The organism is Micromonospora lutea (assembly GCF_016863535.1).
Taxonomy (GTDB): Bacteria; Actinomycetota; Actinomycetes; order Mycobacteriales; family Micromonosporaceae; genus Micromonospora; species Micromonospora lutea.
Genome location: NZ_BOPB01000009.1, coordinates 457,881 through 515,551 on the forward strand (window position 1 = coordinate 457,881; position 57,671 = coordinate 515,551).

The window sequence follows — 57,671 nt, forward strand, 5'->3', positions numbered from 1 at the left end:
CACATGAAGAGATCGCTTCGCCGGACCCTCTGGGGCGGCGCCGTGGTCGCGGTGACCGTCGCCACGGTCCCGATGGCCTCGGCGTTCGGCGCCGGAAGCGTGACGACTTCGTTCGCCCGGGTGTCGGACTGGGGGACGGGTCACGAAACGCGGGTCACCATCACCAACGGGTCGGACACCAGCGTCAGCACCTGGCGGGTCGAGTTCGAGCTTCCGTCGGGTACCAGCATCAGCAGCTCCTGGGACGCCGATGTCACCCGTAACGGCAACCGCTATGTGGCGGTCAAGAAGAGCTGGGCCGGTGCGCTGGCCCCGGGCGCCTCCTTCAGTTGGGGCTACAACGGCACCGGCGCGTACCGGGCACCGCTGAACTGCACCATCAACGGCGCGCCCTGCGGGGGCGGCACCCCGCCGCCGACCACCACGGCACCGCCCACCACGACGCCACCGACGACCACGCCACCCACGACCACCCCGCCGACCACCCCGCCGCCGAACCCGGGCGCGCAGAAGGTCGTCGGGTACTTCGCCCAGTGGGGCGTCTACGCCCGCAACTACCACGTCAAGAACATCCACACCAGCGGCTCGGCGTCGAAGCTGACGCACATCCTGTACGCCTTCGGCAACACCACGGGCGGCCGGTGCACCATCGGGGACAGCTACGCCGACTACGAGAAGGCGTACACCGCGGCGGAGAGCGTCGACGGCGTCGCCGACACCTGGGACCAGCCGCTGCGCGGCAGCTTCAACCAGCTGCGCAAGCTCAAGAAGATGTACCCGCACATCAAGGTGATCTGGTCGTTCGGTGGCTGGACCTGGTCCGGCGGCTTCACCCAGGCCGCGCAGAACCCGGCCGCCTTCGCCGAGAGCTGCTACAACCTGGTCGAGGACCCGCGCTGGGCAGACGTCTTCGACGGCATCGACATCGACTGGGAGTACCCGAACGCCTGCGGCCTGACCTGTGACGCCAGCGGCCCGAACGCGTTCAAGAACGTAGCCAGCGCGCTGCGCGCCCGGTTCGGCTCGAACAACCTGGTCACCGCCGCGATCACCGCCGACGGCAGCAACGGCGGCAAGATCGACGCCACCGACTACGCCGGCGCCGCCACGCACCTGAACTGGATCATGCCGATGACGTACGACTACTTCGGCGCCTTCAACGCGCAGGGCCCGACCGCCCCGCACTCGCCGCTGTACTCGTACTCCGGTATCCCCCAGCAGGGTTTCTGGTCGGACGCGGCGATCCAGAAGCTCAAGAGCAAGGGCATCCCGGCCAACAAGCTGCTGCTCGGCGTCGGCTTCTACGGCCGGGGCTGGACCGGGGTGACCCAGACCGCCCCGGGCGGTACCGCGACCGGCCCCGCCCCGGGCACCTACGAGCAGGGCATCGAGGACTACAAGGTGCTGAAGAACACCTGTCCGGCCACCGGCACCGTCGGCGGCACGGCGTACGCCAAGTGCGGCAGCAACTGGTGGAGCTACGACACCCCGTCGACCATCGGCGGCAAGATGACGTACGCCAAGAACCAGGGCCTCGGTGGCGCCTTTTTCTGGGAGCTCTCCGGTGACACCAGCAACGGTGAGCTGATCAGCGCCATCAAGGGCGGCCTCGGCTGAGTCGACGGCCGACGCATCACCCACCCCGACGGGGAGGGGCCCACCGGCTCCTCCCCGTCCGGCTCGCCGCGCCCTTCCCCGCCACAAGCGTTAGGAAGGGCCCCTTCCTATACACCAGGCGTTAGGAAGGGGCCCTTCCTTACCCCGCAGGAGGGTGTGACAGACTCGCCGCTCGACCATGTCTCGATGTCCGCCGTCGAGAGGAAGTGATGCGGGTGACGTACCAGCGACCGGCGATCGTCGCGCTCCTGGCGACCGTGTCGTTCACCCTGGTCGGATGCGGGTTCGTCGGTGGTGAGAACGAGGCGGAGCAGCCCGGGCGGGCACCGGCCGAGGAGGCCATGCTGAAGTCCCGCGAGCGGGTCCAGGCATACCTCGACGCGATGGCGGCCAAGGACGTGGCGGCCGGTCGCAGCCAGCTCTGCGCGGTGCTGCACGAGGCGTTCGATGCCGCCGCCACCGAGCCGAACGGCGACTTCGCCGACCACTTCGAGGTGTCGACGTCCGAGATCACCGACGTTCGACCCGGCCCGTCCGGGCAGGAGGTCAGTACCGCGGTCACGGTGACCGTCGGCAAGAAGAAGGCGACCCGCCCGCTGCTGTTCACGGTCACCCGCGACGGGCTCGACTGGTGCATCTCCGACGAGCGCCCCGGCGCGAACAGCCCGGCCCCGGCCCCCACGCCCTGACCTGCGCCACCGCCGAGGATCGTCCATCTGCCGGAACCCGGCCCCTCGCCGGTGGCCCTGCCGGCTGGTCGCCGTACGCTGAATACCATGCGCCATGAGTGGCATCAGTTGAGTCATCCGGCGGTGGGCAGCCCGGTGCTGCAGACCAGCCGCCCGACCGTCGACTCCGCCGAGGACGAGGCTCTCGGTCTGGACCGCTGGCGGGAGCTGCCGCGCGCCCAGACCCCACCCTGGCCCGACGAGACGCAGGTCGCCGAGGTCTGCAAGGTGCTCGACACCGTGCCGTCGGTGGTCGCCCCGTACGAGGTCGATCAGTTGCGCCAGCGACTGGCCCTGGTCTGCGAGGGTAAGGCGTTCCTGCTGCAGGGCGGTGACTGTGCGGAGACCTTCGCCGACAACACCGAGAGCCACCTGCTGGCCAACGCCCGCACGCTGCTCCAGATGGCCATCGTGCTGACCTACGGCGCGTCGTTGCCGGTGGTGAAGGTGGCCCGGGTGGCCGGGCAGTACACCAAGCCCCGGTCCCTGCCGACCGACGCCCGCGGGCTGCCGGCCTACCGCGGCGACATGATCAACTCGCTGGAGGCCACGCCGGAGGCGCGGGTCGCCGACCCGCAGCGCATGATCCGGGCGTACGCGAACTCGGCCGCCGCCATGAACATGTTGCGGGCCTACCTGGCCGGCGGGCTGGCCGACCTGCACGCGGTGCACGACTGGAACAAGGGCTTCGTGCGCAACTCCCCGGCGGGCGAGCGGTACGAGGCGATCGCCCGCGAGATCGATCGGGCCCTGGCGTTCATCCGCGCCTGTGGGATGACCGAGGACGATGCGCTGCGCACGGTCACCCTGTACTGCTCCCACGAGGCGCTGGCCCTGGAGTACGACCGGGCGTTGACCCGGGTCTCCGGTGGTCGGCCGTACGGGCTTTCCGGGCACTTCCTGTGGATCGGCGAGCGCACCCGGCAGATCGACGGCGCACACATCGACTTCATCTCCCGCGTCGCCAACCCGATCGGCGTCAAGCTCGGCCCGACCACCACGCCGGACGAGGCGATCGAGCTGTGCGAAAAGCTGAACCCGGACAACATTCCCGGCCGGCTCACCCTGATCAGCCGGATGGGCAACCACAAGGTCCGCGATGCCCTGCCGCCGATCGTGGCCAAGGTGACCGCCGCCGGCGCCAAGGTGGTGTGGCAGTGCGACCCGATGCACGGCAACACCCACGAGTCGTCCAACGGCTACAAGACACGCCACTTCGACCGCATCGTCGACGAGGTGCTCGGCTACTTCGAGGTGCACCGTGGCCTGGACACCCACCCCGGCGGTCTGCACGTCGAGCTGACCGGTGAGGATGTCACCGAGTGCCTCGGCGGCGCCCAGGGCATCGCCGACCTCGACCTGCCCGGCCGCTACGAGACCGCCTGCGATCCCCGCCTGAACACCCAGCAGTCGCTGGAACTGGCGTTCCTCGTCGCGGAGATGCTCCGTGGCTGACGCGAGGAGTGAGCTTGCGAGCCCCGCAGTCGGCGGCCGGAAGGACAACAGTGGTTGATCTGATCGACCTGCGTTCGGACACGGTGACCCGGCCCACCGCGGCGATGCGTCAGGCCATGACCAGCGCCGAGGTGGGTGACGACGTCTACGCCGAGGACCCGACGGTCCGGGCGCTGGAGGTCGAGGTCGCCACGATGTTCGGCCACGAGGCGGCGCTGTTCTGCCCGAGCGGGTCGATGGCCAACCAGATCGCTCTGCAACTGCTGGTGCCGCCCGGCGCGGAGTTGCTCTGCGACGCCGACGCGCACGTGGTCACGTACGAGATGGGGGCCGCCGCCGCGTACGGCGGGATCACCTCGCGGACCTGGCCCCCGGTGGGGGCCCAGCTCGATCCCGACGTGGTCGCCGGCATGGTCCGTCCCGACGCTCCCTGGGTGGTGCCCACCCGGGCGATCGCGGTGGAGCAGACCCACAACCGTGGCGGCGGTGGGGTGATTCCGCTCGGCACCCTGCGCGAGCTGCGCCGGGTCGCCGACGCCGGGCAGGTGGCGCTGCACTGCGACGGCGCTCGGATCTGGAACGCCCACGTCGCCGACGGCGTGCCACTGGCCACCTACGGCGCGTTGTTCGACACCCTGTCGGTCTGCCTGTCCAAGGGGCTCGGCGCGCCGGTGGGCTCACTGGTCGTCGGTGCCGCCGACCGGATCGAGCGGGGCCGGGTGATTCGCAAGCGGATGGGCGGCGGGATGCGCCAGGCCGGCATCCTGGCTGCTGCCGGCCGGTACGCTCTGGCCCACCACATCGACCGGCTGGCGGCCGACCACGCGAAGGCGGCCCGGCTGGCGGAGGCGGTCGCTCCGTTCGGGGTGCTGGCCACCGGGGTACGCACCAACATCGTTCCGTTGGACCTGACCAAGGCGTCGCTGGACGCGCCGGCGCTGGCCGCTGCGGCCCGCGCCGACGGTGTGTTGGTCTCGGTGCTCGGTCCGCGTACCGCCCGCCTGGTCACCCACATGGACGTCACCGACGCCGAGGTGGATCAGGCCGCTGCCGTGCTCACCCGCATCCTGCGCCGCTGAGCGTCGCCGACCCGGCTGGGCGTGCCCCGTCACCGCGCGGCCGGTGAAACACCGGCTGCAAGGTCATGGCCGAACGGCAGTGGTCAGGGCAGGAGACGGCGCAGGGTGCTGATGTCCATGGCGTGGCCCTCGTGGCGTTCGGTGGGAGTCTCCACCAGCACCGGGACCCCGGCGGTGGCGGGGTGACGCATCAGCTCGGCGAAGGCCGGTTCACCGATCATGCCCTTGCCGATGTTCTCGTGCCGGTCCCGGGTGGAGCCGCACAGGTCCTTCGAGTCGTTCGCGTGCACCAGCCGTAGCCGGTCCGCTCCGATGGCGGTCACCAGGGCGTCCAGCGTCGCGGTCATCCCGCCCTCGGCGGCCAGGTCGTGCCCGGCGGCCCAGGCGTGGCAGGTGTCGAAGCAGACCCCGAGCCACGGATGCCGGTCCACCGCGTCGAGGTACGGCCCGAGCTGCTCCACCCGGCTGGCCAACGACCGGCCGCCCCCGGCGCTCGGCTCGACCAGCAGCATCGGCCCGCCCGCGTCGGCGGCCGAGTCGAGCAGCGGCAGCAGCGACTCGCGTACCTGCCGCATGGCTGCGTCGGCGTGCCCGGGGTCCACCGCGCTGCCGGCGTGGAAGACCACCGCACGGGCACCGATGGCGGCGCCTCGGCGCAGCGCGTGTGCCAGGGTCCGGGCCGACCGCTCGACCGTCGCCGCGGTCGGGGAACCGAGATTGACCAGCAGCGACGCGTGGATGTAGACGGCGACACCGCGTTCGGCGCAGCCGTCACGGAACAGCGCGTCCTGCACCGGATCGCCGGCCGGCGTGGCCCAGCCCCGGGAGTTGCCGACGTAGACCTGCGCCACCTCGGAGCCGGCCGCGTCGACGTACGGCAGCGCCGCCTTCGCCAGCCCGCCCGAGGTTGGCGTGTGTGAACCGATCGGCCGGTGGCCGGGATCCGAAGCAGACATCAGAAGCACCCGATGGTGATCTGCGTACCCGGAGCGACCTGGGCGTTCTCGTTCGGGTTCTGGAACCGGGTGACGGCGTTCGGGTTGAACTGCACCGCCACCGGGAAGCCCTGGCTCTCCAACACCTGCTTGGCCTGCTGGCACGGCAGGTCGACGACGCGGGGCACGGTCACCAGCGGCGGCCCCTCACTGACCTCCAGCCGGATCTGGGCGCCCCGCTCCACGCCGCTGCCGTCGGCCGGGCTCTGCCCGATCACCTCGTCGCGCGGCTTGTCGGACTGCTTACGCGTCGGCTCCACCAGGACCAGACCGAGCTGCGCGATCTGGTTGCGGGCGTCGTTGAGGTTCTTGCCGACCAGGTTCGGCACCGTGATCGGGGCTCGGCCCTTGCTGAGGATGACGGTGATCTCATCGCCCGGCTTGACTTCTTTGCCCGCCTCCGGCTTGGTGGCCACCACGACGCCCTCCGGCAGGCTGTCGTCGTACCGGGCGGTGCCCTTCACCACTTCAAGCTGCGCGCTGAGCAGGTCGGCCTCAGCCAGCGCGAACTCCTTGCCGACCACGTCCGGCAGTTCGAAGCGTTCCGGCCCCAGCGACAGGGTCAGGGTGATGGTGCCGCCCTTGAGAATCTTGGCGGATGAGGCGGGATCCTGCTGCAGCACGCCATCGCGGGGGACCTGATCGTCGTACCGCGGATCGGCGTAGATGACGTCGAAGCCCCCCTGGGAGGCCTGCGCCTCCGCCTCGGCCTTGGTCATGCTCACCAGTTCCGGCGTGGTGGTGTATCGACCGACTCCGAACCACCAGCCACCGAGCGCGGCCACCAGCCCGAGCACCACGACGACGGCGGCGATGGCGAAACGTCCGCTGCCCTCGCCGGGCAGCCGGGCGACCAGACCAGCCAACCGGGTACGCAGATCGTCGCCGCCGCCGGAGGCGGCCCGACGGCGACCACGGGCGGGCGGGCCATCCTCCGGCAGCCGGGCCCAGGTCGGTCGCTCATGCGGACGCACGGGCGCGACCACCATCGTCGGTTGGGAGACCGCCGAACCGTCGGTCACCGGGGCGATCAGGGCGGTGTGGCTGTTCGGACTGCCCACGCTGTCCCGGGCCACCTGCACCTCGGCCAGCAGCGTGCCGGCGTCACCGGGGCGGCCCGTCGGGTCGCGTCGGGTGGCGCGGGCGACCAGGTCGTCGAGCACCCTCGGCAGGCCGGGCACCAACGTCGACGGTGCGGGGACGTCCCGGTCGACGTGCTGCCAGGCGATGTCGATCGGCCGGTCACCGTCGTAGGGCACCCGGCCGGTGAGCATCTCGAACAGCACGATGCCCGTCGAGTAGACGTCGGTGCGGGCGTCGGCCCGGCCGTCGGTCACCAGTTCCGGAGCGACGTACGCCACGGTGGCCATCAACTGGTTGCCGCTGTCATGGTCGGTGCTCGCCTCGACGGCCTGGGCCAACCCGAAGTCGGTCACCTTGACCACGCTGTCGACGAGGTTGGCCGGACCGCCGCTGGGCGCCTCGGCGACCAGCACGTTCTCCGGCTTCACGTCACGGTGCACCAGACCGGCCCGGTGGGCGGCGCCGATGGCCGCGAGCATCTGCTCGGTGATGGCCAGCGCCTCGTCCGGATTGAGCCGGCGTCGCTCGGCCAGCACCTCACGCAGGGTACGGCCACGGACGTACTCCATGACCAGGTACGGCCGCCCGGCGTGGGTGCCCTGGTCGTAGACGGCCACCACGTTGGGGTGGGTGAGCCGGGCGATCGTCTTGGCCTCGTCGGTGAACCGGTCGACGAAGCTGGGCCGACCGGCCTGGCCGGGTGACCCCTGGGTGGCGTGAATGATCTTGACGGCGACGGTGCGTTCGAGCCGCTCGTCAGTGGCGGTGTACACGGTCGCCATGCCGCCACGGGCCACGCGACCGCGGATGCGGTAGCGCCCGTCGATCAGCGAGCCCAGCAACGTGTCGGCGACCTGTGTGTCCATCGGCAGGCAGTCTATGTGTCGGGGGGATGAAGGTTGAACAGGATGCTACCGGCAGGCGTCCGCCGGCGGGTCCGGCACGCGCACAGGGTGACGGTTGCCCCTGCCCAGGGTGGTCGCCGGGAGCCCGTTGACCGGAGATGGGGGCGGCGTGGCAGGGTGTTGCCGTGACCGATTCCGTACCCGCCGAGGGCACCGCGCCCCTGGCCGGTCCCGCCGACGCGGCGGGCTGGCTGACCCTGCCGGACGTCGCCGAGCGGCTCGACCTGTCGATCAGCAAGGTCCACCAGATGATCCGGGACCGGGAACTGCTCGCGGTACGCCGTGACGGTGTCCGCCGGATCCCGGCCGACCTGGTGGCCAACCGCACCGTGCTCAAGCACCTGCCGGGCGTGCTCACCCTGCTGGCCGACGCCGGTTACGACGACGAGGCCGCGCTGCGCTGGCTCTACGAGCCGGACGACACGTTGACCGGTGGTAGCCCCGCGATCGCCCTCGGCGGCGACCACGCCCGTGAGGTCAAGCGCCGCGCCCAGGCCCTGGGCTTCTGAGGAGTCAGTCGGCGCGGCGGGTGGCGGCGATGGCCAGGTCCACCAGCGCCTGTCGCGCCTCGGTGTCGAGGTCGACGGCGGCGAGCGCGGCGAGCGCCGCGTCGGTGAGCGTGACGATGCGCTGCTCGGTACGGGCCAGTGCGCCGGTGTCGACGATCAGCTCCCGCAGTCGGGTCACCCCGGCAACGTCCAGATCGCCGTCACCGAGGCCGTCGAGCAGCAGCGCGCGACCGCTGTCGTCGGCGGTTTCCAGGGCCGCCGCCACCAGGTAGGTCCGTTTGCCCTCGCGCAGGTCGTCGCCGGCCGGCTTGCCGGTCTGCGTCGGGTCGCCGAATACGCCCAGCACGTCGTCGCGCAACTGGAAAGCCTCACCCAACGGCAATCCGTACGCCGAGTAGGCGATGCGGACGTCGGCGGGGGCGTCGGCCAGCGCCGCGCCGATCAGCAGCGGCCGTTCCACGGTGTACTTGGCCGACTTGTACCGGGCGACCTTGCTGGCCCGTTCCAACGAGGTGTCTCCGGTGGCCTGGGTCAGCACGTCGAGGTACTGCCCGATGGTGACCTCGGTGCGCATCTCGTCGAAGTCGGGCCGGGCGCGGGCCACCGTCCGGGGGTCGAGCCCGGCGGAGTGCAGCAGTTCGTCGGACCAGACCAGGCACAGATCGCCCAGCAGGATCGCCGCGGCGTCACCGAAGCCGTCCGCTTCGCCCACCCAGCCGGCCGATCGGTGCCGGGTGGCGAAGCGTCGATGCACCGCGGGCTCACCGCGTCGGGTGTCCGATCGGTCCATCAGGTCGTCGTGGATCAAGGCGCTGGCCTGCACGAACTCCAGTGCGGCGAGGGCGGTCACCACCGGGTCGGTGTCCACCCCACCGGCACCTCGGTAGCCCCAGTAGGCGAAGGCCGGACGCAGCCGCTTGCCGCCACCCAGCACGAACGCCTCGATCGCCTCGGCGACCGGCATCAGGGCGTCATCGATGTCGGCCATCCAGGCGCGACGGCCGGCGAGAAAATCCGCCAGCGCTTTGTCGACTCGCTGACGCAGGCTGGCACGGTCGACGGGGGAGACAGGAGCTGCATGGGTCACATCCCGACGCTAATGGGTCGGGATGCGCTGCGCCGAGCCACCCGCCCTCCGGCGCGTCGGGTCACCTGCTGATCTCGGCCGGACCGACGCCGCAGCGCGTCGTGCCGAGCGTGGCGACCCGCCGGGCCGGGAGGCGGTGCCGGGCCTGACCGCCGGACCGGACGTTTCGAGTGGCCGCAGCCCGGGCGTCGCGGTCCGGCGTCCCGTGGCCTTGCCGGCCACCGGGCCTGCGGCGGGCCTGACTGCCGAGCCGGCGGGCTGAACTGCCGGTGCCGCCAGGATCCGGAGCAGCCAGCCGCGCCAGAAGCGCCCCGGCACGCGTACCTGTCGTTCCCACCGGGAGATCTCGTGCCGACTCAGCGTGAACACGCCGGCGGCGGCACAGAGTTCGGCGGCGAGCCGGGACTGGCTCCATCCCCGGGCGACCCGTAACCGGGCCACCAACGGGCCGAGGGGTGTGGGGTGGGGCCAGACGGGGTCGGGTGGGGACGGGGACATCGATCCTCCGGCAGGGTCGGCGGGGTGGTGGCCCGACACCCGATCAGGGCGGGTCGGTGCGCACCGTCTGCTGCTGACCCCCGCGCGGCCCCCGGTGGGCTCGTGACCGCACCCGCGCAGGTGAGCAGGTTAGATCGGCGGTGCGACAGTTCTCGTCGTTGTCTCCACCGCTGGGAAGCCGGTGGGGGTCTCCGGCCCGGCCCGCTAGAGTCGGTGCGTGGCGCTCGGTCTTCCCTCGGTCCTCCCGAATCCGCATCCGGCGATCGGTGAGCTGGTCCGCGACTGCCAGCCGACCTTCTCCTTCGAGTTCATGCCCCCGAAGACGGAGCAGGGCGAGCGGCAGTTGTGGCAGGCCATCCGCGAGCTGGAGTCGCTGCGTCCCTCCTTCGTCTCGATCACCTACGGTGCCGGCGGCTCGACCCGGGACACCACGGTCGCGGTGACCGAGCGGATCGCCACCGAGACGACCCTGCTGCCGCTGGCCCACCTGACGGCGGTCAACCACTCCGTCGCCGAGTTGCGGCACGTGATCGGTCGGCTGGCCGGTGCCGGGGTGCGCAACGTGCTGGTGGTACGCGGCGACCCGCCGGGCGATCCCACCGGCGAGTGGATCCCCCACCCCGACGGCGTGCACTACGCCGAAGATCTCGTCCGCCTGGTCCGCCACTCCGGCGACTTCTGCGTCGGTGTCGCCGCCTTCCCCTACCGGCACCCGCGCTCGCCGGACGTCGACACCGACACGGAGTACTTCATCCGCAAGTGCCGGGCCGGCGCGGAGTTCGCGATCACCCAGATGTTCTTCGACGCCGACGAGTACCTTCGGCTGCGTGACCGGGTGGCCGCCGCCGGCTGCGACACCCCGATCCTGGCCGGAGTGATGCCGGTGACCCGGATCGGCACCATCGAGCGGTCCGTGCAGCTGTCCGGGGCGCCCTTCCCACCGGCGCTGGCCGCGCGGTTCGAACGGGTCGCCGACGATCCGGAGGCGGTCCGCCGGCTCGGCATCGAGCAGACCAGCGAGATGTGCCGGCGGTTGCTCGACGAGGGGGTGCCGGGGATCCACTTCATCACCTTCAACCGGTCCACCGCGACCCGGGAGATCTGGCAGAACCTGCGGGTGGGCGCCGCGACGTGACGTCCGGCGCGCGACACCTCGGCGCTGTCGCGACGGTTGAACCGTGGTGGGCAGACAGCTGAACTGGAACGAGTACGCCACGGCATGGGCCCGGCTGCACGGCGGTTTCGATCCCCGGGCCGCCACTCCGGTGGTGCGCGGTTGGCTGCGCTTCTCCTACCACCTTGGATTCCTGCTGGGCCGGCTACGGGTCGGCCCGACCGCGGTGACCGTGGTCGGGGTGCTGCTCTGCCTCTGCGTACCGCTGTTCGCCGTCCGGCCGGGCGACGGGCCGTTCCTGGGTGCGCTGTTCGTGCTGCTCGCCTCGGTCGCCGACAGTGTCGACGGGGCGGTGGCCGTGGCCACCGGTCGCACCACCCGGCTCGGCTACGTCTACGACTCGCTGGCCGACCGGCTCGGCGAGGCCGCCTGGCTGGTGGCGTTCTGGCTGGTCGGCGCGCCGGGAGCACTGGTCGCCGCGGGCGGTGCGCTCTCCTGGCTGCACGAGTACGTCCGCGCCCGCGCGGTCGCCGCCGGCATGCGGGAGATCGGCGCGGTCACCGTGGGGGAGCGACCCACCCGGGTCTGTGTGGCCATCGGTGGACTGCTGCTGGCCGGCCTGAGCGGGCTGATCGAGGCGGATCTGGCCGCCGGCACCATCACCATGGCGAGCGCGGTCTGGGTGCTGCTGGCCGCCTTCGGGCTGGGGCAGTTGCTCTCCGCCGTCCGCCGGGCGCTGATCGACGCCGGCTGAGCGGCGGCCCCCGGGACGTACCGCCCGGCTGGGCCGCGCCCGCTGGGTGCGCCCGGTGCGCTTCCCCGGCGTTAGCAAGGGACCCTTCCTCTACCGCAGGCGTTAGTAGGGGGCCCTTCCTTACACCTACCAGGCGGGGCCGATCGCCTCGGCGACGATCTGCGCGGACAGGGTCACCATCGGCAGGCCGCCGCCCGGATGGCTGGAGCCACCGACCAGCCACAGGCCCTGGACCGGTCCCCGGTTGGTCGGCCGGAGCAGGCCACCGGCCGTGCCGTAGATGGTGCCGCCCGGTGCGCCGGTGGCGGCGGCCAGGTCGGCCGGGGTGCGGACGTCGCGGAACACCAGCCGGTCGCGTACGTCCACGCCGCGTGCGGCCAGCACGTCGAGGATCCGGTCGGCGTACGCCTGTGCCAGGCCCGGCCGACGCCAGTCGACGGCCCCTGCGGCGGTGCCCTGTCGGGCGGCGTTGACCAGCACGAACCACGCCTCGTGCCCGGCCGGGCGGACAGCCGGGTCGTTCGCCACGGTGACGAAGACGGTCGGGTCGGCGGCCGGGCGGGCCCGAATCCCCCGTCCCGGATCACCGAAGACCGCGTCGAACTCGGCGTCGTAGTCGGCGGGGAAGAAGACGTTGTGATGGGCCAGCCCGGAGTCGCCGCGTACGCCGAGCAACAGCACGAAACCGGCCAGGCTGCGGTCGGTGAGCCCGGCCAGCCGGCGCGGGTCGGGCAGCAGGTCGCGGTAGACGCTGAGCGCGTCGACGTTGGCCACCACCACGTCGGCCGGGATCGGGGTGGGCGAGTCGGTGACGCGTACCCCGTGCACCCGGCCGCCCACCGCGTCGATCCGGCTGACCGTGGTGCCGGTACGCACCACCACCCCCAGGTCCAGGCAGCGCGACAGCAACGCGTCGGCGAGGGTGCCCAGCCCGCCACGTAGATACCAGCCACCGAAGGTCAGCTCGGCGTAGGGGACCGCGACCAGCGCGGCGGGCGCACGGCGCGGGTCGGCGCCGGTGTAGGTGGCGTACCGGTCCAGCAGCATCCGCAGCCGAGGATCGGAGATCAGGGCGCGACCCAGCCCACGCAGGCTCTGGCCGGGCCGGATCGCGGCCAGGTCACCCAGCCGCCAGGCCAACCGGGCCAGATCGCGCGGAGAGTCGACGCGGCGGCGCAGGATGTCGCGTTCGGAGGCCCGCCACACCCGTCCGGCACGCCGCCACAGCCGCTGCCAGTCGGCGGCGGCCCGGTCACCGAGGGCCGCGCCGATCCGGGCGGTGAACTCCGTCGGGTCGGCGCAGGAGTCGAGCACCGGGCCGCCATCGGGGAAGACGTGCCGCACGATCGGGTCCAGCGGCACCAGGTCGAGGTACTCGTCGAGCTTCGCCCCGGTCGCCTCGAACAGCTCGTGGAAGACCTCGGGCAGGGTGAACAGGCTGGGGCCGGTGTCGAAGTGGAACGAGCCCTCGGGGGTGTCCCGGCGGTGCCGTCCGAGTTTGCCGCCGACCTCCTCGGCGCGTTCCAGCACGGTCACCTGGTGCCCGGTGACGGCCAGCCGGGCTGCGGTGACCAGCCCACCCACCCCGGCGCCGACGACCACGATCCGCGCCATGTCGCGTCCTCCTAGCCGACCGGCCGGCCGCGCCAGGACAGGCGCCGCCGCTTGCGCAGATGGTACGACCGCAGGGTCAGCCAACCGAGGACCGCGACCGATACGGGGTGGCCCAGCGCGTCGGGCCATGCCCGGCCGCCGGTGGCCCGGGCGCTGACCACCCGCCCGGCCACCCCCATCAGGTACGCGCCCAGGGCGACCCCGGCCACCATCGGCGCACCGGCGACCAGCGCCGCGACGGCCACCAGCGGTGGTGCGGTGTAGAGCGCCAGGAGCAGGGCCAGCACCACGGCCGCGCCGGTCGGATGCCCAAACGAGGCCCACAACGACTTGGTGTAGCCGTCACGCAGCTGCGGCCAGTCCTCGTACATCCGGCAACTGGCCAGCCGGGAGCCGTCGGCGAGGGCGATCCGGCCACCGGCCCGCTTCACCGCCCGGGCCAGCTCGATGTCCTCCAGCACCCGGTCGGCGACCGCCGCGTGCCCACCGGCGCGCAGGTAGCCGGCCCGATCGACGACCAGGAACTGTCCGCCGGCAGCGGCCAGCGACGGCCGTGACGACCGCTCCATCGCCCGCAGCGGCAGGAAGGTCAGCCACAGCCACTGCAACAGCGGCTGCACCAGCCGGTCGGCCGCCGTCCGCACCACGATCCGTGGGTACGGCGACAGCAGCGTCGCCCCGGCGGCACGCAGTTCGGTGACCGCCGCCGCCACGGCGTACGGGTCGAGTACCACGTCGGCGTCGACGAAGACCAACGCGGTGGCCGACTCGTCGGCGCGGGTGGCCAACTGCCAGCAGGCGTGCGGCTTGCCCAACCAGCCCGGCGGCGGGGTCATCCCGGTGAGCAGGGTGACCCGGGGATCGTCGGCGACAGTCGCGCGCACCACCTCGGCGGTGCCGTCGGTGGAGCCGTCGTCGAGTACCACCACGCGAAGTCCGGGAACTCCCCGCTGAGCGAGCAGGGCGCGCAGGCACGGGGCGACCCGGTCGGCCTCGTCGCGCAGCGGCAGCAGCACCGCCACCGTCTCGGTGATCTCTTCCGGGCGGCCGGTCGGTCGGCGTAGCCAGCGGTTGGCGTTGACCACGGTGTGCGCGGTCAGCACGGTGACGCCGAGCAGCAGGACCAGCGCGACGGTCATGCTGCCGCGTCGACCGGGGAACGCGGCGAACCGGTGTCACGCTCGCGGGTCCGCCGGGCCCGTAGCAGGGTGACGGCCAGTGGTACGGCGACCACCGCCATGCCGACCGCGCCCCATACCGCCGAGGCGGGCAGGTCGAGGAAGACCGCGTGGGCCAGCACGCTGGAGCCGTACGTCCACAGGTAGAGCGCGTACATCGGGTGGTCGCCGTCGCCGGTGGTGGTCACGGTGGACCCGGCGAGCGGGCGGAGCGCGGTCATCATCAGCACCGCGAACAGCAGCCAACCCAGGTAGTTGCTGACCGGGATGCCGGGCAGGCCGGGCAGGGCCGGAGTGGGATCGCGCCACACCCAGTGCCCCTCGGCCACCATCTGCGGATCGAGGAAGAGGTCCCAGGCGGCCAGCCCGACGGTGGCCAACGCGATCCGGCCCGGCCAGCGCCACCGACCGGACGATCCGCCGGTGAGCCGGGTGGCCGCCAGCCAGGCCGGCCAGGCCATCCAGGTCCAGGCCAGCGGGATGATCAGTGGAACGCCGGCCAGTTTCGGGCCGAGCTGGCCGGAGTAGTCGTAGCTGCCGAACGGGAAGCCGGTGGCCACGCCGAGCGCCTCGATGGCGAATCCGCCGCCGGTGGCCACCGTGACCAGCGCCGCCGCCGCTCGTGGCCCCCGGCTGAGCAGCGCGTGACCGACCGAGAGCAGGTAGCCGAGCACGACGGTGGCCACGGTCAGCCGGGCCCGGGTGACCCCGCCGGTCAGCGGGTAGCAGATCTGCGCCAGCACCAGCAGGGCCAGCAACGTCCAGGCGTAGCCGCGGGCCGGTGCCGGTGCGGTCATGACCGCACCGGCGGTGCGGTCGACGCCGGTGGTGTCGATCCGGGCACGGGTAGCGGCAGTTCCCGGCCGAGCACCCCGAACGGGCGCTCATCGCCGGGGAAACGGAAGTCGCGCAGCACGTCGACGAAGCCGAACCGGCGGTACAGTCGCCAGGCGCGCGAGGTCTGCTCGTCGGCCTCCGGGGTGGACAGCAGGGCGGTGGCACCCTCGGCCATGGTGAGCAGGGCGCGCAGTTGCCCGGCACCCAACCCGTGCCCCTGGGCCGGTGGCCGCACGTGCAGCTCGACCACCTCGAAGCAGTCCGTGAGCCAACGCTGACGGGTGGCCTGGTCCAGTGCCCGCCAGACCTGGTCGTGCCACCACTGACCGGTGGCCCCGACGTAGCCGTACCCGAAACCGGCCAGGTGACCGGAGCTGGTGAGGCTGGCCACCGCGCGGAAGCCGGGCCGGCGTACGTGGGTGGCGATGTAGCCTCGGCGGGCCTCCAGCAGGTCGGCACGGTAACCCATCGCCTCGCCGTAGACGGCCACCACGTCGTCCAGCCGCCGGAGGAGATCGTCCGGTGTCCACCGCACCAACCTCATGCCCGCTCACCCTTCGCCGGGTCACCGTCGTCGGTGACCCACCCCAGTACCGTCCGGTCGCCGACCACGTCCCGCACCTCGAACCGAGCGAAGAGCTCCTCCGCGTACCACCGTTGGGTCTCCGTCCGGATGATCGCGGACCGGTGCTGCGGGTGACGGTACGCGAACGCCACGAGATCCGCCGGGTCACGCCACACGCTCACCGTGCCCTGCCAGCCCAGCGGTGCCTCGCCGACGCCGAAGCGGGCCAGCAGCCCGGGTGCGGCGTGCAGGGCCGTGGCCACCGGCGGGACCGCTCGCCAGAAGGCGAGTGCCCGCGTCGGGCGTAGCCGGGCCCGGGTCAGCGCCAGCACCGGGCCGGTGACCCGGCCGCCGGTGGGCTCACCGAACGGCCGCCGTCTCGACCATTCACCCCGGCTGGTCAGCGGTCGAAGGTCGAGTCGGACACCCGCGCGGGCGAGACCGGACCAGGCCCGTGCCACCGGCGAGTCGGCGAACCGGGCGGCCGCGACGGGGGAGTCCCAGACCGTCAACGCCGCCCACCGGGTCAGGTCCGCGTCGCCGGGCCCGAAGCCGGTGCCGGTCCCGGTGCCGAGCAGCTTGCCGAACCGTACGCCGGGCAGAGCCCGTAGTCGGCGCGGGTCGACCGCCATCCGGGTCAGGGCCCGGCCCACGGCGGCCGGCGCGATCCGCCACACGTGCAGGGTGACCAACTCGGGGACAAGTTCCGGGTGACTCACGCCGCCACCTCGCTGCGCTCGCCGCCGACGCGAGGCACCACTGTGCTGTGCCTGATGGTTCGCTCGCTTCGCTCGTTCACGCCACGTCGGTCGGGGTTCCGCCGGTGACCCGCAGCAGTTCGGCGTACGTGGTGGGGAAGACCGCCTGCGGTACGCCACCAGCAGCCCAGATCTCGTCGTACTTGTCCAGGGCGGTGTCGACCAGCGTGCGCAGCGGCTGCGGGTGACCCACCGGGGCGACCCCGCCGATCACCTGCCCGGTGTGTTCCTTGACGAACTGTGGGGTGGCCCGGCGCAGCCGGGTGACGGCGAGCCGGTTGGCCAGGCCGGTGGTGTCCACCCGGTGCGCGCCGGAGGTGAGCACCAGCAGCGGGGTTCCGTCGGCGTCGAAGACGAGCGAGTTGGCGATGGCGCCGACGTCGACGCCGAGCGCCTCGGCGGCGGCTGCGGCGGTGTGCACGGCGTCGGGTAGCAGGCGGACCGTGGCGGGCGCGTCGGAGCCGTTCCGGGCGTTCGCGGCGTCGAGAGCGTCCTGCACCGCCCGGACATTCGGGTGTGACTGCATGCCGCCATTGTTCCCGGTGCGCGGACCGTCCGCGCAGCCGGCCACGTCGTCCGCAAGGAGCCCGATGGTGCCGGCGCGTCACACGTTGCGTTTTCGTCGGCGGGAGGGTGTACTGTCAGCAGTAGTTAGAACGAGTGTTCGATTGCCTCGAACGTTCGTTCCAACCCCTCTCGGAGGCGGGTGTTTCGCGGCACCGGCTTCCGACAGGTGCGGTGCCGCGGACCGCACCTGGGCTCCGGGCAGTCGCGAGTCCGGGCCCGTCAGGCAGGACCGTCGTCCGCCGCCCAACGACCCCCGGGCGGCGGACGACGGACCCGCCGGTAACGCCGGCCGGGTGTGGTGTGGGGAAGCTCCACATCCGGCCGGCCACCCACCTGGTGCGTCTTCCTCCGCACCGACCGCCGCGGGCTTGCGCGTCGACGGATCCGACTCCGTCCGTTGCGCCTGCCCGCCCCGGCTCATCTGGAGGAGAGACCATGCCGACCAGTCCGGCTCAGGCACCGGTGGTGCCCGCGCATGTGCTGCCGCACCGCACTCCCGTCCAGTTGCTCGCGGTGGCCCGGCAGGGGCTCACCGAGGCCGCCCGGACCGGCCCCGACGGCCTCCGGTACGCCGCCGCCCATCTCGCGGCCCTGCGCGCCGCCGCCGCGGTGCTCGCCGCCCGCGCCCGTCCCGCGCCCGTCCGCCGCCACCGGATCACCAGCGTCTGGGTTCTGCTCGCCAGCGTCGCCCCCGAGCTCGACGAGTGGGCCGGCTACTTCGCCCTCGGTGCCGGTAAGCGGGCCGCCGCCGAGGCCGGCATACCCCGGGTGGTGACCGCCCGGGAGGCCGACGACCTGCTCCGCGCCGCCGAGGAGTTCGTGACGGTGGTGGAGGCGGCGCTCGGCCTGGCGCACCAGCCGGCGATCGAGGGTCTCGTCGCCTGAGCCGCGGCGTCCGGTCCGCCATGGCGGGACCCAGGGTGGGCCGGACGTCGCCCCGCCACGCGCACGTTCCTGTGATCCACGACAGCACCATCCACGGGCCGGATGTCCGTGGCGACGACGGGGGAGGTCCGATGGCGGGCCGCATGGTGGTCGGTTCCGCCGCGCTGGCCGGGCTGGTCCGTCCGGCCAGCGCACCCGACCCGGCGGGTGGGCACCGGGTGCTGCCCGTGCGACCCGAGCTGACCGGGTTGCTGCCCAACCGGGGTCTGCGACGCGGCAGCACCATCGCGGTCGGTGGCGGGCAGCATCGACCCAGCGGCACCGCCTCGTTGTTGCTGGCGCTGCTCGCCGAGGCGTCCCGCACCGGATCATGGTGTGCCGTGGTCGGGATGCCGACCTTCGGAGCCGGGGCGGCGGCCGAGGCCGGCATCGCCCTGGACCGGCTCGCCCTGGTGCCGCAGCCCGGCCCGGAATGGCCCACCGTCGTCGCCGCGCTCATCGACGGGGTCGATGTGGTGGTCACGGCGGTCCCGTCGACCGTCTCCGCCTCCGTGGCTGACCGGTTGGCCGCCCGCGCCCGGCAACGGGGCAGCGTGCTGGTGCCGTACGGCCGGTGGGAGGGCGCGGACGTGACACTCCAGGTGGTGCGTGGCATCTGGCAGGGGCTCGGCGCGGGGCGGGGGCGGCTACGTCGCCGGGAGGTGACCATCTCGGCTCGCGGGCGAGGTGCCGCCGCCCGGCCCCGGGAGGTCAAGGTCTGGTTGCCCGGGGACGACCACACCCGGATCGTCCCCGGCCCGGCGGTGACCGCTCGGTCGGGTGCCACTCGCCTGCGGGTGGTGGCGGGTCGTGGGTGAACCGGTCCGGACGCTGCTGCTGTGGTGCCCGGACTGGCCGGTACTCGCCGCCGAGATCGTCGACGGGGTGCCCGCCACCGGGGCGGTCGCGGTGCTGCACGCCAATCGGGTGATCGCCTGCTCGGAGCGGGCTCGCGCCGAGGGGGTACGCCGGGGGCTGCGTCGGCGGGAGGCGCAGGGACGCTGCTCCGAGCTCACCGTCGTCGACCACGATCCGGGGCGGGACGCGCGGGCGTTCGAGCCGGTGGTGGCCGCGGTGGAGGAGGTGGCGGTCGGGGTCGAGGTGATCCGTCCCGGTGCCTGTGCGCTGGCCGCGCGGGGACCGAGCCGCTATCTGGGTGGTGAGGAAGCAGCCGCCGAGCGGATCGTCGAGCACGTCGCCCTCAGTTGCGCGGTGGAGAGCCAGGTCGGTGTCGCCGCCGGGGTCTTCGCCGCGGGACTGGCCGCCCGGGAGGGGCGGATCGTGCCGCCCGGCGGGACGTCGGAGTTCCTGGCCGGTCAGCCCGTCGAGGCGCTCGGCCGTCCCGCCCTGGTCGACCTGCTGCGCCGGCTCGGGGTGCGTACGCTCGGCGACTTCGCCGCGCTGCCCGCCGGCGACGTGCTGGCCCGGTTCGGGTTCGACGGGGCGTTGGCCCACCGGCTGGCCGCCGGACGGGACGACCGGCCACTCGCGGTGCGGCGTCCGCCGGTGGACCTGACGGTCACCGCCGACCTGGACGAGCCGATCGACCGGATCGACGTGGCGGCGTTCGCGGCCCGGACGCTGGCCGAGCAACTGCACGAACGGCTCGCCGGGTACGGACTGGCCTGCACCCGTCTGGGCATCGAGGCGGTCACCGCGCACGGTCAGGAACTGCACCGGGTCTGGCGGCACGATGGGTTGCTCACCGCGGCGGCGATCGCCGACCGGGTCCGCTGGCAACTGGACGGCTGGCTCTCCGGTGCTCGTGGCGGTGACCGGCCGGCCCGTCCCACGGCCGGGATCATCCGGTTGCGGCTGCTGCCGGACGGGGTGCTGGCCCGGGCCGGCCTGCAGCCCGGGCTGTGGGGGGAGACCGGCGCGGAACGCGAGCGGGCGCACCGCGCGTTGAGCCGGGTGCAGGGGCTGCTCGGCCCCGAGGCGGTGGTCACCGCCGTGCTCGGCGGGGGACGGTCCCCGGCCGACCAGACCCGGCTGGTGCCCTGGGGCGACGAACGCCTCCCGTCCCGCCCCGGTCCGCCGCCGCTACCGGGCGAGCCGGTCGCACACCCCGGCGGCGCGGCTGCTCCCGGCGTTGCCGGGGGATCGGCTGCCGTGGGGGCGGCTGGGGTCGGCGCTGACAGGTCCGGGTCCGGGTGGAAGCCGAACCGGGCCGGCGGTCGGGCGAATTCCGGGCCGGCCGTACCGCCCTGGCCGGGGCGACTGCCACCGCCCTCACCGGCCGTGGTGCTGCCCGTCCCGCTCACCGCGAGCGTGCTCGACGCCACCGGCGCGCCGGTCGTGGTGAGCGCCCGGCTGGCGGTCAGCGCGCCACCGGCCCGGCTGCGCATCAGCCCGGTGCCACCGCAGGCCACCAGCTCCACTCCCGCCCCGGGCTCCGCCGCTTCGGTCGCCGCCCTTCGTGGTGGCACGGTCGCGTCGGTCGAGATCGTCGGCTGGGCCGGCCCGTGGCCGGTCGACGAGCGATGGTGGGCCCCGGCCGAGGCCCGCCGCCGAGCCCGGTTCCAGGTCAGCCTGGCCGACGGCAGCGCCCTGCTGCTCGCCGTCGAGTCCGGCCAGTGGCTGCTGGAGGCGATCTATGACTGACGTGAATGTCAGTGCGAAACAGCCCCCCGGAGGGTCGTTTCGTACCAAGATTCACCGGGTCTTCCGGTGAGTTTCCACAATCCGCGGTTGCCGTGGTGGGAGTTGGAGCGGGTGCTCTCCGGGCAGGGTGGCGGGGCGGGCAACGGTGGCGGGGCGGGTGAGGGTGGCGGGGCGGGCGACGGCGGGCGGCGGCACCTGCATGTGGTGGATCCGCTCGCGGTCGACGCCGACGGGGGTGACTCGCCGGCCTGGAGCCGGCGGCGGGAGCACTACCGGCCGCCGGAGCTGACCCGGCCCGAGGGCGTGCCGGCGTACGCCGAACTGCACGCGCACACCAACTTCAGTTTTCTCGACGGTGCCAGCCACCCCGAGGAGCTGGCCGAGGAGGCCGTCCGGTTGGGGCTCACCGCGCTCGCCGTCACCGACCACGACGGTTTCTACGGTGTGGTGCGGTTCGCCGAGGCGGCCCGCGCGCTGAGCCTGCCGACGATCTTCGGAGCGGAGTTGTCCCTCGGTCTGCCCGGCCCGCAGAACGGCGTACCCGACCCGCACGGCAACCACCTGCTGTTGCTGGCCCACGGTCACGAGGGGTACGCCCGGCTGGCCACGACGATCGCCCGCGCCCAGTTGCGGGGCGGTGAGAAGGGCCGCCCGGTCTACGGCGAGCTGGAGGAGATCGCCGCCGACCTGCGCGACCACGTGCTGGTGCTCACCGGCTGCCGTAAGGGGCACGTACCGGCCGCCCTGCTCACCGAGGGGGTCGACGCGGCAGCCCGCGAGCTGGACCGGCTCACCACGCTGTTCGGCGCGGAGACGGTGGCGGTGGAGCTGACCGACCACGGGCATCCGATCGACGGTGACCGCAACGAGGCCCTGGCCGAGTTGGCCGGGGCCGCCGGGCTGCCCACGGTGGCCACGAACAACGTGCACTACGCGACCCCGGGGCGGCGTCGGTTGGCCACCACACTGGCCGCTGTCCGGGCCCGGCGCAGCCTGGACGAGATCGACGGCTGGTTGCCCGCGGCGGGTACCGCCCATCTGCGGGACGGTGCCGAGATGGCGGCCCGGTTCGCCGCCTACCCGGGTGCGGTGGCCCGAGCCGCCGAGTTCGGCGCCGAGCTGGCCTTCGATCTCCAGCTCGTCGCGCCGCAACTGCCGGCGTACCCGGTGCCGCCGGGGCACACCGAGATGAGCTGGCTGCGCCACCTCACCGAGGCCGGCGCGCGGGAACGCTACGGCCCGCGCGAGGCGCACCCGCAGGCGTACGCGCAGCTCGACCACGAGCTGAACATGATCGAGGAACTGGGCTTCCCCGGCTACTTCCTGGTGGTGTACGACATCGTCGACTTCTGCCGCCGGAAGGACATCTACTGCCAGGGCCGGGGTTCGGCGGCGAACTCGGCGGTCTGCTACGCGCTGCGGATCACCAACGTGGACGCGGTCCGGCACCGGTTGCTGTTCGAACGGTTCCTGGCTCCCGAACGTGACGGGCCGCCCGACATCGACGTGGACATCGAGTCCGACCGCCGGGAGGAGGTCATCCAGCACGTCTACGCCCGGTACGGCCGGGAGCACACCGCCCAGGTCGCCAACGTGATCTCCTACCGGCCCCGCTCCGCGGTGCGGGACGTGGCCAAGGCGTTCGGCTTCCCACCCGGCCAGCAGGACGCGTGGAGCAAGCAGATCGACCGGTGGGGCGAGGTGGCCACGATGGACGTACCGGAGATCCCCGAGCAGGTGGTCGCGTACGCCAACGAGCTGCAGACGTTCCCCCGGCACCTGGGCATCCACTCCGGTGGCATGGTGATCTGCGACCGGCCGGTGATCGAGGTCTGCCCGGTGGAGTGGGGTCGGATGCCCGGCCGCAGCGTGCTCCAATGGGACAAGGACGACTGCGCCGCCGTCGGACTGGTCAAGTTCGACCTGCTCGGCCTCGGCATGCTGTCCGCACTGCACTACGGCTACGACATGATCGGGATGAGCCTGGACCTCGGCGACATGGCGCTGGACGACCCCGAGGTCTACGACATGCTCTGCCGGGCCGACTCGGTCGGGGTGTTCCAGGTGGAGAGTCGAGCCCAGATGGCCACCCTGCCCCGGCTGCGGCCCCGCGAATTCTACGACCTGGTGGTCGAGGTGGCGCTGATCCGGCCCGGGCCGATCCAGGGCGGCTCGGTGCATCCGTACATCCGGCGCAAGAACGGCCAGGAGCCGGTGACCTTCGCGCACCCGCTGATGCGCAACGCGCTGGAGAAGACCCTCGGCGTGCCACTGTTCCAGGAGCAGCTGATGCAGCTCGCCATCGATCTGGCCGGCTTCGACGCGGCCGAGGCCGACCAACTGCGCCGGGCGATGGGCGCCAAACGGTCGGTGCAGCGGATGGAGCAGATCGCCGACCGGCTCTACGCCGGCATGGCGGAGCGCGGCATCACCGGCGAGTTGGCCGACGACGTCTACCGCAAGCTCACCGCGTTCGCCAGCTACGGTTTCCCGGAGAGCCACGCGATGAGTTTCGCCTACCTGGTCTACGCCAGTTCCTGGCTGAAGCGCTACCACCCGGGCCCGTTCCTGGCCGCGCTGCTGAGCGCCCAGCCGATGGGTTTCTATTCGCCGCAGACCCTGGTCGACGATGCCCGCCGGCACGGCGTGGAGGTTCGCCGCCCGGACGTCAACGCCAGCGGCGCGAAGCCGGTGCTGGAGTCCACCCCGGAGACCCGCTGGGGCAGTCAGCCGGGGGAGCCACCGCACGCCTGGGGGCTGGGCGGGCCGGCCGTGCGGCTCGGACTGTCCAGTGTGCGTACCCTCGGCGAAGGCGTGGCCGAGCGGATCGAGGCCGAGCGGACGGCGAACGGGCCGTACCGCGACATGCCGGACCTGGCCCGGCGGGTGGGTCTGACCGCCGCGCAGTTGGAGGCGCTGGCCACTGCGGACGCCTTCGCCTGTTTCGGGATGACCCGCCGGCAGGCGCTCTGGGCGGCCGGCGCGGCGGCCCAGGAGCGGCCCGGCCGGTTGCCCGGCACGGTGACCGGTACGGCGGCACCAGTGCTGCCCGGGATGGAGGAGGTGGACCGGTTGGTCGCCGACGTCTGGGCCACCGGGTTGTCGCCGGAGAGCCATCCGGCCCGGTTCATCCGTCCGCAACTGGATGCCGTGGGCGCGGTGCCGATCGACCGGTTGGGCCGGGTGGAGCCGGGTCGGCGGATCCGGGTCGGTGGGATCGTCACCCACCGGCAACGGCCGGCGACGGCGGGTGGGGTCACCTTCCTCAACCTGGAGGACGAAACCGGCATGCTCAACGTCACCTGCTCGCCGGGGCTGTGGCAGCGGCATCGGCGGGTGGCCCGCACCAGCGCGGCGTTGGTGGTGCGGGGGCGGCTACAGCGGCACGAGGGGGTGGTCAACCTGGTCGCCGACCGGTTGGACGCCATCGAACCACCGGTCCGCCCCACCTCCCGGGACTTCCGCTGACGGCAGGACGACGGCGGGCAGGTGCCCCCTGGCGATCTGTTCCCGGCTGACTAGGCTCGACCGAGTGGAACAGACCTCAGGCCCGGCCGGGCCGCCGCTCACCCCCCGTACCGCCGTGGTCTGGTCGGTGCTGCGCGCCGAGCTGGACCGTCGGCCGGCCACCGAGCTGACCGTGCTGGACGTGGGGGGTGGCACCGGCGGGTTCGCGGTGCCGCTGGCCCGGGCCGGGCACCGGGTGACCGTGGTCGACGCCAGTCCCGACGCGCTCGCCGCGCTCAGTCGCCGGGCCGCGGAGGCGGGGGTGGCCGAGCGGGTACGCGCGGTGCAGGGCGACGGCGACGCGTTGGCCGGGTTGGTCGAGCCGGCCAGCGTCGACCTGGTGCTCTGCCACGCCGTGCTGGAGGTCGTCGACGACCCGGCCCCGGTGGTGTCCGCGCTCGCCGGTGTGCTGCGACCGGGTGGTGCGGCGAGTGTGCTGGTCGCCGGGCGGGCCGCTGCGGTGCTCGGCCGGGCGATGAACGGGCACCTCGATGTGGCGGCGACGCTGGCCGCCGACCCGGCGGGTGCCGCCGGCGCCCGGGACACCCTGCGCCGCCGTTTCGACGTCGAGGGCGCCGCCGCGCTGCTGGCCGCCGCCGGGCTGAGCGTGGAGGAGATCCACGGCGTACGCGTCCTCGCCGACCTGCTGCCCGCGGCGGTGGCGGACGGTCAGGCCGCTGCGCTGGTCGAGTTGGAGCGGACGCTAGCCGCGCGACCACCCTGGCGGGACGTCGCGGCCCAGCTGCACCTGTTCGCCCGCCGCCCGGCATGACCGGCCCCGCCGGCACCCCCGTTCCCGGCCCCCGGCCGGTGTTAGGAGGGGGCCCTTCCTATACAGCAGGCGTTAACAAGGTGCCCTTCCTTACTCCCGTCGCGCCGGGATATGGGGGCGGGAGCCTCGCCGACGTGCTGCCCAGCGCGCTGGCCGTGCTCGGCGTCCCCGGTGTCGCGGACCCGCTCGGTCTGGCCGCCGAGCTGTCGGGGGTACGCCGGATCGCGGTACTGCTGGTCGACGGCCTCGGCTGGTACCAGATCCCGACCGCCGCACCGCACGCGCCGACGCTGGCCGGGCTGGCTGCCGCGTCGGGGCGTCCGCTCACCTCCGGATTCCCCTCCACCACCCCCACCAGCCTGGTCACCCTCGGCACCGGCGTGGCCTCCGGCGCGCACGGGGTGATCGGCTTCACCGTGCGCGTCCCCGGCACCGAGCGGGTGCTCAACCACATCGAGTGGCGCGACGGCGACCCCGATCCGCTGCGCTGGCAGCCGGTCCCCACCCAACTCGAACGGGCCCGGGCGGCGGGAGTGGCGGTCACCGTGGTGAGCCGGCCGGAGTTCGGCGGCACCGGCCTGACCCTGGCCGCGAATCGGGGCGGTGACTACCGGGGCGCGGCCGGGGTCGACGCGGTGGCCGCCACCACGCTGGCCGCGCTGACCGCAGGCCCCGGCCCGACCCTGGTGTCCGCCTACCACCCGGACGTCGACCGGCACGGTCACCTCAGCGGCGTCGACTCGCTGCCGTGGCGGGCGGCGGTGACCGAGTTGGACGGGTTGTTGGCCCGGCTGGTGGACGGACTGCCGTCCGACGCCGCGCTGCTGGTCACCGCCGACCACGGGCAGCTCAACATCCCCGACACCGACCGGTTCGACCTGGACACCGACCCCCGGCTGACCGACGGGGTGCAGGTGGTCGCGGGCGAGCCCCGGGTGCGCTACCTGCACGTCGCCCCGGGGGCCACCGCCGACGTGGTGGCCGCCTGGTCGGCCGTGCTCGGCACCGCCGCCCGGGTGCTGACCCGGGAGGAGGCGGTGGCCAGCGGCCGGTTCGGGCCGGTGGCCACCGGCCACCTGGACCGGATCGGCGACGTCGTGGTGGTCTGCAACGACACGTACGCCGTGCTGGCCAGTCGGTCGGAACCGCCGATGGTGTCCCGATTGGTGGCCTTCCACGGTGCGGACACGGCGGCCGAGATGACGATTCCACTGCTGGTGGTGCGGGGCTGACCGGCGAGGATGTCGCTCTCGCGGGCTAATCTGCGCGGGTGGGCCGCAGCCAGTCGCTCCCCCGGGGCGGCGATTCCCGGTTCGGAGCCGACGCCGATGACGCCGGGTGTCCGATCCTGCACGTCGACATGGACGCCTTCTACGCCTCGGTGGAGGTCCGTCATCGACCAGAGCTGCGCGGCCGTGCCGTCGTGGTCGGCGGGCTCGGCCCGCGCGGCGTGGTCAGTTCGGCCAGCTACGAGGCCCGGCGGTACGGCGTACGCAGCGCCATGCCCACGATGCGGGCCCGGGCGCTCTGCCCCCACGCGGTCTTCCTCGCCCCCGACTTCGCCAGCTACTCGGCGGCCTCGCGAGCGGTCATGCAGATCCTCCGTGACGTCACGCCGCTGGTCGAGCCACTCTCTCTGGACGAGGCGTTCCTCGACGTCGCCGGTGCCCGGCGACTGTTCGGGCGGCCGGCGGCGATCGCCCGCCGCATCCGGGAGCGGGTCGCCGAGGAGCAGGAGCTGACCTGCTCGGTAGGGGTCGCACCAAGCAAGTTCGTGGCCAAGCTCGGCTCGACCCGGGCGAAGCCCGACGGTCTGCTCGTGGTGCCAACCGACCGGGTGCTCGAATTCCTCCACCCGCTTCCGGTCGCCGCGCTGTGGGGGGTGGGGGAACGCTCCGAGCAGGCACTGCTGCGGCTCGGTCTGCGTACCGTCGGTGATGTGGCGCAGGCCCCGCTGGGGATGCTGCGGACCGCGCTCGGCGAGGCGGTTGCCGCGCACCTGCACGAGCTGTCCTGGGGGCGCGACCCACGCCGGGTCAACCCGGAGCAGGCGGAGAAGTCGATCGGCGCGGAGGTCACCTTCGACGTGGACGTCGACGATCCGGCCGAGATCCGTCGTACGCTGCTGGCCCTGGCCGAGAAGGTCGGCGCCCGGCTACGGGCCGCCGGTCAGGTGGGACGGACGATCTCGCTCAAGGTGCGTTTCGCCGACTTCCGCACGGTGAGCCGGGCCCGCACCCTGGACGTGCCCACCGATGTGGCCCGGGAGTTGTTCGACACGTCGTGGGCGCTCTACACCGCGTTGAACCCGGGTGAGCGGATCCGTCTGCTCGGCGTCCGGGCGGAGGGACTGACCGCGGCGGCGGAAACCCCGCAGCAGCTCACCCTCGGGCAGCCGGAGCGCGGCTGGCGGGAGGCGGAGGTCGCCGCGGACGCGGCGGCCGCCCGTTTCGGGCGATCCGTCATAGGACCGGCCAGTCTTCTCAGCGGGCGCGATCCCCGACGAAACGAAAATCCGACCCGGCCGTAGGTCGTCCCGCTTTCCGACGCGCGAGGGCCCTCGTAGACTTGCGGGTAAGCAGCCGGTTGGCTGCCACGGTCTGTCGGTCCGACCGGACCGACCAACGTGACCGGGGAGGAGTGCCGTGCCGCTCTCGGAGCACGAGCAGCGGCTGTTCGAGCAGATCGAGCGGTCGCTTGCCGAGGACCCCAAGTTCGCCTCGGCCGTGCGCGCCAGCGATCCGCGCTTCCACGCGCGGCGTCGCCTGCTCGTCGCTGCCGGCGTGATCATCGCTGGTTTGGCGTTGCTGGTCTATGGCGCGGTGATCAAGACTCCGCCGTTGGCAGTGGCGGGATTCGTAGTCATGTTGGCCTCGGCCGCGTTCGCGGTGCAGTCGCACCGTCGGGCGCAGTCACCCGACCTGCACGTCGTCGGGGGCACGGCGAGTCGTCGCCGGTCCCGAGGCCGTGCCGGCCGGAAGTCGGGTTTCCTCGACCGGATGGAGGACCGGTGGCGGCAGCGCCCGGAGGGGCACCGCTGACCCCGTTCCGCCACTGACGCGGAAACACGTCACCCCGGGCCGACCTGCCCGGGGTGAGTGCCGTGTGTCGTCACGGGCATCCGACCGTCCGGCGTTGATCAAGAAGTTTGCGTCGGCTCCCAGCGCGGATCACGACGCAAACTTCTTGATCAACCCCTTGGTGTGGTCAGCGGCCGGCGCGACTGGCGATCAGCCGACGGGGGCTGAAGCGCAGCAGCCTTCGGCGCACCTGCCCGCCGGAGGCGACCAGGCGTGACGAGGTGTCCGCGATGGCGGTGCGCCACCGGTACAACACCGACGGCGGCAACACGGTCGCCATCAGCCGGGTACGCCGACCCGCCCGCTCGGCGAGCGCACCGCGCACCGTTCGCAGGGCCGCCGGCAGCGGCTCGCCGGTCAACGGATCCCGGGCGTAGCGGGCCCGTTCCTCCGCCTGCCCGAGCAGCCGTGCCGCCGACGCGGCATCGGTCTGGGTGGCCAGCGGCTCCCGGGCCAACCGCTCCGCCGTCGCCCGTGGGGTCTCCGTGCGGTCCACCCCGACCCGGTAGTCGACGAGCGTGTCGATCAGTTCGTCCCAGGCGGCGTGCGCGTCGGCCCGCGCGCGGTCCGGATCGGTGACGACCACCGCGACTGGCTGTCCGGTCGCGGACGGATCCGCGTCCGGCGCGTCGACCGCCCGCACCGCCGGTGCCGGCCGGCCCCGACGGCGACGCAGGGCGAGCCGGCGCAGCGCGGGCACGGCGAGCAGGACCAGCAGGGCCAGGACACTGGCGGCGACCAGCCAGGGCCAGCGGGATCGCTGCTCGGCGGGAGTGTCGGAGCCCGCCAGCGCGCCCGGGTCCTCACCCTCCTCGAACTGGTTGGGTCCCTGCTCCGCCTCGGCCGACGGATCCGTCTCGTCGGGGGTGTCCGAGGTGCCGTTCTGCGGCGTGCTCTCCTCCGGGGCGTCCACGTCCGGTGCCCACGCCGAGCGGGTCGAGCCGGGCACGCCGTAGGCCGGAGTGGCGTCGAAGGGCACCCAGCCGATCTGGTCGAAGTAGACCTCCGTCCAGGCGTGCAGGTTGCGGTTGGTCAGTGTGAGGGTGTCGTCGCTGCGCCGGCTGCCGTTGGTGAACCCGAAGGCGACGCGGGCCGGGATGCCCGCGTCGCGGACCATCCAGGCCAACGCCGCGGCGTACTGCTGGCAGTAGCCGACCTTGGTCTCCAGGAAGTCGAGGATCGCCTCGCCACTGGTGCCCTGCTCGGTGCTGAGCCGGTAGCTGAAGCCGTTGTCCTCGGAGAAGTAGTCGTAGATGGCCCGCACCTTGTCGTACTCGGTGCGGGCACCCCGGACCAGATCTGCCACCAGAGCCCGGACCTCCGGCACGTCCGGCGTCACGGTCTGCTGCCGACGCAGGGGCAGGTCCGCCGGCAGCGGTTGGGCCCGCCGCAGCGCCTGCGGACTGTACGACGAGCGTACGTAGTCGAAGGAGTACTCCTTGCCTCGGGAGTTCTCGCGGTTGGAGAAGACGACCTGCAGGTTCGGGTCGTAGAACCAGTTGTTGCCCAGCTCGGCGAAGCCGACCGGTTCGGCGTAGACCGGCAGCAGCGGCATGTTCAGCTCCCGGCTCACTTGCACGGTGGCGCGTTGCCGGGTCCGTTCGACGCCTGGCAGCGATCGCCGTGACGGGTCGGGTAGTTCGCCGGTGACCCGTCGACCGTTCGGACCGCGCACCCGGAAGCCGTCGGTACGCAGGTCGTCGGCGACCCCGAAGCGTAGGTAGAACGGCTCCTTCTCGGTGGTGGTGACCGTCACCAGGTCGGTCACCTGGGACTGGTTGAGCTGCCCACTGAGCGCGGCGAAGAGGTCGACCCGACCGGGTGAGCCACCGAACCCGGGACCGATGCCGGAGCCGGCACCGGAGTTGAGTGTGGTCATCAATCCGGCGGTCATCCCCGGCACGGCCAACGGCACCAGCACGGCCAGGGCGAGACCCACCACCGCCAGTCGACGGCCGGCGGCGGCCAGCGGCGACGACTCCCAGACGTCGACGTCGCGGCCGTCGCCGGTGAACCGTCGGCCGAACCGGCGGACCCGGTCCACGTTGTCGGTGACCAGCAGCCACAGGAAACCGGCGGCGCCGATCGCGAACGGCACCGGCGGGACACTGTCCACGTAGACGGCCACCGGCACCGAGTAGATGGCCAGCATGGGCAGGCCGGCCAGGGCGGGGCGGCGTAGTCCGACGCAGAGCATGTCCACCAGCACCGCCACCCCGCCGATGCCGAGCACGGTGACGAACAGCAGCGGGTCGGTGTCCGGGACCTTCACGCCGTGGGAGCGCATGTCCTCGACCGAATTGCCGAGCAGTTCCGCGAAGTGCCCGAAGGTGGCCGGGGTCGGCAGCACCGCCAGCAGTTCGCCACCGCTGGGAAACAGCCAGGTCAGGGCAAGCGTGAGGCCGCCGACCATGGCCAGGACCTGCACCCACAGCGGGGTCCGACCGAGCCGGGCCAGCGCTGCCGCGGCCGCCACCGCGGCCACCGCGATGACTGCCTGGACCAGCCACGTCCAGTGTTCGAAGATGGCCGACAGGGGCGCCGCCGCGAGCAGCGTCGCGCTGGCGGCCACCAGGCCCAGGTTCCGATGGGCGATCATGAGGGGGACCTTCCGTTCATCGCACGCCACCGGACACGGTCTCGGCCAGCGCCGCGCGTAGCGCGAACCCCTGCGAGCCCCGCCCGGCCTGTGGCCAGAGCGCGGGCAGCCGGCCGCCGTGGTCGACGCCGATCACCCGCCAGCCGGAATGCAGCAGCGCCAGCGCCGCGGTGTCGTGCGCCTGATCGGCCTCGGCCCGCGCGGGCGTCGGCAGGTTCAGCCAGGTGGAGCTGTCCAGCAGGAAACAGACGCAGGTGGCGCCGTTGGCCCGCAGCCCGGCCAACAGCTCCGCCTCGGCGGTGCTCAGCGACCCGAACAGGCCAATGATCAGCCCGCCGTCGGCGCGCTGCCGGACGTGCTGCACCAGGGTGGTGATCTCGACCCGCTGATCCAGCCGAACCTCCGCGAGCTGGTCGAGCAGCAGGCCGTCACCGGCGCCCTCGGTGGCGTCGACGTCCGCGCCCGAGCCGGTCACCAGGCGCAGCTTGTAGCCGGCCTGCCGTAGGTGTACGGCGATGCTGGCGGCGGCCGAGACCGCCCACTCGAAGCTGGCCGTCGGGCCGTCGCCCTGGTGGCCGTACGCGCGGGTGTCCAGCAGCACGGTCGCCCGGCTCTCCCAGGGCTGCTCCTCCCGTCGCACCATCAGCTCGCCGGTGCGCGCGGTCGACTTCCAGTGCACCCGGCGCAGGTCGTCGCCGCGCCGGTACTCCCGGGTGGCCGCGTCGTCCTCGCCGTGCACCGCCACCGAGCGGGCCCGGCTCTCGCCGCTGCCGGCGTACTCGCCGGGCAGCCGCACCGAGGGCAGCGGAACCACCTGCGGGACGACCGTGAGGCGGTCGGTGCTGGGGAAGGAGCGGGTGAGTTCGCAGAGCCCGAAGGGGTCGGTCATCCGGACCACCAGCGGGCCCACCTCGTACCGGCCGCGCACGTCGGCGCGCACCGTGTACGCCACGGAACTGGCCTGATGCGCGCCGAGACGCTCCAGCACCACCCGGGGTCGGCTGCCGAGGGCGTACGGGAGCCGGTCCTCCAGCAGCAGGGTGCCGGTGGGCAGCCGGGACATGTTCTGCAGCCGCAGCACCACCCGGGCGGTCGCGCCGACCGGCACCCGGTGTGGTTCCAACGACCGGTGACAGGCGAGCTTGTAGCGGCTGCGGCCGACGTAGATCGCGGCGAGTAACGGCAGCACGGCCAGCAGCACGGCCACCCGCAGCAGATCCTTCTCGCCGAGGATGCCGGCGGAGATGGCCGCCGCCACCGCCGCGGCCAGGAAGGAGCGGCCGCGGGTGGTCAGTCCACGCAGGCCGTCACGCACGTCACGGCCTCCGTGGCTCGAAGGGAGCCCGGCCGTTACCGCTCGGTGGCCGCGTGTCGTAGGGCGAGCGCTTGCGGTCGTGGGGCAGCGGCAGCCGGTGCACCAGGTCGGCGACGATCGCGTCGGTGGTACGCCGGGCGAGCTGGGCGTCGGCCGTGGGGATGATCCGGTGCGCCAGCACCGGCACGGCGAGCACCTGGAGGTCGTCGGGCAGGACGTAGTCACGCCCGTCGAGGGCGGCCACCGCGCGGGCGGTACGCAGCATCTGCAGGGTGCATCGGGGGGAAGCACCCAGCCGCAGGTCGGGTGACTCGCGGGTGGCGGTGACCAGGTCGACCGCGTACTGCTTGACCGCGTCGGCGACATGCACCTGCCGGACGTGACCGATCAGCCGGCGTACCGTGTCGGCGTCGGAGACCGGCCGCAGCCCGGAGAGCGGGTCGACCGCACCGTGCCCGTCGAGCATGGCCAACTCGGCCGTCGGGTCCGGGTATCCCATCGCGATGCGAGCGGTGAACCGGTCGCGCTGCGCCTCCGGCAGCGGGTAGGTGCCCTCCATCTCGATCGGATTCTGGGTGGCGATCACCATGAACGGTGTCTGCAACTGGTAGGTCACCCCGTCGACGGTGACCTGCCGCTCCTCCATGCACTCCAGCAGCGCGGACTGGGTCTTCGGCGAGGCCCGGTTGATCTCGTCGCCGACGACCAGGTTCGCGAAGACGGCGCCCGGGCGGAACTCGAAGTCGTGGGTCTCCTGGTTGTAGACGCTGACTCCGGTCACGTCACTGGGCAGCAGGTCGGGCGTGAACTGGATGCGGCGTACCGAGCAGTCGATCGACCGGGCCAGGGCTTTGGCCAGCTTGGTCTTGCCGACGCCGGGTACGTCCTCGATGAGCAGGTGGCCTTCGGCGAGCAGGACGGCCAGCGCCAGCCGCACCGTCGCGGTCTTGCCCTCGATGACCTGTTCGATGTTGGTTACGATCGCGTCACTCGCGGCACGGAACTCGTCGTACGGCAGCAGACCGCCAACTTCGTCCCAGGTCTGTTGTGTCACGGGCCTCCTCCTCGTCGCCGTCACGGCAGCTCTCTACGAGAGCACCTGGCCCCGCCGTTTCGTTCGCGACGTGTGAGCCTCATGTGCCGCGGCAATCTCACTGGCCTCTCAGGCTAACCATGTTTGTCGTCAACGCCGACCGCCGCAGGTGTTTGAGCGCTTACGCAGGGATTTGTCGTTCACACAGCGCATGTCGTCGATTCTGTCGGGTAAGGGGGCCTGCTCACTGCCGGTGCTGTCGGCTCCGGCCCACCAATGGGTGGACGGCCCGCGGGTGGTGGACAGCGGCCCCGCGACGCGCGCGGTACACTGCCGGTCATGGCCGGAGTCTTCCTGCTTCTTATCGGGCCGTACTGATGCGCTGAGCGCGCGACAGTACGGCGGCCCCTCCTGCGTGAGGGGCTTTTTCGTGCCCGCTGCCGGCCCGTGACGGGCCGTCGAGACAGACCCGAGACCAGCCAGCACTCCGACAGACTCCGAGTGACGCGAGGAGAAGGCCATGACCGAGGCAGAGGTCCCACCGTTCCGGTACACCGCGGCGCTGGCCGACGAGATAGAGCGTCGCTGGCAGGATCGCTGGGAGCGGGAGGGTAGTTTCCACGCGCCGAATCCGTCCGGCCCGCTGGCCGATCCGGGTCATCCCCGATCCGGCGCGGAGAAGCTGTACGTGCTGGACATGTTCCCCTACCCGTCCGGGGCGGGGCTGCACGTCGGGCACCCGCTGGGATACATCGGCACCGACTGCTTCGCCCGGTACCAGCGGATGGCCGGCCGCAACGTGCTGCACGCGATGGGCTTCGACGCCTTCGGCCTGCCCGCCGAGCAGTACGCGGTGCAGACCGGCACCCACCCGCGTACCACCACCGAGGCCAACATCGAGCGCTACCGGGCGCAGCTGCGCCGGCTGGGGCTGGCCCACGACCAGCGACGGTCGGTGGCCACCATCGACACCGACTTCTACCGCTGGACCCAGTGGATCTTCCTGCAGATCTTCAACTCCTGGTACGACCGGGAAGCCGGCCGGGCCCGACCGATCAGCGAGCTGATCGCCGAGTTCGCCGGGGGCGTTCGGCGTACCCCGGACGGCCGGCCGTGGGCCGAGCTGTCGCCGGCCGAGCAACGCGCCATCGTCGACGACCACCGCCTGGCGTACGTGTCGCAGGCGCCGGTCAACTGGTGCCCCGGGCTGGGCACGGTGCTGGCCAATGAGGAGGTCACCGCCGACGGTCGCTCCGAGCGCGGCAACTTCCCGGTCTTCAAGCGCAACCTGAAGCAGTGGATGATGCGGATCACCGCGTACGGCGACCGGCTGCTGGACGACCTGGACAAGCTGGACTGGCCGGAGCCGATCAAGCTGATGCAGCGCAACTGGATCGGCCGGTCGCAGGGTGCGCACATCGAATTCCCGACCCCGGCCGCCCCGGTCCGGGTGTTCACGACCCGGCCCGACACTGTCTTCGGCGCCACCTACATGGTGCTGGCGCCGGAGCACGAGCTGGTGGACACGCTGATGCCGGCGACCTGGCCGGAGGGCGCCCGGGACGCGTGGACCGGTGGGCACGCCAACCCGCGCGAGGCCGTCGAGGCGTACCGCAAGATGGCGGCGGCCAAGACCGACGTGGAGCGGCAGGCCGAGACGAAGGAGAAGACCGGCGTCTTCACCGGCGCGTACGCCACCAACCCGGTCACCGGTAACCAGATTCCGATCTTCATCGCCGACTACGTGCTGGCCGGCTACGGCACCGGTGCGATCATGGCGGTGCCCGCGCAGGACGAGCGGGACTGGGAGTTCGCCGAGGTTTTCGAGCTGCCGATCGTGCGTACCGTGCAGCCGCCGGAGGGCTTCGACGGCAAGGCGTACACCGGGGAGGGCCTGGCGATCAACAGCGCCGCGCCCGACCGCGACCTGGACCTGAACGGCCTGGGGGTGGCCGACGCCAAGGCCCGGATCATCGCCTGGCTGGAGGAGACCGGCAACGGCCAGGGCGCGGTGACCTACCGGCTGCGGGACTGGCTGTTCAGCCGGCAGCGCTACTGGGGCGAGCCGTTCCCGATCGTCTACGACGCCGACGGCACCGCCATCGCGCTGCCCGAGGAGATGCTGCCGGTCGAGCTGCCCGAGGTGGACGACTTCTCGCCGCGGACCTTCGACCCGCAGGACGCGGACAGCGACCCGGAGACGCCGCTGTCGCGCCGCCGGGACTGGGTCGAGGTGGAGCTGGATCTGGGTGACGGCCCGAAGCGCTACACCCGGGAGACCAACGTGATGCCGCAGTGGGCCGGCTCCTGCTGGTACGAGCTGCGCTACCTGGACCCGACAAACGGTGACCGGTTCGTCGACGCGGACAACGAGCGGTACTGGATGGGCCCGCGCGCCGAGGGCGACTGCGGCGGCGTCGACCTGTACGTCGGTGGGGCCGAGCACGCCGTGCTGCACCTGCTGTACGCCCGGTTCTGGCACAAGGTGCTGTACGACCTGGGCCACGTGTCCAGCTTCGAGCCGTTCCGCAAGCTGTTCAACCAGGGCTACATCCAGGCGTACGCGTACACCGACGCCCGGGGCGCCTACGTGCCGGCGGAGGAGGTCGCCGAGCGCGACGGCGGCTTCTTCCTGGGCGACGTCCAGGTCAACCGCGAGTACGGCAAGATGGGCAAGTCCCTGAAGAACGTGGTCACCCCGGACGAGATGTGTGCCGCCTACGGTGCGGACACGTTCCGGGTGTACGAGATGTCGATGGGCCCGCTGGAGGTGTCCCGTCCGTGGGAGACCCGGGCGGTGGTCGGCTCGTACCGCTTCCTGCAACGGGTCTGGCGGGCCATCGTCGACGAGCAGACCGGTGCCTCCCGGGTCACCGACGAGCCGGCCGACGAGCAGACCCGACGGCTGCTGCACAAGGTCATCGACGGTGTCCGGGGCGACATGGAGCAGATCCGGTTCAACACCGCGATCGCCAAGCTGATCGAGCTGACCAACGGGGTGACCCGGCTGGCAGGTACCCCCCGTGAGGTGGCCGAGCCGCTGGTGCTGATGGTCGCGCCGTTCGCCCCGCACGTCGCCGAGGAGCTGTGGCAGCGGCTGGGCCACCAGACCTCGCTGACCTACGCGGACTTCCCGGTCGCCGACCCGGCGCTGCTGGTCGCCGAGACGGTCACCTACCCGGTGCAGGTCAACGGCAAGGTCCGGGGCCGCATCGAGGTGCCCGCCGACGCAGGCGAGACCGACGTACGCGCGGCAGCCCTGGCAGCCGTGGCCGGTCCACTGGCCGGCAAGGAGCCCCGCAAGGTCATCGTCATCCCCGGCCGAATGGTCTCAGTCGTAGCCTGACCCCCACCCACCCACCCACCCACCCTCCCTCCCGCCCTCCCGCGTTGACCATGAGGTTGACGGCAGTAGCTGATCTTCAAGCTGCCGCTAACCTCATGATCAACACCGCGAACGAAGGGAGGGGAGAGGGGGAGGGTGTCAGGGGTGGCGGCGGGACAGGGCTGTGACGGTGATCAGGGTGGCCACTGCGGCCCAGGCGGCGTAGGTGGTCCAAGCTCCGGTGACGGTCGCGGGATAGGGGTTGTCGAGCCAGGCTGGGGGGCCGGTCGGCTCCATCAGCCGCTGCCACGCGGGGAGCGGCATGGCGTGCCGGAGCAGCGCGCTCCAGCGTTCGTCCTCGTCGACGGCGGTGGGCACCAGGAGCAGCACCGTCGCGGCGGTGACGATCGCCGGCGCGGTGTGCCGGATCAGCGCGGCCAGCGCCATCCCGACCAGCGCGCAGAGCGGCACCAGCAGCGCGGAGGCGGTGATGCCGCGCAGGGCACCGGGATCGCCCACGGACATGTTCGCGCCGACGTCGGCGAGGATCGCCTGCGACACCGCGAACGCCGCCGCCGCACCCAGCGCACCCAGCAGGGTCAGCACGCCGGTCAGCACGGTCAGCTTCGCGGCGGCCACGGCGCTTCGCCGAGGGACGGCCGCGAACGTGGTACGCATCAGCCCGGAGGCGTACTCGCCGCCGATCGCGACCGCGCCGACACCACTGGCCGCCAAGACGACGAACATCTGCGCCTCGGTGGGGAAGGCGTCCCAGAGTGGGGAGCGCGCCGCCCGCTGCTCGGCCGGCCAGTCCGGCCAGCCCGCGTGGGTGGCCAGCGCGGCGTGGACGGCGAGACCCACCATGGCGAGCAGGATCAGGGCGAAGGCAGCCCAGGTGGAGCGCAGCGACCAGAGCTTGATCCATTCGGCGGCGAGCAGGTCACGGAAGCGCGCCGAATGGGTCGACGTGGTGGGACGGATCATGGCGGTCATCGGCTCTCCCGGGCGGCGTACTCGACATCGGCGGCGGTGAGCGCCATGAAGGCCTCCTCCAGCGAGGCGGTGCGGGGGCTCAACTCGTGCAGCGGGATCCGCAGACCCAGGGCCAACTCCCCGATCCGCTCGGCGCTCACCCCGGTCACGGTGAGCGCACCAGCGGGATCCGGGCGCACGCTCGCGCCGGCGTCCGCCAGCGCCGTGGTCAGGATGGCCGGCTCAGGGCTACGCACGACGACCTCGGCGCGACCGACGCGGGCGGCGAACTCGTCCAGGGACTCCTCGGCGATCAGGCGGCCCCGACCGATGACCACGAGGTAATCGGCGCAGTGCTCCACCTCGCCCATCAGGTGACTGGAGACGAAGACCGTGCGGCCCTCGGTGGCGAGCCGGCGGAACAACCCACGCACCCAGCGCACCCCCTCCGGGTCCAGGCCGTTGAACGGCTCGTCGAACATCAGCACGGGCGGGTCGCCCAGCAGCGCCGCAGCGATACCGAGGCGCTGCCGCATGCCCAGCGAGAACCCGCCGACGCGTCGGCCGGCCGCGTCGTCGAGGCCGACCTGCCCCAGCACCTCGTCGACCCGGGCGGCCCCGATGCCGTTGCTGCGGGCCAAACTGGCCAGGTGGGCGCGAGCGCTGCGCCCGCCGTGCACGTCCGCGGCATCGAGCAGCGCGCCAGCGTGCCGCAGCCCCCGGGCACGCTCCCGGAACCGGACACCGTCGACGGTGGCGGTGCCACTGGTCGGGGTGGTCAGCCCGAGAACCATGCGCAGGGTGGTGGACTTGCCGGCGCCGTTGGGGCCGAGGAAGCCGGTCACCCGACCCGGCCGGACGGTCAGGGTCAAATCGTCTACGGCGGTGGTGCGGCCGTACCGCCGGGTCAGGCCATCAAGTTCGATCATGCCGTTCACGCTGCCGGTCACCGGGCCCGGCCGCGTCACCCCACCGGCCGTACCAGACGCCGGGGTGGTGGCCTGCGGGCGTACGCCCCCGGGCCGATGCCGGTGCGGCGCGGAGCTGGATACCGTGTGCCGGTGGACGTCATCGCCCTGCTCCGGCCGCGTGGCGCCGTGCCAGTGTTGCGGGCGGCGCTGGTGTGGGCCGGGGTCGCGCTCCTGCCCGCGCTCTGGGTGATGGCGCCGGCCGTGGCGAACAGCGGCGACGGTGTCGGCGTCATGGGCTGGTGGCTGCCGGTGCGCTACCTGGTGCCGGTGCTGATCGTGGTGCTACCGGCGGGTCTGCTGCGTCGCCGGCCGCTGACCGCGCTCGGCCTGATGCTCGCCGGTGCCACGCTGTGCAGCGCGACAGTGCACGGCCGGGACCCGGGGTACCTCGGGGATCTGTTCGTCCTCCAGTTCCTCGCCGTCGACGCGGCGCTCGCCGTGGTCGCCGCGAACCGCCCCCGTCGGGTGTCGGTGCCCGCCGCCGGGGTGGTGCTGGTGACGCAGTTGCTCGCGGCCTTCGTGAACCTCGGTGTCGAGCCGGTGAACCAGGCCGCGCTGACCGTGCTGGCGGTCGCGGCGGCCTGGATCGCCGGCAACTCGGTGCGGGCCCGGCGGAACTACGCCGCCGCGTTGCGCGTCCACGCCGCCACCGAGGCGGTCACCGCCGAGCGGCTGCGCATCGCCAGGGAGCTGCACGACATGGTCGCGCACAGCATCGGCGTCATCGCCATTCAGGCCGGGGTGGGCGCGCGGGTGATCGACACCCAGCCGGCCCAGGCCCGCGCCGCACTGGCCACCATCGAGGCGGCCAGCCGGGACACCCTGGCCGGGCTGCGGCGTACCCTCGGCGCGTTGCGTCGTGGCGACGGGGATCCGGCGTCGCTGGAGCCCACGCCCGGGTTGGCGGACCTGGACCGGCTGATCGCGGCCACCGGCCATGCCGGTGTTCGGGTCGAGCTGGGTACGGTCGGCGACGCGCCCGTCCCGGCGGAGGTCGACCTCGCCGCGTTCCGCATCGTCCAGGAGGCACTCACGAACGTGGTCCGCCACGCCGGGGTCGACGCGTGCCAGGTCATCGTCGAGCGTGGCGACGACGCGGTCACGGTGGAGGTCGTCGACGACGGCCGTGGCGGCCCGATCGGCATCGACGGGCACGGACTGATCGGTATGCGCGAGCGGGTGCTGGCCGTCGGTGGACACTTCCGGGCCGGTCCACGGCCCGAGGGAGGCTTCCGGGTGGCGGCCCGGCTGCCGGTGTCGTCGGAGAACGTCGTCCCGGCCGGCGTTCGTCCGGCCGAGGCGGTCGAATGACCATCCGGGTGCTGCTCGCCGACGACCAGCCGCTGGTGCGGGCGGGGCTGCGGGTCCTGATCACCGATGTGCCGGACATGGCGGTGGTCGGCGAGGCGGGCACCGGCGCCGAGGCGGTGCGCCTGGCCCGGGAAATGGTGCCCGACGTGGTGTTGATGGATCTGCGGATGCCGGGAACCGACGGCATCCAGGCGACGCGGACGATCACCGACTCCGGCGGACCCGTCCGGGTGCTGGTGCTCACCACGTTCGACGACGACGAGCACGTGCACGCCGCGCTGCGGGCCGGTGCGAGTGGCTTTCTGGTCAAGGACATGGCGTTGGAGGACATTCTCGGCGCGATCCGGGTGGTGGCGGCCGGGGACGCGTTGATCGCACCGGGCGTCACCCGGCGACTGATCGCCGAGTTCACCCGTCGGCCGGCGGTCCGGTCGCCCCGGCCGCTCGCCGGGGTGACCGATCGGGAGCGCGAGGTGCTCACCCTCGTCGGCCGGGGCTTGTCCAACGCCGAGATCGCCGCCGAACTGGTGATCAGTGTGGCCACCGCCAAGGCACATGTGGCTCGGCTGTTCAGCAAGCTCGGCGCCCGGGACCGGGTGCACCTGGTCATCGCCGCGTACGAGGCCGGCCTGGTCACCCCACCCCAATAACCCCTACCACCAGCACCCCGCCACCCGTCCCCGCCTCACCGGTCCCCGCAACTTCGGGGAAACTGCTGCCTCGACCGCCTCGGACCCAGCAGTTTCCCCGAAGTTGCGCGGCCTGCGCGGAGGGGGCGGTGGGCGGTGGGGTTGGTCAGGGGAGGGGGCGGTGGGGTCGGCGTTCGGTGCGCCACCAGTTGACGAGCAGCACGGCGCTGGCGATGAAGCCGAGCGCGGCGGGGGCGGCGGCGAACCAGTTGATCTCGTCGGGGCTGGTCACGGCGGCGCCGACCGCCGCGTAGCCGAACGCGGTCGGGGCGGAGGCGATCACGCTGCCGACGAGGAACGGCAGGATCCGCGCGCCGGTGGTGCCGTAGCCGTAGCTGACCAGACCGAAACCGGAGATCGGCAGCAGCCGTACGGTAACCACGCCGAGGACGCTCTGCCGGGTGAACCAACGATCGAGACGGGCCAGCCGGCCCCGGACGCGTTCGGCGACGAACTCGCGGCCGAGCACGCGGCCCACGGTGAAGCCGATCAAGGCCGCCAACAGGGCGGCGCCGAGCGCGTACGCGGCACCTTCCAGCGCACCGAAGATCGCCCCGGCGGCGAGTGTGATGAACGTACGGGGGACCAACGCCACCAGCAGCAGCGCCCCGCCGAGCACACCGGCCACCGGAGCGAGCCGACCCATCCGGTCCGCCAGGCCCGACAGGGCCGCCGGCTCGGGGTGCGGCACCAGCAGCAGCGTCACCCCGAGGCCGGCGAGCAGGAGCAGCAGCAGCGCGAAGCGGGTGACCGACGGCGTCGCGGCGACCGGTAGGCGTCTGCGCAGCTCCCGGATCATGCCCGGGATGTGGCCACCGCGGTCCGGCGTTCGGCTCGCAGCCGGTCGGCCCAGGTGTCGTCGAGCGGCGGAAGGTGCTGCGCGCCGGTCGCCCACCGCAGCAGCAGGTCGGCCAGGGCCGGGTTGCGGGCCAGCGCGGGGCCGTGCGAGTACGTGCCGAGCAGCTTGCCTCGCCAGGCCCCCTCGGTGGCACCGTCGTTGCCGACACCCGCGGTCACCCGGGCCAGCGGCGAGACCCCGGGGCCGAGGTGGGTACGGCCGCCGTGGTTCTCGAACCCGGTCAGCGGCGGCAGGCCGAGGCGGGCGTCGATGTCGCCGGCCAGTTCGCCGACGGCCCGGCTGGGGCCCCGGTCCGAGGAGAAGTCGAGCAGTTCCAGGCCCTGGTACTGGGTGCCCTTGGCGAAGAACGAGGTGCCCAGCAACTGGTAGCCGGCGCAGACGCCGAAGACCACCGAACCCTGGGCGACCGCCCGATGCAGACCACCGTCGGCGAGCAGCCGTTGCGCGCCGAGCGCCTGCGGGCCGTCCTCGCCGCCACCGATGAGGTAGATGTCGGCCGTGGTGGGCAGCCGCTGGTCGGAGCGGACCTCCAGCACCTCGACCGGGAACCCGCGCCGCTGGGCCCGGCGGGCCAGGATCAGGGCGTTGCCCCGATCGCCGTACGTCGACAGCAGGTCCGGGTAGATCCAGACGATGCGCAGGTTCTCAGTTGACACGGTCCAACTCCGCTCGGATGTCCTGGAACGCGGTGTAGTTCGCGATGACCTCCAGCCGACCCGGCGGTACCGCCCGCACGGCCTCGTCGAAGGTACGCACGTACTGGAAGGGCACGTCGTTGACCTCCAGCCGCACGGCCAGGTCGTACGCCCGGTCACCGGTGATGAGCACCAGGCGTCCGCGCAGTGGTGCGAAGTCGACGTCGAAGAGCCAGGAGGTGTCCAGCCCGTCGGGGTCCCGGGCGTTGATGGAGAGCAGCGTCGGGGCCTCGTCCGCCATGTCGAACGCCTCCAGCCAGCTGGCCGGGTTCTTGGCGAGCAGCAGCCGCACGGTGCGGCCCTCCCGGACGACCTGGGCGTAGCGCCCGGCCACCGAGGTGACGTCGCCGAGGCGGGGGACCGCGTCGAAGGGACGTACGCCGAACTCGGCGGCGACCGCGAGGGCGGTGGCCGCGTTGCCGACGTTGACCTTGCCCGGTAGCTGGAGCTTGACCTTGTACCAGGCGCCGGTCGGGTCGACGACGCCCTCGTCGTCCACGGTCCACTGCGGATCCGGCCGGCGCAGTGGGCAGCCCGTGCACCACCACTGCTCGCCGGAGCGCTGGATGGTCGAGCCGCACTCGGGGCAGACCCAGGAGTCGTCGTGCCACCGCTGCCCGGCGGAGAACCAGGTGACATGCGGCGGGGTGATCCGCTGGTCTTGGGTGGCGGGCGGGGTGGCCGCCCAGACCACCATCGGGTCGTCGGCGTTGGCCACGATGCGGATGTCCGGGTGGCGAGCCAGCGCCGCGCGCCAGAGCTGCGCCATCATGGCGACCTCCTTGGCCCGGTCCAGCTGGTCGCGGGAGAGGTTGAGCAGCGCCACCACGTGCGGCTCGGTCGCCTCGATCACCTGGGCGAGGTAGTGCTCGTCGACCTCCAGCACCGCGTACGGGGTGCTGCCGGCCTTGGCCAGCGCGGAGGTGTGCCCGGTGGGCATGTTGGCGCCGAACGAGTTGGTGGCGACCCTGCCGAGCACCCCGACGGCGGCGGCGGCCAGCCGGGTGGTGGTGGTCTTGCCGTTCGTGCCGGAGATCAGCGCGATGGCCCGCCCGGCGGAGAGGTGGGCCAGTAGTTCCGGGTCGATCTTCAGGCCGATCCAACCACCGATCACCGAGCCGTCGCCCCGGCCCGCCGCCCGGGACAGTGCCGCGGCGGTCCGTGACACGGAGCTGGCCACCTTCGCCCGCAGGGGCATCTTCGCGTCCGTCACGCGAGCGAGGTTACCGGACCAGCGAACCCGTGAGATCGCCACCGACGACGAACCGTTCGGGTCGGCTCCGGCGGCGCCCGGTCGGATGACGCTCAGCCGGACGGAGTCGATCTATGTCGGAAAGCGGACCCGCCGCGGGGCGGCGCTCGGCCCTCCACTCCGCTCCACCCCGGCTGACGTGCGGTTTTGTCGTGAGACTCGGCGCGCCACGCGGTCATTTCTGGTTGCGGGTGGAGGGAAGTGGAGTAGAGTGGGGCGCATTGGTGGGGCCGGGAGGGGCCCACCGGCCCGGGGGGTCAGCGGCGCGCGAACGCCGCTAAAGGGCGAGGGGGTTGGGCCGATGTTCCTCGGCACCCACACTCCGCGCCTGGACGACAAAGGTCGGTTGATCCTTCCGGCGAAGTTCCGGGATGAGCTGGCGGGGGGTGTCGTGATCACCAAAGGGCAGGAGCGCTGCCTCTACGTCTTCCCGACACCGGAGTTCCAGCGGATCGCGGAGCAGTTGCGCGCGCAGCCGATGACGCACAAGGCGGCCAGAGCCTACAGCCGGGTGTTCTTCGCCAGCGCGCACGACGAGGTGCCAGACAAGCAGGGTCGGGTGACCATCCCGGCACATCTGCGCACCTACGCGGGGCTCGAACGGGACCTGGTGGTCATCGGCGCGAGCACCCGGGTGGAAATCTGGGACAAGGTCGCCTGGGAGACCTACCTCGCCGAGAGCGAAGACGACTTCGCCGACATCGAGGAAGGGGTGCTGCCTGGCGGTCTGTAGGGCGTGGCGACGCCCGACGTACTGCGAGATCTCCAGCCGCTTTCGAGTTCCTGGCATCCCTTCCCCGGTGCCAGGCGCACGATCCGACCCTCCGGGCCACGGTCCGACGGGCGGGCGGAGAGCGGATGGGGATCTGGCGGTACGACGGCTAGGCGTCGTCCGACGAACAGGGCGCGGATACACAACCGGTTCAACCAGGGGGTCGACATGGGGGAGCTACGCGGCACGCATGTGCCGGTGCTGCTTGAGCGGTGTCTCGAGCTGCTGGCCCCCGCGCTGGGCCGGGGTGGACGCACCGTGCACGTCGACGCGACGTTGGGTCTGGCCGGCCACGCCGAGGCGGTGCTGCAGGCGCATCCGGAGACGATTCTGGTGGGCCTGGACCGGGACACCGAGGCGCTGGCCCACGCCAGGGTCCGGCTGGCCCGGTTCGCCGACCGGGTCCACCTGGAGCACGCCGTCTACGACGAGCTGCCCGACGTGCTCGACCGGCTGGGTTACCCGTCCGTGGACGGGATCCTGTTCGACCTCGGTGTCTCCTCGTTGCAGCTCGACGCGCCCGACCGCGGGTTCGCGTACGCGCAGGACGCGCCGTTGGACATGCGGATGGACCAGACCCGAGGGGTGACCGCCGAGGAGGTGGTCAACACCTATCCGCACCCGGACCTGGCCCGGGTGCTGCGGGTCTACGGCGAGGAGAAGTTCGCCGGTCGGATCGCCTCGGCGATCATCCGGGAGCGGGAACGCGGCCGGATCACCTCGTCGGCCCGGCTGGCCGAGCTGGTCCGGGAGTCGATTCCGGCACCAGCCCGACGAACCGGGGGACACCCGGCAAAGAGAACGTTTCAGGCTTTACGGATCGAGGTAAACAGAGAACTGGCAGCGCTGGAGACGGCGCTGCCGGCCGCTCTGGACCGGCTCGCCGTCGGTGGTCGCCTGGTGGTCCTGTCCTACCACTCGTTGGAGGACAGGCTCACCAAGCAGGCGCTCGCCGATCGGGTCCGCAGCACGGGCCCGATCGACCTCCCGGTCGAACTGCCCGGGTCAGAGCCGACGTTCCGGCTGCTCAGCCGGGGCGCGGAGCTGCCCGGGGAGGTGGAGGTCACCGCGAACCCGCGGGCCGCTTCGGTACGCCTACGGGCGGCGGAGCGGATCGACCCGCAAGCACGGCAACGGGGGCGTACCGACCGCGAACGGTACCGCCGCCGGGTCAAGGCCATGCACCAACCGGGGACGGGGTCGGCCACGGAATCCGATCCGGATCCGCGGCGGGCGCCGGGGGACACGACGGACGAAGAGGGGGAGGGGACATGAACGTAGACAAGCGTCGGAACATCGCCGACGTCGGGCAGCGCGCACCGCGGTCGGGGGGCCGGATCGTGGCGGAGCGGACCCGGGGGACGAGCGACGGTACCCGGCGGACGGACCGGTCGACGGAGACTCGCGCCCGGGGGGCGCGCGAGTTTCCGACCCAGGGCAGCGCCGCGCTGCGTCCGGTGGAGCGGGCCGCCGTCACGGCCGAGCGGTCGGAGTCGCCGCGACTGCGGGTCGCGCCGCCGCCGCCGGTCCGAGTGCCCCGGGCGCCCTTCGCGGCGCTCGTGGTGACGCTGGTGGTCGGCGGGGTGCTGGGCATCCTGGCGGTCAACACGAAGATCAACGAGAACGCCTTCCGGCTCGACGAGTTGCAGCAGCAGCAGTCCAAGCTCGACATGGAGCAGCAGCAGCTGAAGAAGCGGATCGCCGAGTCCGAGTCGCCGGGCAACCTCACCGCCCAGGCCCGCAAGCTGGGGTTGGTCGAGTCGGGGGAGCCGGCGTACATCCGGCTGCCGGACGGCAAGGTGATCGGGGTGCCGCAGCCAGCCGGTGGGCAGCTCTCCATCGCCAGCCAGCAGGGCGCGGAGGGGTAGGCCGTGCCACCGAGGTCTGAGGAACCGCGCCGGGATGCCGAAGGCTCCCGGCGCGGTTCGTCGCGTGGCGGGCCGCGGGGGGTGTCGCCCCGCACGGGGGAGCGGGACGTCGAGTCCGGCCTCGGCGGCATCTCCGACGCCCGCGCCTACACCCCGCGTGGTCGTTCCATCCGTGAGGGGGGCGTGTCCGGCGGCGCCGGACGCGCGGAGCAGCGGCGTACCCCGCGCAGCAACCGGTCGCAGGATCCGTTCCGGCCGGCTCTCCAGGTCCTCGACGGTGGCCGGGGCACCGCCGGCCGGTCGGGCGGCCCGACCCGTCGGGACGGCGGCACCGGCCGCGTCACGGTGACCCGTTCCGTCACCGACCGCACCCCACGCGACGAGCCTGCGGTCACCGCACCCCGACGGCGGGTCACCGGCCGGGAGCCGCGTCGTGGGGACCGGCCGCCGCCGCGCCGACGCAAGCCACCCCGCCCGCCCCGGCTGGCCGACCCGGGGCGCCGGCTGCGGCTGGGTACCGCGCTCACCCTGGCCCTCTTCGTCGCTGTCGGCGTGCGGCTCGTCGTGCTCCAGACGGTCGACACCCCGGCGTACGCCGACGGCGGTCGAGCCGACCGCATCAAGACCGTGCCGCTGCCCGCGCCGCGGGGGGCGATCTACGACCGGGACGGCGCGGCCCTGGCGCACAGCGTCGAGGCTCGGTACGTCTACGCCGACCCCACCCGGGTGGAGGACATCGCCGGCACCGCGCGGGCGCTCTCCCCGCTGCTCGGTATGCCGGCCTCGGAACTGGCTGAGAAGATGAAGCCCCGTAAGCGGATCAACGGCGTCGACTCGCAGTTCGAGTACCTCGCCCGGGGGGTGGACATCGGCCGCGCCAAGGAGATCATGGCGCTCAAGCTGCCCGGTATCGCCACCGCCCGTGACGAGCGGCGCGAGGTGCCCGGTGGTGACCTGGCCGCCAACCTGATCGGCTTCACCAGCCTGGACATGGTCGGGCTGGAGGGCCTGGAGGCGCGCTTCGACGACGTGCTGCACGGTGAGGACGGCCAGCGGGTCTTCGAGGTCGGCCTGGGTGACCTGGCCGCACCCATTCCCGGCGGCTACAGCCGCACCACGAAGGCCAAGCCGGGCAGCTCGGTGGTGCTGACCGTCGACCGCGACCTGCAGTACATGGTGCAGCGCATCCTCAGCGAACAGATGCAGCAGGTGCAGGGCAGCACCGGAGCCGCCGTGGTACTGGACGCGCGTACCGGTGAGGTGCTGTCCCAGGCCAGCCACCCCACCTACAACGCGGCGAAACCGACGGCGAGCGAGCCGACGGACCGGGAGGACGCGGCGACCAGCTTCGTGGTCGACCCGGGCTCGGTGCACAAGGCGATCACGTTCGGCGCCGCGTTGCAGGAAGGCGTCATCACCGCGGACACCTCGTTCCCGGTGGCCAACGGCATCCGCAAGGGCGACACCTGGTTCCGCGACAGCCACCAGGCGAACGGGCGGCGGATGAGCGTGGCCGGCATGATGGCGTACTCCTCGAACGTCGGCACCATCCAAATTGCCGACAAGCTCGGCGCGGAACGCCTGCTCGACTACCAGCGGCGGTTCGGTCTGGGTAAGCCGACCGAGGTCGGGATGCCCGGCGAGGCGAGCGGGCGGCTGCTGCCCTTGGCGGAGTGGAGCGACTCGTCGCACGGTTCGGTGCCCATCGGGCACAGTGTGGACGCCACCCCGTTGCAGATGGCCGCCGCCTACGCCGCGATCGCCAACGACGGCACGTACATCCGGCCGCATCTGCTGAAGGAGACGATCGCGCCGGACGGGAAGCGGACCCCGGCGGCCGAGCCGGAGACCCGGCAGGTGCTGAGCCCGGCCAACGCCGCTGCCCTGCGTACGATCATGGAGGCGGTGACCACGGTGGAGGGCGCCACGGGTGTGGGCGCCGCGGTCCCGGGCTACCGGGTCGCCGGTAAGACCGGCACCGGCTGGCGGTTGGTCGATGGCAAGAAGCAGCCCGGTGAGGTCGCGTCGTTCATCGGGATGGCCCCGGCGGAGAACCCGCGCTACGTGATCGCGGTCTTCGTGCACAGCCCGAGTGGCGGTGGCGGCCAGATCGCGGCGCCCGCGTTCCGGGAGATGATGACCTTCACTCTGCGTCATTTCAAGGTGCCACCATCGACGGAGCCGGCGCCCAGGTTCACCGTTTTCCCGTAGCCGCTACCAGCGGTTCGACTCCATGAGACGGAGATTCAGGCGCGCCGTGCGGCCCGGACCGGGCGACCGGGTAGGGTCTGACGCCGTGCACGGCAATCCTCGTCCCCGTTCCGTGACGGGAATCCGGCTCAATGACCTGGCCGCCCGGCTCGCCGTGGCGTCCCCGACCAGTGCCGACCCGGTGGTGACCGGGGTGACCCACGCCAGCGGCGAGGTCCGCCCCGGCGACCTGTACGCGGCGCTGCCCGGTGCCCGCCGGCACGGCGCGGAGTTCGCCGCCGCCGCGGCGACCGCCGGTGCGGTCGCGATCCTGACCGATCCGGCCGGTGCCGAACGGGCCGCCGCCAGCGCGCTGCCGGCCCTGGTGGTGGCCGATCCCCGGGCGGTGCTCGGTACGCTCGCCTCGGCCGTCTACGGCGATCCGACGGCCGGACTGACCGTGATCGGAGTGACCGGCACCGCCGGCAAGACCTCCACCGCGTACCTGGTCGAGTCGGGGCTGCGCGCGGCCGGCCACACCACCGGGCTGATCGGCACCGTGGAGACCCGCCTGGGTGATCTGGTGATCGACAGCGTGCGGACCACGCCGGAGGCCACCGACCTGCACGCCATGCTGGCCGCCGCCCGGGAACGCGGGGTCACCGCCGTGGTCATGGAGGTCTCCAGCCACGCCCTGGCGATGGGGCGGGTCGGTGGGGTGCGGTTCGACGTCGGCGGCTGGACCAACTTCGGCTCCGACCACCTGGACTTCCACGCCGACGCCGAGGACTACTTCGCCGCCAAGGCGCGCCTGTTCGACGGCCGGTGTGCCGTCGAGCTGCTCAACCACGACGATCCGGCGTTGAAGGCGCTGGTCAAGCCGGGCACGGTCAGCTTCTCGGCGGCCGGGGACCCGGCCGCCACCTGGTGGGCCGACGAGATGACCGGCGAGGGGTACGCGCAGCGGTTCACCGCACACGGTCCGGACGGGCTGGTGCTGCCCGCCCGGGTGGCGTTGCCTGGCCGGCACAACGTGTCCAACGCCCTGCTGGCCATCGCCAGCCTGGTGGCCGCCGGGGTCGACCCGGTGACCGCCGCCAAGGGAGTGGCGGCCTGTGGCGGCGTACCCGGCCGGCTGGAGTCGGTGGGCGTGGCCGGTGGAGTGCGCGGAGTGGTCGACTACGCGCACAAGACCGACGCCGTGGTGGCCGCGTTGGCCGCGTTGCGTGAGCTCAGCACCGGTCGACTGATCTGTGTCATCGGTGCCGGCGGAGACCGGGACCGGGGGAAGCGGCCGGCGATGGGTGCCGCCGCCGCGGCCGGTGCCGACGTGGTGGTGGTGACCGACGACAATCCCCGTACCGAGGATCCGGTCGCGATCCGCGCCGAGGTGCTTGCCGGTGCCCAGCGGGCCGGGACGACGGCCCAGGTCGTCGAGGTCGGTGGCCGCCGCGCGGCGATCGACGAGGCGGTCCGGCTGGCGACGTCGGGCGACGTGGTGGTCCTGCTCGGCAAGGGGCACGAGCGGGGCCAGGAGATCGCCGGTGAGGTGTACCCGTTCGACGACCGGACCGAACTCGCCGACGCGCTGCGGGGCCGCTTCGGGGATCTGGAGGGTCAGTGATCACGCTCAGCCTCGCCGAGGTGGCCTCGGCGGTCGATGGTCGGCTGGTCGCCGCCGACCCTGCCGCGCAGGTCACCGGCAGCGTGGAGTTCGACTCCCGCAAGGTCACCCCCGGTGGGCTCTTCGTCGCCTTCGACGGGGAGAAGGTGGACGGCCACGACTTCGCCGCCGCAGCGGTGGCCTCCGGTGCGGTGGCGGTGCTGGGTACCCGCGAGGTGTCCGGAGTTCCCATGATCGTCGTCGCCGACCCGTTGGCCGCGATGGGTCGGCTCGCCCGTGCGGTGGTGGACCGGCTGCCCGGGCTCACCGTGATCGGGTTGACCGGTTCCTCCGGCAAGACCACCACCAAGGATCTGATCGCCCAGGTGGCCGCCCGGCTCGGGGAGACGGTGGCCCCGCCCGGGTCCTTCAACAACGAGTTGGGGCACCCGTACACGGCGTTGCAGGCCGGGCCGACGACCCGCTATCTGGTGATGGAGAAGGGGGCCCGGGGCATCGGACACGTGCGGTACCTCTGCGAGGTCGCTCCGCCGCGCATCTCCGTGGTGCTCAACGTCGGGGTGTCGCACATCGGCGAGTTCGGGTCGCAGGAGAACATCGCCCTGGCCAAGGGCGAGCTGGTCGAGGCGTTGCCGGCGGACGGTCTCGCGGTGCTCAACGCCGACGATCCGCTGGTCGACGCCATGGCCGCCCGGACGGCGGCCCGGGTGATCCGCTACGGCGAGTCGGCACACGCCGACGTGCGGGCCGTGGACGTGACGCTGGACGAGCGGGGGCGGCCCGCGTACACCCTGGTCACGCCGGAGGGCAGCGCCCCGGTGCGGCTCGGGCTCACCGGCCGGCACCAGGTCTGGAACAGCCTGGCCGCTGCGGCCGTGGCCCGGGAACTGGGGATGCCGCTGGCCGAGCTGGCCATCGCGTTGGGCGCGCTCGGGCTGGTTTCCACCCGTCGGATGGATGTCTTCGAACGCACGGACGGGGTGACCGTGATCGACGACTCGTACAACGCCAACCCGGCGTCGATGGCGGTGGCGCTGCGGGCGCTGGGTGGCATCGGCACGGGACGGCGTACCGTCGCGGTGCTCGGCTACATGGCCGAGCTGGGCGAGTTCGAGGCAGAGGGACATGCCGAAACGGGCCGCCTCGCGGCCGAGCTGGGCGTGGACCGGCTGCTCGTGGTCGGCGAGGCGGCGGCGCCGATCCACCACGGGGCGACATCGGTAGGTGACTGGGGAGGAGAGTCGGTGCTGCTCACCGATCAGGCGGCGGCCGTCGAGGTGCTGCGCAGCGAGCTACGGCCGGGCGACGTCGTCCTGGTGAAGGGCTCCCGGTACCGGACCTGGGAGGTGGCCGACGCGTTGCGCGTCGACGCCGCCGGGGACGGTACGGGTACGTCGGCGTCGGCCGAGGGTGGCGCCGCGTGAGAGCGGTCATCGTGGCCATCGGCGTGGCCTTCCTCGTCTCGCTGTTCTGCACCCCGATCGCGATCCGGGTCTTCACCCGGCTCAAGGCGGGGCAACCCATCCGGGCCGAGGGCCCGCAGATGCACCAGGGCAAGAAGGGCACGCCGACGATGGGCGGCGTGGTGTTCATCCTGGCCACCGTCATCGCGTACGTGGCCGGTCACCTCGCCCTGACCACCCTGCCGGACGCGCAGATCGCCCAGGTCGAGCCGACGATCACGGCGTTGGTGCTGCTGGGGCTGATGGTGTTCTGTGGGGCGGTCGGCTTCATCGACGACTTCCTGAAGGTGCGCAAGCGGCACAGCGGCGGCCTGAGCGCACGCGGCAAGCTGCTCGGGCAGATCCTGGTCGGTGCGGTGTTCGGGGTCGTCGCGCTCTGGTTCCCGTCCACCATGACCGACGCCACCGGGGCGGTGACCAACACCGAGACGGTCGGCAGCACCATGCTCAGCTTCATCCGGGACATCCCGGCGCTCGATGTCACCAAGGTCGGCGCAGTGATCATCTTCATCTTCGTGGTGATGGCGGCGACCAACGGTGTCAACCTCACCGACGGGCTCGACGGGCTGGCCACGGGGGCCTCGGTGATGGTGCTCGGCGCGTACGCGGTGATCGCGTTCTGGCAGTACCGCCACTGGTGCGCCGACCCGGCGTACACCGCGAATCCGGACAACTACTGCTACACGGTCCGGGACCCGCTGGAGATCGCGCTGATCGCCGGTGCGGCGGCCGGTGCCTGCGTCGGCTTCCTGTGGTGGAACACCTCGCCGGCTCGGATCTTCATGGGCGACACCGGGGCGCTCGGTCTCGGTGGCCTGATCGCCGGCATGGCGATGTCGACCCGTACGATCCTGCTCCTGTTGATCATCGGTGGGCTGTTCGTGATCATCACGATGTCGGTGGTGATCCAGATCATCTCGTTCAAGACCACCGGTAAGCGGGTATTCCGGATGTCTCCGCTGCAACACCACTTCGAGCTCGCCGGCTGGAGCGAAGTCAACATCGTGGTCCGCTTCTGGATCATCGCCGGCATCGGCGTCGCCATCGCCCTGGGCCTCTTCTACAGCGACTTCCTGGCCAACATGGGCTGACCCACCCCGCTGGTGTATCGCCACGTTGATCATGAGGTTGTTGTCACCCTGCCCGGCGTGGCGAGGTAACAACCTCATGATCAACATGGGTGGGGCAAGTGCGACACGCCGAGTGGGCGATAGCGGCGGTGTCGGATGACAGCAGCGGCGATGATGGCGTCGTGGGGGAGGCGCGAGAGGCAAACGGCACGGCGGGGTCCGGTGCCGACGGGGCGTGGCGCGGGCTGGACGCGATGGGGTCCCTGGCCGCGCTGCGGGGTCTGTTGTCCCGACCGCTGGCCTCCTACCACCTGCTGCTGGCCAGCGCCGGGCTGCTGCTGCTGATCGGGCTGACCATGGTCTTCTCGGCCACCAGCGTGCGGGATTACGCCCAGGGCGGCAACGCCTCGGCGTCGCTGACCAAGCAGGCGATCTTCGCGGTGATCGGTATCGTCGCGTTCTGGGCCTGCCAACGCCTGCCGGCGCGCACCTACCGGGCGCTGGGCCGGCCGACCCTGGCGGTCGCGGTGGGACTGCTGGTGCTGCTGAACCTGCTGGTGGCGTACGGGCGGCTGACCAACGGCGACGCGAAGATCGGCCCGCTGGAGGCGGAGCTGCTCTGGCTGTACATCGGCGGGATCAGCCTGCAACCGTCCGAGCTGGCGAAGTTCGCGTTGGTGCTGTGGGGTGCGCACGTGCTCGCCCGCAAGGGCGCGGCGCTGGGTTGGTGGCGGGAGTTGGCCACGCCGCTCTTTCCCGTGGTGGCGCTGCTCTTCGTGCTGGTCGGCTACAACGACCTGGGCAGCATGCTCTGCCTGCTGGCCCTGGTCGTGGGGTTGCTCTGGGCGGCCGGGGTGCGGCTGCGGGTCTTCGCCGCGCTCAGCGCCATCGGGCTGCTCGGCATCGGACTGCTGGTCGCGGTGGCCTCCCTCGGCGCCGGTTCCGGCGTGCGCGGCGAGGAGAACTACCGCCTGGCCCGGCTCACCGTCTTCTTCAATCCGCCGCCGCTGGACGCCTGCAAGGAGGAACTCTGCTACCAGATGGTCCAGGCCCGGTACGCCATCGCCAACGGCGGCTGGTTCGGCACCGGGCTGGGCCAGGGGCGGACCAAATGGGCCTGGCTGCCGGCCGCGGAGAACGACTTCATCTTCGCGGTGATCGCCGAGGAACTCGGGGTGGTCGGCTGTGCCGTGGTGGTCACCCTCTTCGCCGTGCTCGGCTACACCGGCCTGCGCATCGCCCGGCGGGTCGACGACCCGTTCCGCCGGTTGGCCGCGGCGGGTGCCACCGCCTGGCTGGTCGGTCAGGCGTTCATCAACATCGGCGGGGTGATCGGGCTGTTGCCGCTGACCGGCGTACCGCTGCCCTTCATCTCCGACGGAGGTAGCGCCCTAGTGGTCACCCTCGCGGCGGTCGGAATGCTGGCCTCGTTCGCCCGCGCGGAACCGGATGCGGCCCGGGCCTTGCATGCCCGTCCGCCGGCCCGGTGGGTCCGACTAGTGTGGGCACCGTTGCCGCCGCTTCCCGGCCGACGGCGCCGTGCGGCGCCGCCGTCACCCGCCCGGGGTTCCGTGCCCCAGGCTCGCAAGCGGCGCAGGGATGACCAGGCCGTACCGCGTGGCACCCGGGACGCCCGGGGCCGTGGCGGATCGGCGGACGAGAGGAGACGTTGATGGGTCCGCTGCGTTCGGTGGTGCTCGCAGGAGGTGGCACCGGGGGGCACATCTACCCGTTGCTCGCCTTCGCCGACTGCCTGCGCCGGCATGACCCCGGCGTCCGGATCACCTGCCTCGGCACACCGAAGGGCCTGGAGAACGAGCTCATCCCGCCGGCCGGCTACGACCTGCGGAACATCCCGGCCTACCAGCTACCCAGGTCGATAAACATGAACCTGGTCCGCACCCCGGGCCGGATGTGGACCGCGGCCCGCGCCGCAGGCAAGATCGTCGACGAGGTACGCGCCGACGTGGTGGTCGGCTTCGGTGGGTACGTCTCGGTGCCGGCCTACCTGGCCGCCTGGCGGCGGGAACTGCCCATCGTGATCCACGAGGTGAACGTGCCCCCGGGGGTCGCCAACCGGCTGGGGATGAAGTTCACCAAGCACGTGGCGGTCGGCTTCCCCCACCAACCGGCGCAGGCCGAGTCGTTGCGCGATGCCCGGGTGGTCGGTGTGCCACTGCGGCGGAGCATCTCCGGGCTGGACCGGGCAGCGATGCGCACCGCCGCGCGAACCCACTTCGGGCTTCGCCCCGACCTGCCGGTGCTCTTCGTCGCGGGCGGCTCGCAGGGCGCCCGCTCGATCAACCTCGCGGTCGCCGGAGCGGCGAAGGAGTTGGCGCGCAACGGCATTCAGGTGCTGCACGTGATCGGTGCCCGCAACGAGCCGGTGTCGATCCCGTCCGACCTGCCGGTGCCGTACGTGACGCTGCCGTACCTGTCCGACATGGACGCCGGGTACGCGGCGGCCGACCTGATGCTCGGTCGGGGCGGGGCGATGACCTGCGCCGAGGTCGCCGCGATCGGGCTGCCGACCATCTACGTGCCCTACCCGCACAGCAACCAGGAACAGAAGCGCAACGCGCTGCCGGTGGTCGAGGCCGGCGGTGGTCTGCTCGTCGACGACGCCGAGATGACTCCGGACTGGCTCGAACGCACCGTGATCCCGCTGATCCGTGACCCGCAGCGGCTGCACGCGATGGGTAGCGCCGCGGCGGCCTACGGGCGGCGCGACGGCGACGAGGCGCTGCTCAACTTCGTCTACGAGGCGGTGTCCCGGTGAGCACGTTCAGTCCGGCGGGCACGTTGACCGCCGAGGATCTTGGTCACATCCACCTGATCGGTGTGGGTGGGATCGGCATGAGCGGGCTGGCCCGGCTCTTCCTCACCCGGGGCCTGCCGGTCTCCGGCAGCGAACTGCGTGAGTGGCCGGCGCTGGCCGGCCTGCGGGCGCTCGGCGGAACCATCCACATGACCCACGAGACGGCCAACCTCGACGGGGTCGACACGGTCGTGTACTCCTCGGCGATCCCGGCGGACCACCTGGAGATGGTCGAGGCGCGGCGGCGCGGGCTGCGGGTGCTGCACCGCTCGGAGGCACTCGCGGCGGCGATGACCGGTCGCCGTACCGTGGCCATCGCCGGTACCCACGGCAAGACCACCACCACCTCCATGGTCACCATGGTGCTCCAACAGGCCGGGGCGGACCCGTCCTTCGTGATCGGTGGAGAGATCTCCGAGGGGGGCTCGGGGGCGCACCACGGCACCGGCGAGTACTTCGTGGTCGAGGCCGACGAGAGCGACCGCTCCTTCCTCATCTACCGGCCCTTCGTCTCGATCGTCACCAACGTCGAGGCGGACCACCTGAACACCTACGGCGACCTGGCCAACCTGGAGGCTGCCTTCGTCGACTTCGCCCGGCTCACCGACCCGGACGGCTTCGTCATCACCTGCGCGGACGACGTGGGTGGTCGGCGGTTGGCGGCGACGCTGCGCGCGGAGGGACGTCAGGTGTACACCTACGGGGAGGCCGAGGACGCCGACCTGCGCCTGACGGATGTGGTCTCCTCGGCCCGAGGGGTGCGCTACCTCGCCCACCTCGACGGCCGGGCGCTGGGCGAGTTCCGGCTGCCGGTGCCGGGCCGGCACATGGGACTCAACAGCGCGTCGGCGGTGCTGGCGGCGTACCTGCTGGAGTTGCCGCTGCCGGCGGCGGAGGCCGCACTCGCGGCCTTCCCGGGGGTGCGTCGACGCTTCGAGCGCAAGGGTGCCGTCGACGGGGTGCTGGTCTACGACGAGTACGCCTACCACCCGACGTCGATGACGCTGGCCCTGCGGACGTTGCGCGAGGTGGCCGGTGACGGTCGTCTGATCGTCGTCTTCCAGCCCTACCGGCTCTACCGCACCCGGGAGTTGCAGGCGGAGATCGCCGAGGCGCTGGCGATCGCCGACGAGGTGGTGTTGTTGGAGGTCTTCGGGCCGGGCGAGCAGCGTGCCCCCGGCGAGGGCTCGGCGGCGCTGATCGAAGCGGTGTCGCTGCCGGCGGAGCGAAAGGTCTTCGTCGACACGTGGGAGGCTGCGCCGGTCGAGGTGGCCCGTCGGGTCCGGTCCGGCGACGTGGTGGTGACGATGGGGGCTCCGCCGATCTCGCTGATGGGGGATGAGTTGCTGGCCGCGCTGGCGGGGCGTACCGCCGGTGCGCCGGCGCTGACCGGCACCGTCACCGGTGAGGCAGCCGGCGGGCCGACGGGCATCGGGAGCGCCGTACCGGGAGTCGTCGGCGTGGACGGCGCGGCGCCCGTCGCGGAATGAGTCCCGGTCCGGCCCGTGGGCGTGGCACCGGTGTGGACGGTGGCGCGGGGCGTCGCCCCGTGCGCAGGTGGCAGCTGGTACGCGCGGGCAGTGACGCGGTGCCCGCCTCGACCCGGCGGTTCATGGCCCGGGCCCGGCGTCGCCGGATGCGCGCGGCACTGCCCTGGGCGGTGGCCGGTGGCCTGCTCGCGGTGGCCGGGCTGGTGGCGTGGACGCTGCTGGGTACCGGCCTGTTCGGGGTGCGGGAGGTGCGGGTGGAGGGCGCCGAACTGGTGACGGCGGTGCAGGTGCGGGATGCGGCGGGGGTGCCGGACGGGGCTCCGCTGGCCCGGGTCGACCTGGCCGCGCTGGCCGGCCGGATCGGTGCCCTGCCTCCGGTGGAACGGGTCACCGTGACCCGGGACTGGCCGGACGCGTTGGTGGTGCGGTTGACCGAGCGTACGGGTGTGGCGGCGGTGCCGAGCGGGGAGCAGTTCGCGGTGGTCGACGCCGCCGGGGTGGTGTTCCGGACGGTCCCGCAGCGCCCGGACGGCCTGCCGCTGGTCCGGCTGGCCACGCCGGGCCCGGAGAATCCGGAGACCCAGGCGGGTCTGGAGGTGCTCGGCGCGCTCACCCCGGAACTGCTCGACCAACTGGTCGAACTCAACGTCGAGGGGCTGGCGCGGATCAGCCTGAAGTTGCATGACGACCGTACGGTGTTCTGGGGCGACGCGACCCGTGGTGCGGACAAGGCGCGGGTGGCCACCGCGTTGCTGGACCAGGACGCGGCCCGGATCGACGTCAGCGCACCGGAGGTGGTCACCTTCCGGTGAGCGGCCGGTCAGTGGTGAGCCGTCTCGCTACCCCGGCGACACGCCGGAAAGGTCCTTGGCTCATCGCTCGGCTGCGCTTACGTTGCCCGGAAGAGGATCAGTGGTTGACATAACTCTAACCCTCTAGTAGAGGGTGAGGGTTTACCTCTCGACCTCGGTGGTGGTAGCTGCGTCGACCGTCGGTCCGGCCAGGCCGTAGCCGGTCGGGGAGTAGCCGATCTCGAAGGGAAAGGACCGGAGATGACACCTCCGCACAACTACCTGGCGGTCATCAAGGTCGTCGGCATCGGGGGTGGCGGCGTCAACGCCGTCA

At 72.5% G+C, this 57,671-nt stretch carries 48 protein-coding genes (1 of these 48 only partly in view); 30 read left to right on the plus strand and 18 right to left on the minus strand.

What is annotated here, in order from left to right; genetic code table 11:
- Positions 1-3 precede the first annotated feature (3 nt).
- The 4 genes from Vlu01_RS09880 (at position 4) to Vlu01_RS09895 (ending at position 4,879) form a co-directional block, all read left to right on the plus strand.
- A complete protein-coding gene (locus Vlu01_RS09880; protein WP_203996816.1) occupies positions 4-1,617 on the plus strand; it encodes a glycosyl hydrolase family 18 protein in 1,614 nt (537 codons plus the stop codon).
- 209 nt (positions 1,618-1,826) lie between these two features.
- A complete protein-coding gene (locus Vlu01_RS09885; RefSeq protein ID WP_203996818.1) occupies positions 1,827-2,306 on the plus strand; it encodes a hypothetical protein in 480 nt (159 codons plus the stop codon).
- Between the two features lie 87 nt (positions 2,307-2,393).
- The gene (locus Vlu01_RS09890; RefSeq protein WP_203996820.1) at positions 2,394-3,800 is read left to right on the plus strand and encodes a class II 3-deoxy-7-phosphoheptulonate synthase; all 1,407 of its coding nucleotides are present in this window, start codon (positions 2,394-2,396) and stop codon (positions 3,798-3,800) included.
- A gap of 104 nt (positions 3,801-3,904) precedes the next feature.
- Positions 3,905-4,879: a threonine aldolase family protein gene (locus tag Vlu01_RS09895; protein WP_373307343.1), complete on the plus strand. Its 975-nt coding sequence runs from the start codon at positions 3,905-3,907 to the stop codon at positions 4,877-4,879.
- Positions 4,880-4,962: 83 nt separating this feature from the next.
- On the opposite strand, the gene Vlu01_RS09900 is transcribed toward Vlu01_RS09895, so the two are convergent.
- On the minus strand, positions 4,963-5,835 hold the full coding sequence (locus Vlu01_RS09900) for a deoxyribonuclease IV (protein ID WP_203996828.1): 873 nt from the start codon (positions 5,833-5,835) through the stop codon (positions 4,963-4,965).
- On the minus strand, positions 5,835-7,823 hold the full coding sequence (gene pknB, locus Vlu01_RS09905) for a Stk1 family PASTA domain-containing Ser/Thr kinase (RefSeq protein WP_203996829.1): 1,989 nt from the start codon (positions 7,821-7,823) through the stop codon (positions 5,835-5,837). Before pknB ends, Vlu01_RS09900 begins: the two co-directional genes overlap by 1 nt.
- A gap of 137 nt (positions 7,824-7,960) precedes the next feature.
- On the opposite strand from pknB, the gene Vlu01_RS09910 reads away from it, so the two are divergent.
- Positions 7,961-8,371: an Rv2175c family DNA-binding protein gene (locus Vlu01_RS09910; protein ID WP_373307330.1), complete on the plus strand. Its 411-nt coding sequence runs from the start codon at positions 7,961-7,963 to the stop codon at positions 8,369-8,371.
- Between the two features lie 4 nt (positions 8,372-8,375).
- Here Vlu01_RS09910 and Vlu01_RS09915 read toward each other — a convergent pair whose 3' ends face one another.
- Both Vlu01_RS09915 and Vlu01_RS09920 read right to left on the minus strand, forming a co-directional pair.
- Entirely contained in the window at positions 8,376-9,458 is a 1,083-nt protein-coding gene (locus Vlu01_RS09915; protein ID WP_203996831.1) for a polyprenyl synthetase family protein, read from the minus strand.
- 9 nt (positions 9,459-9,467) lie between these two features.
- A complete protein-coding gene (locus Vlu01_RS09920) occupies positions 9,468-9,956 on the minus strand; it encodes a helix-turn-helix domain-containing protein (protein ID WP_203996832.1) in 489 nt (162 codons plus the stop codon).
- A 217-nt stretch (positions 9,957-10,173) separates the two neighbouring features.
- Between Vlu01_RS09920 and metF the strand changes: the two genes are divergently transcribed.
- Both metF and Vlu01_RS09930 read left to right on the plus strand, forming a co-directional pair.
- Positions 10,174-11,091, plus strand: a complete 918-nt coding sequence (metF, locus tag Vlu01_RS09925; RefSeq protein WP_203996835.1) for a methylenetetrahydrofolate reductase [NAD(P)H] — start codon at positions 10,174-10,176, stop codon at positions 11,089-11,091.
- A gap of 43 nt (positions 11,092-11,134) precedes the next feature.
- Positions 11,135-11,824 (plus strand): CDP-alcohol phosphatidyltransferase family protein, encoded by a 690-nt coding sequence (locus Vlu01_RS09930; RefSeq protein ID WP_203996837.1) that lies wholly within the window; start codon positions 11,135-11,137, stop codon positions 11,822-11,824.
- A gap of 126 nt (positions 11,825-11,950) precedes the next feature.
- On the opposite strand, the gene Vlu01_RS09935 is transcribed toward Vlu01_RS09930, so the two are convergent.
- From Vlu01_RS09935 to Vlu01_RS09960, 6 genes are all read right to left on the minus strand, one after another.
- Complete coding sequence (locus Vlu01_RS09935; protein ID WP_203996839.1) at positions 11,951-13,438, minus strand: phytoene desaturase family protein; 1,488 nt, start codon at positions 13,436-13,438, stop codon at positions 11,951-11,953.
- An 11-nt stretch (positions 13,439-13,449) separates the two neighbouring features.
- Positions 13,450-14,577, minus strand: a complete 1,128-nt coding sequence (locus Vlu01_RS09940) for a glycosyltransferase family 2 protein (RefSeq protein ID WP_203996846.1) — start codon at positions 14,575-14,577, stop codon at positions 13,450-13,452.
- Complete coding sequence (locus tag Vlu01_RS09945; RefSeq protein WP_203996848.1) at positions 14,574-15,413, minus strand: carotenoid biosynthesis protein; 840 nt, start codon at positions 15,411-15,413, stop codon at positions 14,574-14,576. Before Vlu01_RS09945 ends, Vlu01_RS09940 begins: the two co-directional genes overlap by 4 nt.
- Complete coding sequence (locus Vlu01_RS09950; protein WP_203996850.1) at positions 15,410-15,997, minus strand: GNAT family N-acetyltransferase; 588 nt, start codon at positions 15,995-15,997, stop codon at positions 15,410-15,412. Before Vlu01_RS09950 ends, Vlu01_RS09945 begins: the two co-directional genes overlap by 4 nt.
- Positions 15,994-16,737: a monooxygenase gene (locus Vlu01_RS09955; RefSeq protein ID WP_203996851.1), complete on the minus strand. Its 744-nt coding sequence runs from the start codon at positions 16,735-16,737 to the stop codon at positions 15,994-15,996. The genes Vlu01_RS09950 and Vlu01_RS09955 overlap by 4 nt, the downstream gene beginning before the upstream one ends.
- Positions 16,738-16,813: 76 nt before the next feature.
- Entirely contained in the window at positions 16,814-17,302 is a 489-nt protein-coding gene (locus tag Vlu01_RS09960; protein WP_203996853.1) for a YbaK/EbsC family protein, read from the minus strand.
- Between the two features lie 476 nt (positions 17,303-17,778).
- Here Vlu01_RS09960 and Vlu01_RS09965 point away from each other — a divergent pair, with 476 nt between their 5' ends.
- From Vlu01_RS09965 to Vlu01_RS10000, 8 genes are all read left to right on the plus strand, one after another.
- A complete protein-coding gene (locus Vlu01_RS09965; protein ID WP_203996855.1) occupies positions 17,779-18,228 on the plus strand; it encodes an SAV_6107 family HEPN domain-containing protein in 450 nt (149 codons plus the stop codon).
- 131 nt (positions 18,229-18,359) lie between these two features.
- Positions 18,360-19,085: a DnaE2-dependent mutagenesis accessory factor ImuA' gene (imuA', locus tag Vlu01_RS09970; RefSeq protein ID WP_203996857.1), complete on the plus strand. Its 726-nt coding sequence runs from the start codon at positions 18,360-18,362 to the stop codon at positions 19,083-19,085.
- Complete coding sequence (locus tag Vlu01_RS09975) at positions 19,078-20,871, plus strand: DNA polymerase Y family protein (protein WP_203996859.1); 1,794 nt, start codon at positions 19,078-19,080, stop codon at positions 20,869-20,871. Before imuA' ends, Vlu01_RS09975 begins: the two co-directional genes overlap by 8 nt.
- 66 nt (positions 20,872-20,937) lie before the next feature.
- Entirely contained in the window at positions 20,938-24,339 is a 3,402-nt protein-coding gene (locus Vlu01_RS09980) for an error-prone DNA polymerase (protein ID WP_203996861.1), read from the plus strand.
- Between the two features lie 46 nt (positions 24,340-24,385).
- Positions 24,386-25,150 carry a methyltransferase domain-containing protein gene (locus Vlu01_RS09985; RefSeq protein WP_203997115.1) on the plus strand — a complete coding sequence of 255 codons (765 nt, stop codon included), beginning with the start codon at positions 24,386-24,388 and terminating at the stop codon, positions 25,148-25,150.
- Complete coding sequence (locus Vlu01_RS09990) at positions 25,147-26,382, plus strand: alkaline phosphatase family protein (protein ID WP_203996863.1); 1,236 nt, start codon at positions 25,147-25,149, stop codon at positions 26,380-26,382. Before Vlu01_RS09985 ends, Vlu01_RS09990 begins: the two co-directional genes overlap by 4 nt.
- 38 nt (positions 26,383-26,420) lie before the next feature.
- A complete protein-coding gene (locus tag Vlu01_RS09995) occupies positions 26,421-27,680 on the plus strand; it encodes a DNA polymerase IV (RefSeq protein ID WP_203996865.1) in 1,260 nt (419 codons plus the stop codon).
- Positions 27,681-27,795: 115 nt separating this feature from the next.
- Positions 27,796-28,191 carry an SCO2097 family morphological protein gene (locus Vlu01_RS10000; RefSeq protein WP_203996867.1) on the plus strand — a complete coding sequence of 132 codons (396 nt, stop codon included), beginning with the start codon at positions 27,796-27,798 and terminating at the stop codon, positions 28,189-28,191.
- Between the two features lie 166 nt (positions 28,192-28,357).
- Here the strand turns inward: Vlu01_RS10000 and Vlu01_RS10005 are convergent, their stop codons facing one another.
- Genes Vlu01_RS10005 through Vlu01_RS10015 form a run of 3 tightly spaced genes read right to left on the minus strand, consistent with a single transcriptional unit; the run spans position 28,358 to position 33,198 of the window.
- The gene (locus tag Vlu01_RS10005) at positions 28,358-30,829 is read right to left on the minus strand and encodes a transglutaminase TgpA family protein (RefSeq protein ID WP_203996869.1); all 2,472 of its coding nucleotides are present in this window, start codon (positions 30,827-30,829) and stop codon (positions 28,358-28,360) included.
- A gap of 16 nt (positions 30,830-30,845) precedes the next feature.
- A complete protein-coding gene (locus tag Vlu01_RS10010; RefSeq protein ID WP_203996871.1) occupies positions 30,846-32,144 on the minus strand; it encodes a DUF58 domain-containing protein in 1,299 nt (432 codons plus the stop codon).
- A 1-nt stretch (position 32,145) separates the two neighbouring features.
- Positions 32,146-33,198, minus strand: a complete 1,053-nt coding sequence (locus Vlu01_RS10015; RefSeq protein ID WP_203996872.1) for an AAA family ATPase — start codon at positions 33,196-33,198, stop codon at positions 32,146-32,148.
- 499 nt (positions 33,199-33,697) lie between these two features.
- Here Vlu01_RS10015 and leuS point away from each other — a divergent pair, with 499 nt between their 5' ends.
- Positions 33,698-36,523, plus strand: a complete 2,826-nt coding sequence (leuS, locus tag Vlu01_RS10020) for a leucine--tRNA ligase (protein ID WP_203996875.1) — start codon at positions 33,698-33,700, stop codon at positions 36,521-36,523.
- Positions 36,524-36,661: 138 nt separating this feature from the next.
- Here the strand turns inward: leuS and Vlu01_RS10025 are convergent, their stop codons facing one another.
- Both Vlu01_RS10025 and Vlu01_RS10030 read right to left on the minus strand, forming a co-directional pair.
- Positions 36,662-37,495, minus strand: coding sequence for an ABC transporter permease (locus Vlu01_RS10025; protein ID WP_203996877.1), 834 nt, complete (start codon positions 37,493-37,495; stop codon positions 36,662-36,664).
- Complete coding sequence (locus Vlu01_RS10030; RefSeq protein WP_203996887.1) at positions 37,492-38,403, minus strand: ABC transporter ATP-binding protein; 912 nt, start codon at positions 38,401-38,403, stop codon at positions 37,492-37,494. Before Vlu01_RS10030 ends, Vlu01_RS10025 begins: the two co-directional genes overlap by 4 nt.
- 132 nt (positions 38,404-38,535) lie before the next feature.
- On the opposite strand from Vlu01_RS10030, the gene Vlu01_RS10035 reads away from it, so the two are divergent.
- Positions 38,536-39,756: a sensor histidine kinase gene (locus Vlu01_RS10035; protein WP_203996889.1), complete on the plus strand. Its 1,221-nt coding sequence runs from the start codon at positions 38,536-38,538 to the stop codon at positions 39,754-39,756.
- A complete protein-coding gene (locus Vlu01_RS10040; RefSeq protein WP_203996890.1) occupies positions 39,753-40,406 on the plus strand; it encodes a response regulator in 654 nt (217 codons plus the stop codon). Before Vlu01_RS10035 ends, Vlu01_RS10040 begins: the two co-directional genes overlap by 4 nt.
- A gap of 145 nt (positions 40,407-40,551) precedes the next feature.
- Here Vlu01_RS10040 and Vlu01_RS10045 read toward each other — a convergent pair whose 3' ends face one another.
- Genes Vlu01_RS10045 through Vlu01_RS10055 form a run of 3 tightly spaced genes read right to left on the minus strand, consistent with a single transcriptional unit; the run spans position 40,552 to position 43,197 of the window.
- On the minus strand, positions 40,552-41,244 hold the full coding sequence (locus Vlu01_RS10045) for a TVP38/TMEM64 family protein (RefSeq protein WP_203996891.1): 693 nt from the start codon (positions 41,242-41,244) through the stop codon (positions 40,552-40,554).
- A complete protein-coding gene (locus tag Vlu01_RS10050; protein ID WP_203996893.1) occupies positions 41,241-41,960 on the minus strand; it encodes a type 1 glutamine amidotransferase in 720 nt (239 codons plus the stop codon). Before Vlu01_RS10050 ends, Vlu01_RS10045 begins: the two co-directional genes overlap by 4 nt.
- Complete coding sequence (locus tag Vlu01_RS10055) at positions 41,950-43,197, minus strand: Mur ligase family protein (RefSeq protein ID WP_203997116.1); 1,248 nt, start codon at positions 43,195-43,197, stop codon at positions 41,950-41,952. Before Vlu01_RS10055 ends, Vlu01_RS10050 begins: the two co-directional genes overlap by 11 nt.
- A 355-nt stretch (positions 43,198-43,552) precedes the next feature.
- Between Vlu01_RS10055 and mraZ the strand changes: the two genes are divergently transcribed.
- The 12 genes from mraZ to ftsZ form a co-directional block, all read left to right on the plus strand.
- Positions 43,553-43,984: a division/cell wall cluster transcriptional repressor MraZ gene (gene mraZ / locus Vlu01_RS10060; protein ID WP_203996895.1), complete on the plus strand. Its 432-nt coding sequence runs from the start codon at positions 43,553-43,555 to the stop codon at positions 43,982-43,984.
- Positions 43,985-44,191: 207 nt separating this feature from the next.
- Positions 44,192-45,298 (plus strand): 16S rRNA (cytosine(1402)-N(4))-methyltransferase RsmH, encoded by a 1,107-nt coding sequence (rsmH, locus tag Vlu01_RS10065; RefSeq protein ID WP_203996897.1) that lies wholly within the window; start codon positions 44,192-44,194, stop codon positions 45,296-45,298.
- Entirely contained in the window at positions 45,295-45,891 is a 597-nt protein-coding gene (gene ftsL, locus Vlu01_RS10070) for a cell division protein FtsL (protein WP_203996899.1), read from the plus strand. Before rsmH ends, ftsL begins: the two co-directional genes overlap by 4 nt.
- A 3-nt stretch (positions 45,892-45,894) precedes the next feature.
- Positions 45,895-48,102, plus strand: coding sequence for a peptidoglycan D,D-transpeptidase FtsI family protein (locus tag Vlu01_RS10075; RefSeq protein WP_203996901.1), 2,208 nt, complete (start codon positions 45,895-45,897; stop codon positions 48,100-48,102).
- Positions 48,103-48,148: 46 nt separating this feature from the next.
- Entirely contained in the window at positions 48,149-49,705 is a 1,557-nt protein-coding gene (locus Vlu01_RS10080; RefSeq protein WP_203996903.1) for a UDP-N-acetylmuramoyl-L-alanyl-D-glutamate--2,6-diaminopimelate ligase, read from the plus strand.
- Entirely contained in the window at positions 49,702-51,129 is a 1,428-nt protein-coding gene (locus Vlu01_RS10085; RefSeq protein WP_203996904.1) for a UDP-N-acetylmuramoyl-tripeptide--D-alanyl-D-alanine ligase, read from the plus strand. Before Vlu01_RS10080 ends, Vlu01_RS10085 begins: the two co-directional genes overlap by 4 nt.
- A complete protein-coding gene (gene mraY / locus Vlu01_RS10090; protein WP_203996905.1) occupies positions 51,126-52,259 on the plus strand; it encodes a phospho-N-acetylmuramoyl-pentapeptide-transferase in 1,134 nt (377 codons plus the stop codon). Before Vlu01_RS10085 ends, mraY begins: the two co-directional genes overlap by 4 nt.
- Before the next feature lie 233 nt (positions 52,260-52,492).
- Positions 52,493-53,911 (plus strand): FtsW/RodA/SpoVE family cell cycle protein, encoded by a 1,419-nt coding sequence (locus Vlu01_RS10095; protein WP_203997117.1) that lies wholly within the window; start codon positions 52,493-52,495, stop codon positions 53,909-53,911.
- Complete coding sequence (gene murG, locus Vlu01_RS10100; RefSeq protein WP_203996906.1) at positions 53,911-55,017, plus strand: undecaprenyldiphospho-muramoylpentapeptide beta-N-acetylglucosaminyltransferase; 1,107 nt, start codon at positions 53,911-53,913, stop codon at positions 55,015-55,017. The genes Vlu01_RS10095 and murG overlap by 1 nt, the downstream gene beginning before the upstream one ends.
- A complete protein-coding gene (murC, locus tag Vlu01_RS10105; RefSeq protein ID WP_203996907.1) occupies positions 55,014-56,546 on the plus strand; it encodes a UDP-N-acetylmuramate--L-alanine ligase in 1,533 nt (510 codons plus the stop codon). Before murG ends, murC begins: the two co-directional genes overlap by 4 nt.
- 32 nt (positions 56,547-56,578) lie before the next feature.
- Positions 56,579-57,358: a cell division protein FtsQ/DivIB gene (locus Vlu01_RS10110; RefSeq protein WP_203997118.1), complete on the plus strand. Its 780-nt coding sequence runs from the start codon at positions 56,579-56,581 to the stop codon at positions 57,356-57,358.
- Positions 57,359-57,598: 240 nt separating this feature from the next.
- Positions 57,599-57,671, plus strand: the start of a protein-coding gene (ftsZ, locus tag Vlu01_RS10115; RefSeq protein WP_203996908.1) for a cell division protein FtsZ. Its footprint extends 1,043 nt past the window's final position; only the first 73 of its 1,116 coding nucleotides appear in the window; it begins with the start codon at positions 57,599-57,601; the stop codon falls past the right edge of the window.

Excerpts from the sequence above, each read along its gene's own strand:
- Vlu01_RS09880 (WP_203996816.1), top strand. The coding sequence starts at position 4 with ATGAAGAGATCGCTTCGCCGGACCCTCTGGGGCGGCGCCGTGGTCGCG.
- Vlu01_RS09885 (WP_203996818.1), top strand. The coding sequence starts at position 1,827 with ATGCGGGTGACGTACCAGCGACCGGCGATCGTCGCGCTCCTGGCGACC.
- Vlu01_RS09890 (WP_203996820.1), top strand. The coding sequence starts at position 2,394 with ATGCGCCATGAGTGGCATCAGTTGAGTCATCCGGCGGTGGGCAGCCCG.
- Vlu01_RS09895 (WP_373307343.1), top strand. The coding sequence starts at position 3,905 with ATGCGTCAGGCCATGACCAGCGCCGAGGTGGGTGACGACGTCTACGCC.
- Vlu01_RS09900 (WP_203996828.1), bottom strand. The coding sequence starts at position 5,835 with ATGTCTGCTTCGGATCCCGGCCACCGGCCGATCGGTTCACACACGCCA.
- pknB (WP_203996829.1), bottom strand. The coding sequence starts at position 7,823 with ATGGACACACAGGTCGCCGACACGTTGCTGGGCTCGCTGATCGACGGG.
- Vlu01_RS09910 (WP_373307330.1), top strand. The coding sequence starts at position 7,961 with ATGGGGGCGGCGTGGCAGGGTGTTGCCGTGACCGATTCCGTACCCGCC.
- Vlu01_RS09920 (WP_203996832.1), bottom strand. The coding sequence starts at position 9,956 with ATGTCCCCGTCCCCACCCGACCCCGTCTGGCCCCACCCCACACCCCTC.
- Vlu01_RS09935 (WP_203996839.1), bottom strand. The coding sequence starts at position 13,438 with ATGGCGCGGATCGTGGTCGTCGGCGCCGGGGTGGGTGGGCTGGTCACC.
- Vlu01_RS09940 (WP_203996846.1), bottom strand. The coding sequence starts at position 14,577 with ATGACCGTCGCGCTGGTCCTGCTGCTCGGCGTCACCGTGCTGACCGCG.
- Vlu01_RS09945 (WP_203996848.1), bottom strand. The coding sequence starts at position 15,413 with ATGACCGCACCGGCACCGGCCCGCGGCTACGCCTGGACGTTGCTGGCC.
- Vlu01_RS09950 (WP_203996850.1), bottom strand. The coding sequence starts at position 15,997 with ATGAGGTTGGTGCGGTGGACACCGGACGATCTCCTCCGGCGGCTGGAC.
- Vlu01_RS09960 (WP_203996853.1), bottom strand. The coding sequence starts at position 17,302 with ATGCAGTCACACCCGAATGTCCGGGCGGTGCAGGACGCTCTCGACGCC.
- Vlu01_RS09965 (WP_203996855.1), top strand. The coding sequence starts at position 17,779 with ATGCCGACCAGTCCGGCTCAGGCACCGGTGGTGCCCGCGCATGTGCTG.
- imuA' (WP_203996857.1), top strand. The coding sequence starts at position 18,360 with ATGGCGGGCCGCATGGTGGTCGGTTCCGCCGCGCTGGCCGGGCTGGTC.
- Vlu01_RS09990 (WP_203996863.1), top strand. The coding sequence starts at position 25,147 with ATGACCGGCCCCGCCGGCACCCCCGTTCCCGGCCCCCGGCCGGTGTTA.
- Vlu01_RS10005 (WP_203996869.1), bottom strand. The coding sequence starts at position 30,829 with ATGATCGCCCATCGGAACCTGGGCCTGGTGGCCGCCAGCGCGACGCTG.
- leuS (WP_203996875.1), top strand. The coding sequence starts at position 33,698 with ATGACCGAGGCAGAGGTCCCACCGTTCCGGTACACCGCGGCGCTGGCC.
- Vlu01_RS10025 (WP_203996877.1), bottom strand. The coding sequence starts at position 37,495 with ATGACCGCCATGATCCGTCCCACCACGTCGACCCATTCGGCGCGCTTC.
- Vlu01_RS10030 (WP_203996887.1), bottom strand. The coding sequence starts at position 38,403 with ATGATCGAACTTGATGGCCTGACCCGGCGGTACGGCCGCACCACCGCC.
- Vlu01_RS10040 (WP_203996890.1), top strand. The coding sequence starts at position 39,753 with ATGACCATCCGGGTGCTGCTCGCCGACGACCAGCCGCTGGTGCGGGCG.
- Vlu01_RS10045 (WP_203996891.1), bottom strand. The coding sequence starts at position 41,244 with ATGATCCGGGAGCTGCGCAGACGCCTACCGGTCGCCGCGACGCCGTCG.
- Vlu01_RS10055 (WP_203997116.1), bottom strand. The coding sequence starts at position 43,197 with ATGCCCCTGCGGGCGAAGGTGGCCAGCTCCGTGTCACGGACCGCCGCG.
- mraZ (WP_203996895.1), top strand. The coding sequence starts at position 43,553 with ATGTTCCTCGGCACCCACACTCCGCGCCTGGACGACAAAGGTCGGTTG.
- rsmH (WP_203996897.1), top strand. The coding sequence starts at position 44,192 with ATGGGGGAGCTACGCGGCACGCATGTGCCGGTGCTGCTTGAGCGGTGT.
- ftsL (WP_203996899.1), top strand. The coding sequence starts at position 45,295 with ATGAACGTAGACAAGCGTCGGAACATCGCCGACGTCGGGCAGCGCGCA.
- Vlu01_RS10095 (WP_203997117.1), top strand. The coding sequence starts at position 52,493 with ATGGGGTCCCTGGCCGCGCTGCGGGGTCTGTTGTCCCGACCGCTGGCC.
- murG (WP_203996906.1), top strand. The coding sequence starts at position 53,911 with ATGGGTCCGCTGCGTTCGGTGGTGCTCGCAGGAGGTGGCACCGGGGGG.